The sequence below is a fragment of the Streptomyces sp. NPDC047028 genome, assembly GCF_040644095.1.
In the GTDB taxonomy this organism is placed as follows: domain Bacteria; phylum Actinomycetota; class Actinomycetes; order Streptomycetales; family Streptomycetaceae; genus Streptomyces.
This window is the reverse complement of record NZ_JBEYVS010000007.1, coordinates 114126-171796: the sequence shown is the minus strand read 5'-3', so window position 1 is coordinate 171796 and position 57671 is coordinate 114126. Positions and strand designations below refer to the sequence as shown.

The 57671-nt window shown below is 72.4% G+C and carries 47 protein-coding genes and 1 pseudogene (2 of these 48 cut by a window edge); 23 read left to right on the top strand and 25 right to left on the bottom strand.

Features of this window, described 5'->3' with window-relative positions:
* The 4 genes and pseudogenes from ABZ854_RS09305 to sodN form a co-directional block, all read right to left on the bottom strand.
* Positions 1-150, bottom strand: the start of a protein-coding gene (locus ABZ854_RS09305) for a MerR family transcriptional regulator (protein ID WP_361206684.1). The gene continues 780 nt to the left of window position 1, outside the view; only the first 150 of its 930 coding nucleotides appear in the window; it begins with the start codon at positions 148-150; the stop codon falls past the left edge of the window.
* 53 nt (positions 151-203) lie between these two features.
* A complete protein-coding gene (locus ABZ854_RS09300) occupies positions 204-1055 on the bottom strand; it encodes a methyltransferase domain-containing protein (protein ID WP_361206681.1) in 852 nt (283 codons plus the stop codon).
* 235 nt (positions 1056-1290) lie between these two features.
* Positions 1291-1519: pseudogene (locus tag ABZ854_RS09295) on the bottom strand (RNA-binding protein); the annotation flags it as partial.
* A 375-nt stretch (positions 1520-1894) separates the two neighbouring features.
* Positions 1895-2290 carry a superoxide dismutase, Ni gene (gene sodN, locus ABZ854_RS09290; protein WP_064535234.1) on the bottom strand — a complete coding sequence of 132 codons (396 nt, stop codon included), beginning with the start codon at positions 2288-2290 and terminating at the stop codon, positions 1895-1897.
* 145 nt (positions 2291-2435) lie between these two features.
* Between sodN and sodX the strand changes: the two genes are divergently transcribed.
* Entirely contained in the window at positions 2436-2870 is a 435-nt protein-coding gene (sodX, locus tag ABZ854_RS09285) for a nickel-type superoxide dismutase maturation protease (RefSeq protein WP_361206836.1), read from the top strand.
* Here the strand turns inward: sodX and ABZ854_RS09280 are convergent.
* Positions 2774-3403, bottom strand: a complete 630-nt coding sequence (locus ABZ854_RS09280; protein WP_361206678.1) for a CGNR zinc finger domain-containing protein — start codon at positions 3401-3403, stop codon at positions 2774-2776. The genes sodX and ABZ854_RS09280 overlap by 97 nt on opposite strands.
* 99 nt (positions 3404-3502) lie before the next feature.
* Between ABZ854_RS09280 and ABZ854_RS09275 the strand changes: the two genes are divergently transcribed.
* Complete coding sequence (locus ABZ854_RS09275) at positions 3503-4300, top strand: class I SAM-dependent methyltransferase (RefSeq protein ID WP_361206675.1); 798 nt, start codon at positions 3503-3505, stop codon at positions 4298-4300.
* A 73-nt stretch (positions 4301-4373) separates the two neighbouring features.
* On the opposite strand, the gene ABZ854_RS09270 is transcribed toward ABZ854_RS09275, so the two are convergent.
* The 3 genes from ABZ854_RS09270 to ABZ854_RS09260 form a co-directional block, all read right to left on the bottom strand.
* Entirely contained in the window at positions 4374-5186 is an 813-nt protein-coding gene (locus tag ABZ854_RS09270; RefSeq protein ID WP_361206672.1) for an amino acid ABC transporter ATP-binding protein, read from the bottom strand.
* The gene (locus ABZ854_RS09265; protein ID WP_129311765.1) at positions 5183-6079 is read right to left on the bottom strand and encodes an amino acid ABC transporter permease; all 897 of its coding nucleotides are present in this window, start codon (positions 6077-6079) and stop codon (positions 5183-5185) included. The genes ABZ854_RS09270 and ABZ854_RS09265 overlap by 4 nt, the downstream gene beginning before the upstream one ends.
* A gap of 62 nt (positions 6080-6141) precedes the next feature.
* Positions 6142-7098, bottom strand: a complete 957-nt coding sequence (locus ABZ854_RS09260; RefSeq protein ID WP_361206669.1) for an ABC transporter substrate-binding protein — start codon at positions 7096-7098, stop codon at positions 6142-6144.
* Positions 7099-7667: 569 nt separating this feature from the next.
* On the opposite strand from ABZ854_RS09260, the gene ABZ854_RS09255 reads away from it, so the two are divergent.
* Together ABZ854_RS09255 and ABZ854_RS09250 are read left to right on the top strand one after the other, a co-directional pair.
* Complete coding sequence (locus tag ABZ854_RS09255) at positions 7668-8885, top strand: NADP-dependent malic enzyme (protein ID WP_361206666.1); 1218 nt, start codon at positions 7668-7670, stop codon at positions 8883-8885.
* 244 nt (positions 8886-9129) lie between these two features.
* Positions 9130-10095 carry a zinc-binding dehydrogenase gene (locus ABZ854_RS09250; RefSeq protein WP_361206663.1) on the top strand — a complete coding sequence of 322 codons (966 nt, stop codon included), beginning with the start codon at positions 9130-9132 and terminating at the stop codon, positions 10093-10095.
* An 87-nt stretch (positions 10096-10182) separates the two neighbouring features.
* Here ABZ854_RS09250 and ABZ854_RS09245 read toward each other — a convergent pair whose 3' ends face one another.
* Together ABZ854_RS09245 and ABZ854_RS09240 are read right to left on the bottom strand one after the other, a co-directional pair.
* The gene (locus tag ABZ854_RS09245; protein ID WP_361206660.1) at positions 10183-11271 is read right to left on the bottom strand and encodes a PadR family transcriptional regulator; all 1089 of its coding nucleotides are present in this window, start codon (positions 11269-11271) and stop codon (positions 10183-10185) included.
* Position 11272: 1 nt separating this feature from the next.
* Entirely contained in the window at positions 11273-12286 is a 1014-nt protein-coding gene (locus tag ABZ854_RS09240; protein WP_361206657.1) for a DUF4097 family beta strand repeat-containing protein, read from the bottom strand.
* A gap of 225 nt (positions 12287-12511) precedes the next feature.
* On the opposite strand from ABZ854_RS09240, the gene ABZ854_RS09235 reads away from it, so the two are divergent.
* The 8 genes from ABZ854_RS09235 (at position 12512) to fxsT (ending at position 25367) form a co-directional block, all read left to right on the top strand.
* Entirely contained in the window at positions 12512-12691 is a 180-nt protein-coding gene (locus ABZ854_RS09235; protein WP_361206654.1) for a DUF6104 family protein, read from the top strand.
* A 119-nt stretch (positions 12692-12810) separates the two neighbouring features.
* Positions 12811-13254, top strand: coding sequence for a CU044_2847 family protein (locus ABZ854_RS09230; RefSeq protein WP_361206651.1), 444 nt, complete (start codon positions 12811-12813; stop codon positions 13252-13254).
* Positions 13251-15716, top strand: coding sequence for a trypsin-like peptidase domain-containing protein (locus ABZ854_RS09225; protein WP_361206648.1), 2466 nt, complete (start codon positions 13251-13253; stop codon positions 15714-15716). Before ABZ854_RS09230 ends, ABZ854_RS09225 begins: the two co-directional genes overlap by 4 nt.
* A gap of 181 nt (positions 15717-15897) precedes the next feature.
* A complete protein-coding gene (locus ABZ854_RS09220; RefSeq protein ID WP_361206832.1) occupies positions 15898-16914 on the top strand; it encodes a MoxR family ATPase in 1017 nt (338 codons plus the stop codon).
* 7 nt (positions 16915-16921) lie between these two features.
* Positions 16922-20629, top strand: coding sequence for an SAV_2336 N-terminal domain-related protein (locus ABZ854_RS09215; RefSeq protein WP_361206645.1), 3708 nt, complete (start codon positions 16922-16924; stop codon positions 20627-20629).
* Between the two features lie 124 nt (positions 20630-20753).
* The gene (locus tag ABZ854_RS09210) at positions 20754-21038 is read left to right on the top strand and encodes a hypothetical protein (RefSeq protein ID WP_361206643.1); all 285 of its coding nucleotides are present in this window, start codon (positions 20754-20756) and stop codon (positions 21036-21038) included.
* Positions 21035-22294 (top strand): HEXXH motif-containing putative peptide modification protein, encoded by a 1260-nt coding sequence (locus ABZ854_RS09205; protein WP_361206640.1) that lies wholly within the window; start codon positions 21035-21037, stop codon positions 22292-22294. The genes ABZ854_RS09210 and ABZ854_RS09205 overlap by 4 nt, the downstream gene beginning before the upstream one ends.
* 76 nt (positions 22295-22370) lie before the next feature.
* Positions 22371-25367, top strand: a complete 2997-nt coding sequence (fxsT, locus tag ABZ854_RS09200) for an FxSxx-COOH system tetratricopeptide repeat protein (protein ID WP_361206638.1) — start codon at positions 22371-22373, stop codon at positions 25365-25367.
* Between the two features lie 199 nt (positions 25368-25566).
* Here fxsT and ABZ854_RS09195 read toward each other — a convergent pair whose 3' ends face one another.
* The 4 genes from ABZ854_RS09195 to ABZ854_RS09180 all read right to left on the bottom strand — a co-directional run bounded on the left by ABZ854_RS09195 (position 25567) and on the right by ABZ854_RS09180 (position 32301).
* Positions 25567-29373, bottom strand: a complete 3807-nt coding sequence (locus tag ABZ854_RS09195) for a multifunctional oxoglutarate decarboxylase/oxoglutarate dehydrogenase thiamine pyrophosphate-binding subunit/dihydrolipoyllysine-residue succinyltransferase subunit (RefSeq protein WP_361206635.1) — start codon at positions 29371-29373, stop codon at positions 25567-25569.
* Positions 29374-29664: 291 nt separating this feature from the next.
* Complete coding sequence (locus ABZ854_RS09190; RefSeq protein WP_361206632.1) at positions 29665-30777, bottom strand: ATP-binding protein; 1113 nt, start codon at positions 30775-30777, stop codon at positions 29665-29667.
* Positions 30774-31514: a response regulator transcription factor gene (locus tag ABZ854_RS09185; RefSeq protein ID WP_129306611.1), complete on the bottom strand. Its 741-nt coding sequence runs from the start codon at positions 31512-31514 to the stop codon at positions 30774-30776. The genes ABZ854_RS09190 and ABZ854_RS09185 overlap by 4 nt, the downstream gene beginning before the upstream one ends.
* A gap of 109 nt (positions 31515-31623) precedes the next feature.
* On the bottom strand, positions 31624-32301 hold the full coding sequence (locus ABZ854_RS09180; protein WP_361206629.1) for a spermidine synthase: 678 nt from the start codon (positions 32299-32301) through the stop codon (positions 31624-31626).
* A gap of 169 nt (positions 32302-32470) precedes the next feature.
* Between ABZ854_RS09180 and ABZ854_RS09175 the strand changes: the two genes are divergently transcribed.
* A complete protein-coding gene (locus tag ABZ854_RS09175) occupies positions 32471-33259 on the top strand; it encodes a rhomboid-like protein (protein ID WP_361206626.1) in 789 nt (262 codons plus the stop codon).
* Positions 33260-33379: 120 nt separating this feature from the next.
* On the top strand, positions 33380-35800 hold the full coding sequence (gene lon / locus ABZ854_RS09170) for an endopeptidase La (protein ID WP_361206623.1): 2421 nt from the start codon (positions 33380-33382) through the stop codon (positions 35798-35800).
* Positions 35801-35888: 88 nt separating this feature from the next.
* Here lon and ABZ854_RS09165 read toward each other — a convergent pair whose 3' ends face one another.
* Complete coding sequence (locus ABZ854_RS09165) at positions 35889-36713, bottom strand: lysozyme (RefSeq protein ID WP_361206620.1); 825 nt, start codon at positions 36711-36713, stop codon at positions 35889-35891.
* A gap of 243 nt (positions 36714-36956) precedes the next feature.
* On the opposite strand from ABZ854_RS09165, the gene ABZ854_RS09160 reads away from it, so the two are divergent.
* On the top strand, positions 36957-37469 hold the full coding sequence (locus tag ABZ854_RS09160; protein ID WP_361206829.1) for a MarR family transcriptional regulator: 513 nt from the start codon (positions 36957-36959) through the stop codon (positions 37467-37469).
* Positions 37470-37660: 191 nt separating this feature from the next.
* Here ABZ854_RS09160 and ABZ854_RS09155 read toward each other — a convergent pair whose 3' ends face one another.
* Positions 37661-38449 carry a hypothetical protein gene (locus tag ABZ854_RS09155; protein ID WP_361206617.1) on the bottom strand — a complete coding sequence of 263 codons (789 nt, stop codon included), beginning with the start codon at positions 38447-38449 and terminating at the stop codon, positions 37661-37663.
* A 385-nt stretch (positions 38450-38834) separates the two neighbouring features.
* Here ABZ854_RS09155 and ABZ854_RS09150 point away from each other — a divergent pair, with 385 nt between their 5' ends.
* From ABZ854_RS09150 to ABZ854_RS09130, 5 genes are all read left to right on the top strand, one after another.
* Positions 38835-42008 (top strand): nitrate- and nitrite sensing domain-containing protein, encoded by a 3174-nt coding sequence (locus ABZ854_RS09150; protein WP_361206614.1) that lies wholly within the window; start codon positions 38835-38837, stop codon positions 42006-42008.
* Positions 42005-42502 carry a roadblock/LC7 domain-containing protein gene (locus ABZ854_RS09145; RefSeq protein ID WP_361206611.1) on the top strand — a complete coding sequence of 166 codons (498 nt, stop codon included), beginning with the start codon at positions 42005-42007 and terminating at the stop codon, positions 42500-42502. The genes ABZ854_RS09150 and ABZ854_RS09145 overlap by 4 nt, the downstream gene beginning before the upstream one ends.
* On the top strand, positions 42499-42927 hold the full coding sequence (locus ABZ854_RS09140) for a DUF742 domain-containing protein (protein ID WP_361206608.1): 429 nt from the start codon (positions 42499-42501) through the stop codon (positions 42925-42927). The genes ABZ854_RS09145 and ABZ854_RS09140 overlap by 4 nt, the downstream gene beginning before the upstream one ends.
* The gene (locus tag ABZ854_RS09135; RefSeq protein WP_361206605.1) at positions 42908-43552 is read left to right on the top strand and encodes an ATP/GTP-binding protein; all 645 of its coding nucleotides are present in this window, start codon (positions 42908-42910) and stop codon (positions 43550-43552) included. The genes ABZ854_RS09140 and ABZ854_RS09135 overlap by 20 nt, the downstream gene beginning before the upstream one ends.
* A gap of 89 nt (positions 43553-43641) precedes the next feature.
* The gene (locus tag ABZ854_RS09130) at positions 43642-44889 is read left to right on the top strand and encodes a styrene monooxygenase/indole monooxygenase family protein (RefSeq protein ID WP_361206602.1); all 1248 of its coding nucleotides are present in this window, start codon (positions 43642-43644) and stop codon (positions 44887-44889) included.
* 97 nt (positions 44890-44986) lie between these two features.
* Here ABZ854_RS09130 and ABZ854_RS09125 read toward each other — a convergent pair whose 3' ends face one another.
* From ABZ854_RS09125 to ABZ854_RS09110, 4 genes are all read right to left on the bottom strand, one after another.
* Positions 44987-46012, bottom strand: coding sequence for an NlpC/P60 family protein (locus ABZ854_RS09125; protein ID WP_361206599.1), 1026 nt, complete (start codon positions 46010-46012; stop codon positions 44987-44989).
* Positions 46013-46123: 111 nt separating this feature from the next.
* Positions 46124-46453 carry a hypothetical protein gene (locus ABZ854_RS09120; protein WP_361206596.1) on the bottom strand — a complete coding sequence of 110 codons (330 nt, stop codon included), beginning with the start codon at positions 46451-46453 and terminating at the stop codon, positions 46124-46126.
* 10 nt (positions 46454-46463) lie between these two features.
* A complete protein-coding gene (locus ABZ854_RS09115; protein WP_361206593.1) occupies positions 46464-47114 on the bottom strand; it encodes a helix-turn-helix domain-containing protein in 651 nt (216 codons plus the stop codon).
* Between the two features lie 339 nt (positions 47115-47453).
* The gene (locus ABZ854_RS09110; protein WP_361206590.1) at positions 47454-48392 is read right to left on the bottom strand and encodes a diiron oxygenase; all 939 of its coding nucleotides are present in this window, start codon (positions 48390-48392) and stop codon (positions 47454-47456) included.
* A 184-nt stretch (positions 48393-48576) separates the two neighbouring features.
* On the opposite strand from ABZ854_RS09110, the gene ABZ854_RS09105 reads away from it, so the two are divergent.
* Positions 48577-49422, top strand: a complete 846-nt coding sequence (locus ABZ854_RS09105; RefSeq protein WP_361206826.1) for a hypothetical protein — start codon at positions 48577-48579, stop codon at positions 49420-49422.
* A 55-nt stretch (positions 49423-49477) separates the two neighbouring features.
* On the opposite strand, the gene ABZ854_RS09100 is transcribed toward ABZ854_RS09105, so the two are convergent.
* The 4 genes from ABZ854_RS09100 to ABZ854_RS09085 all read right to left on the bottom strand — a co-directional run bounded on the left by ABZ854_RS09100 (position 49478) and on the right by ABZ854_RS09085 (position 55022).
* A complete protein-coding gene (locus ABZ854_RS09100) occupies positions 49478-50938 on the bottom strand; it encodes a penicillin-binding transpeptidase domain-containing protein (protein ID WP_361206586.1) in 1461 nt (486 codons plus the stop codon).
* Between the two features lie 46 nt (positions 50939-50984).
* Positions 50985-52346, bottom strand: coding sequence for an FtsW/RodA/SpoVE family cell cycle protein (locus tag ABZ854_RS09095; protein WP_361206583.1), 1362 nt, complete (start codon positions 52344-52346; stop codon positions 50985-50987).
* A 592-nt stretch (positions 52347-52938) separates the two neighbouring features.
* A complete protein-coding gene (locus ABZ854_RS09090) occupies positions 52939-54213 on the bottom strand; it encodes a HAMP domain-containing sensor histidine kinase (protein WP_361206580.1) in 1275 nt (424 codons plus the stop codon).
* Complete coding sequence (locus ABZ854_RS09085) at positions 54213-55022, bottom strand: hypothetical protein (protein WP_361206577.1); 810 nt, start codon at positions 55020-55022, stop codon at positions 54213-54215. The genes ABZ854_RS09090 and ABZ854_RS09085 overlap by 1 nt, the downstream gene beginning before the upstream one ends.
* Positions 55023-55297: 275 nt before the next feature.
* Between ABZ854_RS09085 and ABZ854_RS09080 the strand changes: the two genes are divergently transcribed.
* Complete coding sequence (locus tag ABZ854_RS09080) at positions 55298-56095, top strand: nuclease-related domain-containing protein (RefSeq protein ID WP_361206574.1); 798 nt, start codon at positions 55298-55300, stop codon at positions 56093-56095.
* 34 nt (positions 56096-56129) lie between these two features.
* Here the strand turns inward: ABZ854_RS09080 and ligD are convergent, their stop codons facing one another.
* Positions 56130-57011, bottom strand: a complete 882-nt coding sequence (gene ligD, locus ABZ854_RS09075; RefSeq protein WP_361206572.1) for a non-homologous end-joining DNA ligase — start codon at positions 57009-57011, stop codon at positions 56130-56132.
* A gap of 75 nt (positions 57012-57086) precedes the next feature.
* Here ligD and ABZ854_RS09070 point away from each other — a divergent pair, with 75 nt between their 5' ends.
* Positions 57087-57671, top strand: the 5' portion of a protein-coding gene (locus ABZ854_RS09070) for a Ku protein (protein WP_361206569.1). The gene runs 561 nt beyond the window's last position; 585 of the gene's 1146 nt are visible here — the first part of the coding sequence; its start codon is at positions 57087-57089; its stop codon lies beyond the right edge, outside the window.

The following is a 57671-nucleotide window of genomic DNA, read 5'->3' as shown; positions in this document are numbered from 1 at the left end:
GACCGCGTCCGGGCCGTAGCGGCGGTACCCGGCGCCGCTACGGCACACGGGCGCCACGAGCCCGCGGTCCGAATAGAACCGCACGGCCTTGACCGTCAGCCCGGCACGCCGCGCCACTTCCCCGATCGCCCAGAGGGTGCCGTCATCCATGGCCCCACCCTCTTCTCTCCCCCCGGGGGAGATTCAACGGGATACCCCCTTGCTCACCGAGGCTCGTACGAGGTGGCCAGCACGGAGACGGTGACCTGATCGGGCAGCGAACCGTCACGGTTCAGGTCCGCACGGCTCAGGTGGCGCGCGCTCGGCGTCATCGCCACCAGATCCAGCGCCGCAGACCTGGGCAGGGTTGCGCAGTACTCCACCCGTTCGGTGACGCCGGCCATGAAGAACGGGGCCAGCGCCCGGTGCAGGCGCTGTTCCTTGACCGGGTCGACTGTGACCATCGCAGGCAACCGGCCGCGCAACTCGGCGAGATGCCGCCCGGTGGGACGAACCACGACCAGCCGGCCGGCCGGACGCAGCACGCGGTGGAACTCCGCCGGGTTGCGCGGGGCGAACATGTTCAGCACGACATCGGCCGCCCCGTCGCCGAGCGGGAAGGGCCGGAAGACGTCCCAGGCCACCGCGCCGGCCCGGTCGTGGGCCCGGGCCGCCGAGCGCAGCGCGCGCACCGATGTGTCCAGACCCAGCCCACGGCCACCGGGCAGCCGGTCGAGTACGCCGGTCAGGTAGTGGCCCGTGCCACACCCCACGTCCACGACCGTGGCTCGGCCGGCCACGGCGCCGGCCGCCAGCCGCGCCGAGACTTCACGGATGGGTGCGTAGGCACCGGTGGCCAGGAACCGCTCCCGGGCCAGGACCATGGCCGCGTCGTCGCCGCTGGTGGCGCGGACACCGGTCAGCAGGCCGGCGTAGCCGTGGCGGGCCAGGTCGAAGGTGTGCCCTTTCGGGCAGCGCAGCGCGCCCCGGTCGGGGCGCAGCCGACGCGTTCGGCACGTGGGGCAGCGCAGCAGATCGAGGGACAGTTCGAGGGCAGGGAAAAGCGACACGGGCACCGGAGCACTCCTGGCAGCGGAAGGGAAGAAGACCGTGCCTACGCGCGCTCAGACCGTCACCGACCTCAGCCAGGAACCGGCAGCGCCGGGAACGAGATCCACGCAGCAGGCACACCGAGGAGGGCGACGCCGCCAGGCATCGCCCTCAGCGCCTTCCGATCACAGGAAGCAGCAGTGCGGGGTGCTCATGAATGCCACGTCTTGAGTCTACGAGCGCCGGCGAACCCCTGTGTCCGGTTGGGTTGACGTTTGCCGGGCCCTCGCCGTCGAGGAGGGCTTCGAAGCCGGGGTATTCGGTGACCCGAAGGACTTCGACGTCGCAGGTCTCGTCCGTGCCTGCTACGCGGAAACGGATGGTGTCACCGAACGGCGAGGTCCTCGATGGTCTGGGTGCCCGCTGCCGCGAGCTCGAAGTACTCGCGGTAGAGGTTGAGCTCGCGGACGCGGGCGGTGCGGTCGGCCATCGGGGAGGGACGCCCCTGGGGAACGGTGCTGTGATCACGCGGCAGATCTCGGCGGCCGGACCAGCACGATGTGCCCTTCGACGCGACTGTCGACCGTGCCCACACGTTGGTGACCGACCACATCGCTCAGTGAGGGGCGTATGAGATCACCTGGCTCGGTGGCCTTATTGTCTGCCGTCGCTGAAAGCCGACGCGCTATCGGTGACGACCGCGCTCCGTGGGCTGCGTGCTCATCTGAGGACGTCGGTTTGTGGCCGGGTGAAGAAGACCGCACCCGGACCGCGGCGGGCGCCGTGTTCGGCGGCCTGCGGGCCGGGTGCGGAGAGGTAGGTAGCCGGACTCGCGAAAGTGCGGGTCTGGTGGCCTAGCCATGGATCAGGCCTTCTTGGTCTCCCAGAAGATCTTGTCGATCTGGGCGATGTAGTCCAGGGCCTTCTGGCCCGTCGCCGGGTCGGTGGACGCCTTGGCGGCCGAGAGGGCCTTCAGGGTGTCGTTGACCAGCTGGTGCAGCTCCGGGTACTTCTCGAAGTGCGGGGCCTTGAAGTAGTCGCTCCACAGGACGGAGACGTGGTGCTTCGCCAGCTCGGCGCGCTGCTCCTTGATGACGGTGGCGCGCGCCTGGTAGTGCGGGTCGTCGTTGCCGGCCATCTTTTCCTGAACGGCCTTCACCGACTCCGCCTCGATGCGGGCCTGGGCCGGGTCGTACACGCCGCAGGGCAGGTCGCAGTGCGCGCTGACCTTGACCTTGGGGGCAAACAGGCGGGAAAGCATGGAGCATTCCTTCCTCGTGATCGTCTTCTCAGGTGGGACATTACTCCCTGGGGGACTGGTTTTCGCGAGTGCCCCCTTGGGCTTAGGACAAAAGTCCAGGGTCAGACTGAGACTGGTGGAGGAACGGACCGGGGAGGTGCCGGGGATGCCGGAGCTGTCGCAGGACACCGAGCGGGGGAGGGCGGTGGCCCCCTTCGGCCTCGCCGAGGTGACGGGGCCGTCCATGGTGCCCACCCTCCGTCACGGCGACCGGCTGCTGCTGCAGTACGGGGCCGGGATCAGGCCGGGGGACGTGATTGTCCTGCGCCATCCCTTCCAGCAGGACCTGCTGGTCGTGAAGCGGGCCGTGCAGCGGCGCGAGGGCGGCTGGTGGGTGCTCGGCGACAACCCGTACGCCGGTGGCGACAGCACCGACTACGGCGTCGTACCCGAGGAGCTGATCCTCGGCCGGGCCCGGTTCCGGTACCGCCCGCGCCCCGCCGGTCAGCGTTCGCCGCTGGCGCTGGCGCGCTGGGCTTTCTCGGCCGCCCGGCCGCTGCTGTCGGACCGGTCGGCCTCCAGGCGCTTGCGGGCCCGGTAGGCGGCCACGTTGGCGCGGGTGGCGCAGCGGTCGGAGCAGTAGCGCCGGGAGCGGTTGGTGGAGGTGTCCAGGTACGCGTTGCGGCACGGCGGGGCCTCGCACAGGCCCAGCCGGTCGACGCCGTACTCGGTGAGGTGGAAGGCCAGGCCCATCGCCGCGATGGCCGCGTAGCCGGCGGTGGCGTTGGAGGGGTGGTCGGCCAGGTGCATGTGCCACAGGGGGCGGTCGTCCTCGTCCCGGTGGTCGTGGCCGGAGATCTGCGGGCTGACCGGGAACTCCAGCAGCAGGGAGTTCAGCAGGTCGACGGCCGGTGTCTCCTCGCCCCGGTCGGCCGCCTCGAAGACCGCGCGCAGCCGGGCCCGCACCGAGCGGAAGCGGGTCACGTCGGCGTCGGTGGCGCGGCGGGCCGCCGAGGCGTTGCCGCCGAACAGCTCGCGGACGGCCTCCACCGAGGTCAGGGAGTCCTTGCCCCGGGCCGGTTCCTCGGTGTTGACGAGGCGGACGGCGTAATCCGAGTAATAGGCCAGTTCCACTTGTAGTCCTTACGGAGGGGCTCTAGGGTCGTGTCTGCGGTCGGGTAACAGCCGGTCGTGCTTTCAGGGTATTACGCGGGCGAGGGGAGACGAGGTTCCATGAGCGGCAGCGGTGCGACCACGAACACGGCCACGAGCGCGACCACGAGTGCCGGGACCGACTGGGGCGCCTGGCAGGAGAGCTGGGACCGGCAGCAGGAGTGGTACATGCCGGACCGCGAGGAACGCTTCACGATCATGCTCGACATGGTCGAGGCACTCGTCGGCACGGCCCCGCGCGTGCTCGACCTCGCCTGCGGCACCGGCACCATCACCGCCCGGCTGCTCGCCCGCTTCCCCGGCGCCACCAGCACCGGCGTCGACCTCGACCCGGCGCTCCTCGCCATCGCGCGCGGCACCTTCGAGGGCGACGACCGGGTCTCCTTCGTCACTGCCGACCTCAAGGACCCCGCCTGGCCGGCGGCACTGCCGTACGGCTCCTACGACGCCGTCCTGACCGCCACGGCCCTGCACTGGCTGCACAGCGAACCCCTCGCGGCCCTCTACGGTCGGGTCGCGGAGCTGGTCCGCGACGGCGGTGTCTTCATGAACGCGGACCACATGATCGACGACAGCACGCCCCGGATCAACGCGGCGGAGCGCGCCCAGCGGCACGCCCGCATGGATCAGGCCAAACGCGACGGCGCCCAGGACTGGGCCGCGTGGTGGCGGCTCGCCGCCGAGGACCCGGTCCTCGCCGGGCCGACGGCCCGCCGCTTCGAGATCTACGGCGAACACGCGGACGGTGACATGCCGCCCGCGGCGTGGCACGCGCGCGTGCTGCGCGAGAAGGGCTTCGGCGAGGCCCGGCCCGTGTGGTGCTCCCCCTCGGACACCCTGCTGCTGGCCGTCAGATGAGCCGCACGTGAGAGGGGCGGTACGGAGATCTCCGTACCGCCCCTCTCGCCGTACCCCTACCGCGCGTACCGGGTCAGAGCACCTTCGACAGGAACGACTTCGTCCGGTCGTGCTGCGGGTTGGTCAGCACGTCGCGCGGGTGGCCGGACTCGACCACCACGCCGTCGTCCATGAAGACCAGCGAGTCGCCGACCTCGCGGGCGAAGCCCATCTCGTGCGTGACCACGATCATCGTCATGCCGTCCTCAGCCAGGTCCCGCATGACGTCGAGGACCTCGCCGACCAGCTCCGGGTCGAGGGCCGAGGTCGGCTCGTCGAACAGCATCAGCTTCGGCTGCATCGCCAGCGCGCGGGCGATGGCGACACGCTGCTGCTGGCCACCGGAGAGCTGCGCCGGGTAGTGGCCCGTACGGTCCCCGAGGCCCACCCGGTCCAGCAGCTGCTGGGCCCGCTCGCGGGCGACCGCCTTCGACTCCCGCTTGACCTGGACCGGCGCCTCCATGACGTTCTCCAGAGCCGTCATGTGCGGGAACAGGTTGAAGCGCTGGAACACCATGCCGATGTCCCGCCGCTGGGCGGCGACCTCCTGCTCCTTCAGCTCGTAGAGCTTGTCGCCCTTCTGCCGGTAGCCCACCAGCTGGCCGTCGACGTAGAGCCGGCCGGCGCTGATCTTCTCCAGGTGGTTGATGCACCGCAGGAAGGTGGACTTGCCCGATCCGGACGGACCGATGAGGCAGAACACCTCACGCGTGTTCACCTCCAGGTCGATGCCCTTGAGGATGTGCGCGAGCCCGAAGGACTTGTGCACGCCCTCGGCCCGGACCATCGGCTGACCGCTCGCGCCCTTGGAGACGCCGCCCAGGTCGTCCTTGCTCAGACTGCTCATCGGGCCACCTCCGGGCGGCGGAACGAACCGAACATGCGGAGGTTCTTCTTCAGGCGCTGGAACGGGGTCGGCGGCAGGCTCCGCGAGGAACCGCGGGCGTAACGGCGCTCCAGGTAGTACTGGCCGATGCTGAAGACCGTGGTCAGCATCAGGTACCAGATCGACGCCACGAAGTACATCTCCACGACCGCCAGCGAGGTGCTGGAGATGTCCGTGGCCCGCTTCAGCAGCTCGGGGAACTGGACCACGTAGGCCAGCGAGGACGTCTTGAGCATGTTGATGTACTCGTTGCCGGTCGGCGGCACGATGACCCGCATCGCCTGCGGCAGGATGACCCGGCGCAGCGTCTTGCCCTGCGTCATGCCGAGGGCGTGCGAGGCCTCCGTCTGGCCGAGGTCGACCGACTGGATGCCGGCCCGGACGATCTCCGACATGTACGCGGCCTCGTTCAGGCCGAGACCCAGCAGGGCGGCCAGGAACGGCGTCATGACCTGGTTCATCTCGTCCTTGTAGAACCCCAGGTTCAGGATGGGGAACACGAGCGCGATGTTGTACCAGAGCAGCAGCTGCACCAGGACCGGCGTGCCGCGGAAGAACCAGACGTAGAACCAGGCCACGGTGCTCGTGACCGGGTTCGACGACATCCTCATCACCGCGAGGATCACGCCCAGGCCGAGACCGAGCGCCATGGCGAGCACCGAGATGTACAGCGTGTGCCAGGCGCCGGACAGGATCGTCCCGTCCGTGAGGTAGTCCGGGACGATGCTGTAGTTGATCTTCGCGTTGGAGAACGCGATCCCGATCAGCACGAGGATCGCGATGACCACCACGGCCGCCACCCAGCGGCCGTAGTGGCGGACCGGTATGGCCTTGATCTGCTCCGGCGGCACCATCGGCGCCGGAGCCTTGTCGACAGTGTCAGTCACGATGACTGCCCTTCAGTGTTGCCCGAGGCTCAGGAGCCGCCGTTGATCTTCGCCTCGGTCACCGCGCCGTCCGTGACGTTCCATTTCTGCATGATCTTCGCGTAGTCGCCGTTCTTGATGATGGCGTTCATGGCCGCCTGGAGGGCGTCGCGGAGCTGGGTGTTGTCCTTGCTGACGGCGATGCCGTACGGGCCCGCCTCGACCTGGTCGCCGACGACCTCGAAGTCCTTGCCGCCGCCCGAGGTCTTGGCGTTGTACGCCGCGACGGGGAAGTCGTTCAGGTCGGCGACCGACGCGCCCTGCTTCAGGCGGAGCAGCGCCTCGGGGTCGGTGTCGAAGGTCTGCAGCTTGATGGCGCCCTTGCCGTCCTTCTCGCACTTCTTGCTCTGCGTGCGGGCGACGCCCTCGGAGGTGGTGCCCTTCTGCAGCGCCACGACCTTGCCGCACAGGTCGTCCAGCGACTTGACGCCCTTGGGGTTGCCCTTCTGGACGAGGATCGAGGTGCCCGCGGTGAAGTAGTCGACGAAGTCGACGCCGTTGCCGACCTTCTTGCCGTTGGCGGAGTCGATGCCGTTCTGGCGGTCCTTGGTGTCGTTCATCGCTGACATGATCACGTTGAACCGCTTGGCCTGCAGACCCACGATGAGCTGGTCGAACTTGCCGTTCTGGAAGTCGAACCGCACGCCCAGCTGCTTGCCGAGGGCGTCCGCGACGTCCGGGTCGATGCCGACGGCCTTGCCGCTCTGCATGTACTCGACGGGGGCGTAGGAGATGTCGGAGCCCACCTTGATGACGCCCGCCTTGCGGATGTCGGCGGGGAGCTTGGCGGCGAGCGGCGCCGAGGCGGACGAATTGGAGCCGCTGTCGCCGCTCTTGTCGGTCTGGTCACCGCAGCCGGTGAGAATCATCGTGCCTGCGACCGCGAGCGCAGCAACCGCGACAGTGCTGGTGCGGGCGGTCGTACGACGGGTGGAGCTTGCGGTCATCGTGGGTTCCTCCGGCGGATGGGAAGAGTTGCCGATGGGTCGACGGAAACACACACCTTCGGGTGTCGCGACCTCGTGGGTTTACGGCATCTTGCCATTCGGACTACGCCATCCAGGTGAGTCGCCATGTCAAAATCGGATAACGGGTGACCCCCGACCGCCGTGATGTCGGTCCAGCCAGGCCCACCAAGGCCGCACCATCTGCGGAACGCCGGCATTCCGGCCGGAAAATCTTCGGGCGATCTCACGATGTGGGCAATCGTTGCATGATGCATCGGTTACTGAACGGTCACATGTCACAGGACGTCAGCGGGTGTCAGCCTCATGTCACCCTCGTGTGGCCTTCTGGTTCCCAGTGTGACCTTGCACCTAATGGACTCGTCGCGGGTGCCGTCCGTCCGGTAAGAAGGTTCTTTACACCCCTCATCCGGGGCTCAGGGCGCGTGTGCGGCGCGCCCGTCGCGTATGTGCCCGTCCGTATCAGGCAATCGGGCCGTGCGCGGTGCCCGCCCACCCCTCACCAGGAGTGGTCGACCCTCAAATCATGCATACCTAAGGGGTACAACAAAGTGGCAGCGGAGATCGTCAATCCTCGCAGCGACAGTGCGGATCAGGACGGGGCCGAGCCCCTCGATTCCTTCGATCCGGTGTTCGCGCTGCACCGCGGAGGCAAAATGGCCGTGCAGGCCACGGTGCCGGTCCGCGACAAGGACGACCTTTCCCTCGCGTACACGCCCGGTGTGGCGCGCGTGTGCACCGCGATCGCCGACCAGCCCGAGCTGGTCAACGACTACACGTGGAAGTCCTCGGTCGTGGCCGTCGTCACCGACGGTACGGCCGTGCTGGGCCTCGGGGACATCGGTCCCGAGGCCTCCCTCCCCGTGATGGAGGGCAAGGCGATCCTCTTCAAGCAGTTCGGCGGCGTCGACGCGGTCCCGATCGCGCTCGACTGCACGGACGCCGACGACATCGTCGAGACCGTCGTCCGGCTCGCCCCGTCCTTCGGCGGAGTGAATCTGGAGGACATCTCGGCGCCCCGGTGCTTCGAGATCGAGCGCAAGCTGCAGGAGCGCCTCGACATCCCGGTCTTCCACGACGACCAGCATGGTACGGCCGTCGTGACGCTGGCCGCGCTGCGGAACGCGGCGCGGCTGAGCGGCCGGGAGATCGGGCAGCTGCGGGCCGTCATCTCGGGCGCCGGCGCGGCCGGTGTCGCCATCGCGAAGATGCTGGTCGAGGCCGGCATCGGGGACGTGGCGCTGGCGGACCGCAAGGGCATCATCTCGGCGGACCGGCAGGACCTCACGCCGGTCAAGAGCGAGGTCGCCTCCTTCACCAACAAGGCCGGCCTCACCGGTTCGCTGGAGGACGCCCTCGCGGGCGCCGACGTCTTCATCGGCGTCTCCGGCGGTACGGTCCCGGAGGCGGCCGTCGCCTCCATGGCCGAGGGCGCGTTCGTGTTCGCCATGGCCAACCCGAACCCCGAGGTGCACCCGGACGTCGCCCACAAGTACGCGGCGGTCGTCGCGACCGGGCGGTCGGACTTCCCGAACCAGATCAACAACGTGCTGGCGTTCCCCGGGATCTTCGCGGGCGCGCTGCAGGTGCGGGCCTCCCGGATCACCGAGGGTATGAAGATCGCCGCCGCGGAGGCGCTGGCCGCCGTGGTCGGCGACGATCTCGCCGCCGACTACGTGATCCCGTCGCCGTTCGACGAGCGGGTCGCCCCCGCCGTGACCGCGGCCGTCGCCGCGGCCGCCCGAGCGGAGGGCGTCGCCCGCCGGTAGTACCGGACAGCGTCCCGATGGCCCCGCCCGTCCGGGCGGGGCCATCTTGTCTTCCCACCCTCCCGGCCGACCCCGACCGGGTGACGCCCGGACCTCTTGGGGCCGGCCGGGGCCCTGGCCGGAGGCCGGGGGAGGGAAAGTCATGGCAGGGGCCGCTGGGCCGGGTGGGTGTGGTTGTGCAAGAGGGTATGTGTCACAGGGGGCCCTGGTTCCGCCGGCCGGGGTGCGCACCTATGGTCGAGCCATGTTCGCTGTCTACGCCGCCCGAATCGACCGCGACCAGCCGCTCTCCGGCCTTGAGTTGGGGGACCGTCCGGCCCCCGAGGCCCGCCCCGGCTGGAGCACCGTGAACGTCCGGGCCGCCTCCCTCAATCACCATGACCTCTGGTCCCTGCGCGGCGTGGGCCTCGCCGAGGACAAGCTGCCGATGATCCTCGGCTGCGACGCCGCCGGTGTCGACGAGGACGGCAACGAGGTCGTCCTGCACTCCGTCATCGGCCAGTCCGGCCACGGTGTCGGCGCCAAGGAGCCCCGCTCCATCCTCACCGAGCGCTACCAGGGCACCTTCGCCGAGCAGGTCGCCGTGCCCACCTGGAACATCCTGCCCAAGCCCAAGGAGCTGTCCTTCGCGGAGGCCGCCTGCCTGCCGACCGCCTGGCTGACGGCGTACCGGATGCTGTTCACCAACGCCGGTGTACGGCCCGGTGACTCCGTCCTCGTGCAGGGCGCCGGCGGCGGTGTCGCCACCGCCGCGATCGTCCTCGGCAAGGCGGCCGGCCTGCGGGTCTTCGCCACCAGCCGGGACGAGGCGAAGCGGAAGCGGGCGCTGGAACTCGGGGCCTTGGAGGCCGTGGAGTCCGGCGCGCGGCTGCCCCAGCGGGTGGACGCCGTCATCGAGACCGTCGGCGCCGCCACCTGGTCCCACTCGGTGAAGTCCCTGCGGCCCGGCGGCACGATCGTCATCTCCGGTGCCACCAGCGGTGACCGGCCCTCGCACGCCGAGCTGACCCGGGTCTTCTTCCTCGAACTGAAGATCGTCGGCTCCACGATGGGCACCAAGGACGAGCTGGAGGACCTGCTCTCCTTCTGCGCCGCCACCGGCATCCGCCCGGTGATCGACGAGGAACTCCCGATGGACCGGGCCCGCGAGGGCTTCGAGCGGCTTGCCGCCGGTGAGCAGTTCGGGAAGATCGTCCTCACCAACGGCTGAGTCCGCTCGGGGCGACTTCGGCGGCGGGCCCGGTGATCCGTCAGGGAGCACCGGGCCCGCCGCCTGGTCCCGGCCGGCGGCGGCCGGTCACACTTTCGGGGCGCGCAGTATCGCCCCGATGTGCGCCGCCGCCGTCGACAGGTGCCGGCGGGCGTCACGGAACTGGTCGGCGGTGACCCCGTGGTCGCGGGCCGCGTCCCGGATGTCGTCCCGGAAGCGGTCCAGGAGACGGTCCAGGTCACGGACCGGTTCGCTCGAGGGGTCGTCATGGGCCCAGGACGGCTCGTACGCCGCCGGGAAGTCCTCCGGGGTCGCCGAGTAGGCGGGCTCCGCGTCCGGGGTCTTCCGGTGGGCGTCCGGTTCCCCCGGGCGGCCGAAACCCCAGTCCTTGCCGAACTCCTTGCCGGCCTCCTTCCCGAACTCGCCGAACTCCTTGGCCAGTTCGGTCAGCCCCTCGCGCACGCCCGTCGGCCAGTCACCACGGGTGAAGTGGTCCTGGACGCGGTCCTGGACCCGCCGGGCGATGCGCTGCATCTCCTCCTGCGCCTGGGCGCGGGCCTGCGTCTGCGCTTCCTGGGCCTGGCGGCGGGCCCGCTGGGCCTCCTCGCGGGCCCTGCGGCTCTCGTCCTTGGCGCGGCGGGCCTGCTCCTTCCACTCCTGCTTGACCCGGCGCATCTCCTCCTTGGCGGCCTTCCAGGACTCCTTGTCGCCGAGGTCGCCGAGGCCGCCGAGGTCGCCGTAGTCCCCGAAGGGGCCCGCCCCGGCGCCGGCCGCCTTGGTGCCGCCGCTGCGGGCCTCGGAGGCCGCCGCGCGCATCTCACGGCGCAGGTCGCCGGCCGCGCCGCGCACGTCGGCCCTTATCTCGGCGGCGAGTTCCGCGACCGACTCGCGGATCTCCAGCTCCAGGTCGGCCAGTTCACCGCTGCGGTCGGCCAGCTCGGCGCGGCCGGCGTCGGTGATCGCGTACACCTTGCGGCCGCCCTCCGTGGTGTGCGTGACCAGGCCCTCGGCCTCCAGCTTGGCCAGCCGGGGGTACACCGTGCCCGCCGAGGGGGCGTACAGGCCCTGGAAGCGCTCTTCGAGGAGCCTGATCACCTCGTAGCCGTGGCGCGGGGCCTCGTCGAGCAGCTTGAGGAGGTAGAGGCGCAGGCGGCCGTGGGCGAAGACGGGAGGCATGTCAGAGCACCTTCTTGTCGGTCGTGCCGCCGGCCGGGGCGTCGGGGCCGGCCTCGGTGGACTCGGCGGTGGGTTCCGTGCCGTCGGATTCCCGGCCGGAGCCCGAATCGTCTCCGGCGGGGGCCGGCGGACCGGACACCGGGGCGGTGGGCTGCGCCGGGGCGGGGCGGAACGGGGGCGCGGTCTCCCAGGCGGCGTCCCCGTCGTCCTCCGCCGAGGGCCGGCTGAGCAGGGCGATCGAGCCGGAGACGGTCGTCGCCCGGAGCTTGCCGTTGCCCTGGCCGAGGCGTCCGGTGATCTTGTGGGCGCCCCACTGGCCGTGCACCTTCAGGCCCTCGAAGGCGTTGGAGATCGTGCCGCTCGCGGTGTTCGCCCTGACGTCCGCGTCCGCCGGGTGCGGCAGCCGGATGGCGATCTCGCCGGACACGCTGGTCAGCCGCACATCGGTCGGGCCGTCCGGATCGAGGTCGATGATCATGGAGCCGCTGACGGAGTCGGCGCGGACGGAGGGGCCCGAGCCCTCCACCACGGTCAGATCGCCCGAGACCGAGTTGAACCGCAGATCGCCGGTGACCGCCTGGGCCTCCAGATTGCCGGACACGGTGTCGGCCTTGACCGGGCCGGAGAGCCCGACCAGCGTGGTGTCACCCGTGACTCCCTGGACCGCCGCCCGGCCGCGCAGCCCGGAGACCACCGCCGCGGCGCCGACCACGCCCACCTCCACGTGCGTGTCGGCCGGAACCGCGAGGGAGACCACCGCGCTGCGGCGCCAGCCCCTGCGGTCGAGCCATTTGAGGAAGCCCTTCCATGGCAGGTCGTCGTACGCCACCGTGAGCGTGCCGCCCTTCTGGGTGACCACCAGGGGTGGGCCCTCGAGGTCCGAGACCTCCAGCCGGGCGGAGCACTCCTCCGTGCCCACGACGTTCACCGTTCCGTTGACGATGCGCACGTGCAGGTCGTGCACGGGGGTGTCGAAGGTGAGCTTCTGGGGCTCGGCGACGGACCACTCGGACATGGTGACCTCCTCGGCCGGACAATGCGGCGGCGGGAAAGGGTGGGACGACGCGCCATATCGCGTCCTCCGGGAAACACGATATATCGCGGTCACGGAAAGTCAAGTCACCCTTTCGGAGGGACGCGACCGGCGCCGACCGGGAGGCGGACCCACCCCACGGCATTGCGTAGGCTGGGCGTGACCCGACACCGGCCGGACGCCGCAGCACGCAGGAGAGAGACGCCCATGTACTTCACCGACCGTGGCATCGAGGAGTTGGAGAAGCGACGGGGCGAGGAAGACGTCACCTTCGAGTGGCTGGCCGAGCAGCTGCGGACCTTCGTCGATCTCAACCCGGACTTCGAGGTGCCCGTCGAGCGCCTGGCCACCTGGCTCGCCCGGCTCGACGACGAGGACGACGAGTAGTCACCGCCGTACCGGGTCCACCGGACGCCACCGAAGATTGACGAGTAGTCACCGTTCCCGGTACCGATCGGCAACCTCCGGAGTTAGCCTGCTGCTCCCATTCAGCGAACGGGGGCGTCATGGCTGGTGGAGTCGAACGCATACGGCTCGACGACGGAACCGTCGTCTGGGCCCGGATCGGAACGGCCGGTGAGAGCCGCCCGGACACCGGCATCGACACCGACGACGGCGGTGGCTTCTGGGACACGGGCCTCGGGGACCGCGTCATCGACCTGGCCGACGGACTCGCCGGCACCGTCGGCGGCGTCGTGCGCTCCCTGCGCGCCGGTCTGGACACCGCCGCCCCCGTCGAGGTGGCCGTCAGCTTCGGCATCGAACTGACCGCGCAGTCCGGCAAGATCGTGAGCGCCATCGCGGAGGGCGGCGGCCGGTCCTCCCTGAACGTGTCCCTGACCTGGACCGAACCCGCCGGCACCCCCGGCGCCTCCGGTCCGGCTCCCGCCGGCGACGGCGCGGACGCGGGGGCCGTACCGTCCGGATCCCCGGCCCCCGGCGTCGTATGAGCGCCTTCGACGAGATGGTGCGCCCCTCCCTCGCACGCATCGGCGCACCGGCCGAAGGGTATGCAACGGACCATGACGCGTACTGGGGATCGGGCTTCTTCATCGCCCCGGGATGGCTGCTGAGCTGCGCGCACGTCGTGGGGAAGGGGGGAGCCGCGGTGTGCCGAGGGGAGAGCGCGATGAGCGTGACCTGGCAGGAGCGCACCGCCGCCGGCGCCTGGGAGGAACGGGCCGGGACAGGGGTCGCCGTGCTGCTCGCGCCCGGCCCCGACTCCCCGCGGGCGTTCCGCGACCCGTGGCCGTTCCCCGACCTCGCGCTCGTACGGGTGAGCGGCGCCGACGACGTGCGCTGTCTCTGGCTGAGCGACCGGGAACCCGGCGCCCGCGCCCCCGTCGGGCTGTACGGCTGGTCCCTGCAGACCGGTGAACTGGGCATACGGCACGGCACCGGTGAACTCTCCGGCTCCGACGCGCGGGCGCTGCTCCTCGGCGGCAGCCTGCCGATCGGCGGCCTGTCGGGCGGCCCCGTGCTGGACCTTCGGCACGGCTCCGTCATCGGCGTCATCAAGGGCCGCCGGCGGGAGGAAGGGGTCGCCGTACCGGTCACCGCGCTGCACGAACTCTTGGACCTGAGGGAGGGCGCGCGCGTGCTGCGCGAGGTGCTGCGCGCGCACGACCGGCACCACCTCCGCCTCCTCGACGACCCGTCGCCGTACGCGAACTGGACCAGCATCCAGACCGCCCTGCCCGGCCACGTGCCCGCCGTCTCCGGCATCACCGCCGGTCTGCGGGCCCGTCTCTACGGTCATCTCGCCGAACTGCCGCCACCGGCCGGCGCCGGTGAGGTCGTCCACCTCGTCGACGAGGTCAAGGAGCAGGTGCGGGGCGAACGGCTGCGCTCGCTGGTCCTCCAGGACGTACGGACCTGGCGGGAGGGCGCCGGACTGCTGTACGGGCTGCGCACCCTGGACCCGGGCGGCGGCGGCACCCTCGTCGACCTCGACGCAGTCCTGCTGTACGCGGCGAAAGTGCTGCGCACCAGCCTGCGGGAGCGGCCGCGGCAGACAGACCCCGAGCGGCTGCGCGCATTCGCCGAGTGGATCACCGGCCAGGCCGACGGCCACCGCCACTGGGCGGTGGGCGAGGCGATACGCGGACTGCTGGAGGGGGTGGCCGGCGGACTCCCCGGGGACACGGACGTGCCCACCGGCGGATACGACGGCTACGGCCACGGCTACGAAGGCCATGGTGACGGCGGTGTGGGCGGGCTGCCGTCCCCGCGCGAACCGGAAACCCCGGTTCCGGCACGGCCGTTGTCCGCCCTGCCGGGGCCCGCACCCGCGCCCGCGACGCCGGTGCCCGCGGTGCCCGTCCCCGCAACTCCCGCCCTCGGGACGCCTGCCCCCGTAACTCCCGTCCCCGGGACAGCGGTCCCGGTGCCCGCGTCCCCGGGCTCCGGACCGGCGCTCATACCCACGCCCGCGACCCCGGCGCCCGCACCACCGGCAGAGGTGCCCGTCACCGCCCCCGCCGGCCCCACCGTCACCACCCGCACCGACGTCCTCGTCAAGATCGGCGCGCCGATGTACGACGGCCGTTACCCCTGGCGGGTGCAGCTCCTCTACGACGGTCAGGACGTCACCCCCGTCGACGGCGACGACCGCGGCGTGCGGGCCGAGGGGCTGGCCGGTGCGCTGCGGGAGCCGTTGGCACGGGCGCTGAGCCTCGGCGACCACGGCGAGCACCTGGCCGGGATCGAGGTGTTCCTGCCGCGCAAACTCTTCGACCTGCCGGTCGACGAGTGGCAGTTGGTGCCCGGCACCGGCGTCCCCGCCGGCAACTCCTCCTGGGCCGACGGCGACGGCGACGCGGACGACGACTTCGTCGACGAGCGGTCCATGCCCCTCGGCCTGCGCCGCACCGTCGTCATCAGGGACGTACGCCGCAGCGACCGCTCGCCCTCCCCGGAGTGGCGCCGGCGCTGGCACGGCGTGTGCAAGGGACCGCTCGCCCACGCCGCGCTGCACGGGCGGCCCCCCGAGGAAGGCCACCCCGCCGGGCCGCGCCCCACCGGCACGTACCCGTACTACGGCGCCCTGACGGCCCTGGACGACGCCTGCGTCCCGGTCTACTGCGGACCGGCCGGCAGCGGGGAGGGGCAGGCGGCGATGAAGGACGCGCTGATGGCCGGGCACTCCGTGGTGCTGTGGCGGCGCGACCGGCACGACCACGGCGAGTGCGCGGACTTCCACCGGCAGGCCGCCGCCCTGCTGACGGCCGCCCGGCACGCCGACGGGCTGCACGGTCCCGTCCGCGACCTGCGGATACGGCTGGCCGACCCCGGCACAGCTGACGCGCAAGGCCTGCGCGGCAAACTCGCCGTGCTGTTCGACCCGCCGGACCGGCCGTCGTACGGAACGGAGGCCATGCGACCGCCACCCCTCGCCGCCCCCGGCGGCTGACCCGGGGCCCGGGCACTCACCGGACTTATCGTCAACTCACACTCGGATCAAGGGCGTTCGTGCACAACGAAACGGGAACGCCGGGCACGTCGCACCTCGGCAGGCACGGCCGGTGGCGGTAGCCTCGTACGTCGAACGGCCGGACCCGCTGCATGATCACCAGAGCCGGGAGGAGCCCAAGGTGAACGACTGGCGGATCTACCGCGGAGTGGGTCAGCCGCACGACGGCGTACGGCGGTTGCCGGCGCCGCCGCCCTGGCGCGACTTCGCCGCCTCCCGGGAGGGCGGGGAGTCCGGCCCCGAGGACCCCAGCAGCGCCCGCCGGCTCGGCGTCCGCCGCCGCATGGTCGAGAGCTACGCGCCCCGGCCCGCCGAGGTCGACGCCGTGAACGCGGCCCTCTACCTGCGCCGGCCCCTGCTGGTCACCGGCAACCCGGGCACCGGCAAGTCGACCCTCGCCTACGCGATCGCGCACGAACTCGGCCTGGGCCGGGTGCTGCGCTGGCCCATCGTCAGTCGTACGACCCTTCAGGACGGCCTGTACCGGTACGACGCGATAGGCCGCCTCCAGGACGTGCAGCTGGAGCGCGCCCGGGGCGGGGACGGGGCGGCGCAGGCCGCGCCCGGCATCGGCTCGTACATCCGCCTCGGTGCGCTCGGCACCGCGCTGCTGCCCGCTGCCGAGCCGCGCGTGCTGCTCATCGACGAACTCGACAAGAGCGACCTCGACCTGCCCAACGACCTCCTGAACACTTTGGAGGAAGGCGAGTTCTCGGTACCCGAGCTGGAGCGGCTGGCCGACCGGGAACCCGTCGTGGAGGTGCTCACCGACGACGGTGAACGGGTCGCCGTGCACGGCGGGCGGGTCGCCTGCACCGCGTTCCCGGTGATCGTGCTCACCTCCAACGGCGAACGCGACTTCCCCGCCCCGCTGCTGCGCCGCTGCGTCCAGCTGGAGCTGGACCCGCCCGGCGAGGAACAGCTCACCGCCATGGTCGAGGCCCACCTCGGCGCGGAGGGCGTGGCCGCGGGCGCCGATCTGATCCGCCGGTTCCTGGAGCGCGAACCCGGCGAGGTGCTCGCCGCCGACCAGCTCCTCAACGCACTCTTCCTCACCCAGCACGACCCGCGGGCGCAGAGCCTCACGCGGGAGCGGATCGCCGAGATGCTCATGCAGCCGCTCGACCGTACGAGGTGAGGGACGGATGCCCGGGATGCGCCTGGACGAGCTGATCGGCAAGCTGCGCCAGGGCGGTCTCGACCCCACCGTAGAGGACGTGGCCGACGCGGTCTGGCTGGCCCGGCGGCTCGGCGAGGCGGGGGCGGAGACGGCGGCCGAGGCGGGGGCATCGGCCGAGGCGGGGGCGTCGGCCCGTGACGCGCCGGGGCCGGCGCGACAACGCCCATCCACCGCAGGCGAGTTACCGTCCGGCTCCCCGGCGCCGCCCGATCCCGCTCCGCCGCCGTCCGGCGCGGACGGCCCGGCCGCCCACGTCCCCCTCCACACCCCCGGACCCGCCCCGCGTCCCGGCCTCCCCTCCACGCCGTCCGACGGCGCCCCCGCCGCGTTCCCCGTCCGCGCGCCCTCCGCCGGCGCCCTGCCCGGCCTGCTCGGGCTGGAGAAGGCGCTGCGCGCGCTCGGCCGCTACCGGGTTGGGCCCGCCAGGGTCCAGGACGAGCGGATCGACGAGGAGGCCACCGCCGAACGCGCCGCCGCCAGCGGCATCCTGCTTCCCGTCACCCGCCCCGGCCGCCGCCGGCGCTGTGACGTCCAGCTGCTCATGGACACCGGGCCCGCCATGGCCGTGTGGGGGCGGCTCGTCGAGGAACTGCGCCAGGCCTGCCAGCAGTCCGGCGCGTTCGCCTCCGTGCGCGTCCACCATCTGTACGCCGACGACTCCGGCGCCCCCGTCGTCGGTACGACCGCCGGGCCCGGCCGGCACACCCGGCTGCGCTCGGCCGACGAGCTGCACGACCCCACCGGGCGCCGGATCACCTTCGTCATCAGCGACTGCGTGGGGCCGCTGTGGCAGAACGGCACCGCGCAGCGGCTGCTGCACGCGTGGCCGCGCACCGCCCCGCTGGCCGTCGTCCAGCCGCTGCCGCCTCGGCTGTGGGGCCGCACCGCGCTGCCCGCCGAGCCCGGGGTGCTCGTCCGCGCCGCGGAGGTGGGCGGACGCATGGAGTTCCTCCCCGACGACGAGCCCTGGGAGGAGCCGGCACCCGACGCCCGTCCGGTACCGGTGCTGCAACCCACCCCGGAGGCCTTCGGGGCCTTCGCCCGGCTGCTCGCGGGCACCGGGCCCACCACCGAACGCGCCTGGGCCGGCGTGACCCGCCCCGGCACGGCGGCCGCGGCACCCGCTCCGTCGGCCGCACCGCGCAGCGAGGACGACCTGCTGCGCGCCTTCCGCGCCGGCGCCTCACCCGGCGCGCTGCGCCTCGCCGTCTACCTCGCCGCCGCCCCGCTCACCCTGCCCGTGATGCAGCTCGTCCAGCGGGCCATGCTGCCGGACACCGGGCCGATGGAACTGGCCGAGGTCCTGCTGGGCGGATTGCTCCGGCAACTGCCCGGCACCGACGACCAGCCCTGCTTCGTCTATCCCGGCCGGGTGCAGGATCTGCTCCTCGCCTCCCTCGACCAGGACACCGCCGGGCTCGTCCTCAAGCACTGCTCCGCGTATGTGGAGCGGCACTTCGGCAGGGGCACGCGCAACTTCGCCGCCCTCGCCGCGGCCCGGCTGGCCGACCACGGCCCGGCCTCCGGGGCCGTACCCGGCGGGGCGGCCGGCCAGCAGGGCGGTGGCAACGTGGAGGCCGAGCTGTTCGCCCGCATCCCTGCCCGCGTCCTGCGCTTCTACCTGCCCGAGCTGGTCCCGCCCGACCCGCTCACGCAGGCGGAGCGGCTGCTCGACCAGTGGCGGCGCCTGGGCGACCCCGAGATACTGCGGCACGCCCGCGACCACGCCCGTGCGGCGGCGGAGGCCTCCGGCACCGGGGGCCCGCCGGACTCCGGGGCCCGGGTCCGTCTCGTCCTCGGCCGCGTCCTGCGCGCCGAGGCGGGTACGGCGGCGGCCCGCGCCGCGGGGCAGCGCGCGGCCCTGCTCCGCGAGGCCGTCGCCGAACTCGCCGCCGCCCACGCGTCGGCCCCCGCCGACACCCGCGAACAGGCCGACGCAGCCCTGGAACTGGCCGCCTGCCGCCGCGACCTGTGGCACCTCACCGCCGAACCGGACCACCTCACATCGGCCCTGACCGCCCTGGACCCCACGACCCCACCCTGGCCGACGGTGACCGCCCGGGCCCGGACCTGGCTCGCGGAGAGGGCGAGGCCGGTCAACGCGGCCGGCTACGACGACACCGGCGAGCGCCACGGCTCCGCCCGGGGCGACGACGAGGACGACCGTGCCCGATCGGGCGGCGCTCCTCGCGGGCAGGACGGCTCCGGCGACGTCGGTGGAATCGCCCCGCGCGACATCGTCGAGGACGCGGGCGAGCGGGGCGGCTCCGCCGGGCCTTTCGGCGGCGAGGCGGAGGGCGACGGCGGCCGGAGCCGGGAGCGCTCCGGTGACCTCGGCGGGGCTGCTCCGCGTGGTGCGGGGGAGCCGGGAGGCTCTGCCGGGCCGTTCGGTGACGGGCGGCGTGGTCTGTCCGTGCCGGGGGATGCCTTCGAGCAGGTGCAGGCGTCTCGGCGCGGTCCCGACGAGACCCCGCGAGATGACGTGCGGGCGGGACCGGGCGGGCCGGCCGGCGGCAGCGGGGGCGGTCAGGGAGACGCGCCGGTGCCCGGTGGTGCCTCGGGTGAGCCTGCCGCTGCCCGCCACGGCACCGCCGTCGACGCGTCCGTGCTCCCACCCGCGCCCTGGGTCGTCGTCGCTCACCGTTCGCGGCTGCTGACGCGCGGGCGGATTCTGCTGGACCTGCGACGGTCGGGTGCCGCCATCCCCGAACTCCGGGAGGCCTGTGCCGTGTTGGATGTCGAGGGGGGCGAGGACGCCGTACGTGGGAGGGCTCTGCTGGATCTGGCGCGGGCGCTGCGCGGGGCCGGGGCCGACGACGGGGAGACGCGGGCGGCGCTGGAGCGGGCCGAGCGGGCCGCGGGGGACGACCCCGCCCTGCTGGTGCCCTGTCTCGCCGCCTCGGGCGCGTTCCACGACTCGGCCGGGGAGGCGGACCGCGCGGACGCGGCCTACGAGCGGGCCGTGCGGCTGGCGCCCGCCGACAGCGCGGTGCGGGGCCGGCTGCTCGTCGCCTGGGGCGAGTCGCTGCTCCGCCGTGCCTCCGCACGGGACGGCGCCGGTGTCGTGGACCGGGCCGAGCAGGTGCTGCGGGAGGCGCTGAAGTCGCTGCCGGCCAGGTCGGCCGCGCGGGGGCGGCTGCAAGGGCTCGTGGGCAGTGCGCTGGGCCAGCGGTTCCGGCATCTCGGCTTCCTGCCCGACCTGTTCGAGAGCCGGCACCTGCTCGGCCAGGCCGTCCGCGCCGCCGCCGACGCCGCCGTACGGGCCGAGGTGTGGCTGCAGTTGGGGCGGGTACGGCTGGAGGGCTGGCACCAGGCGGGCGCGCCGGTGCTGATGGAGGCGCTGCAGGCGTACGAGAACGCCGAGCGGGAGGCGCAGGCCGCGCACGGCGCCGATCCCGGCTCGGTCACGGCGGCCCGGGCCCGGCACGGAAGCGGGGCGGTGCTGGCCCTGATGGGCCGGCCGGGCGCGGCGCAGGAGGCGTTCCGGGCCGCGCACGAGCACTGGCAACGCCTGGTCGGCGCCCTGCGCGAGGTCGACTGGACGGACGTGGAACACACCCGCACAACGGCACAGGAGCTTGCCTCGGAGGGAGGACGACAGGGTGGAGCACGGGGGATGCCACAGGAGGACTGGGCCCGGATCGCACCACCGTGGTACGCGTGGACCGAATGAGGAACCAAGTCGACCGGTCGTGACCGGAGTTGATCGATTGAGTGTTTCTGAGTTCGCTGCGTCGGGAAGAACTGGGCAGCCGTTGTGGCCGTGCGGGGCGGGCATGGGCAGGGAGGAGCCGAGGGTGGCGGAGCACAGGAAGGCAGCGGCCGGACCCGGCGAGGACCCCGGCCGGACCGCGCTCCTGGCCGGCCTCACCGACGTCGACCTGCGGACATTGCGTGCCAGGGACGATCCCGGCCTGCTGACGGCGGTGGCCGAGGTGCTGCGCGCCCCGGCCGGGCCCACGGACGTCTGGTACGTCGGCGAGGACCCGGCCCAGCCCTCCGCCGCCCCGGCCGGCCCGGACGACCGTACGTTTCCGGCCGGACGTGGCGCGCCGGCCGAGGGCGAGGGCAGCCGGGGATGACCCTGGCGACCGACACCTCCGCACTCATCAGGGAACTCGCGAGGACCCGCCCCACGCCGGGCGGCACCGAGGCACTGCGTGCCGCACTCCACGCGCGTCGCCTGCTGCTCCTGAAGGCGGTCCTGGTCCGCGTCGAGGGCTCCGGCGCCTCGCTCGCCCCGGCCGTCCGCCGCCGCTTCGACGACGACTGGGCGCTGCTGGAGCGGGCCGAGCGCACCGATCCGTCGGCCGTCCGCGACCTGCTCGACTACCCGATGACCGGCGCCTTGCTCTCCGAGACCCTGGCCGCGCCGGAAGGCCCGGCCCTGGCCGCGCGGCTGGCGCATCTGAGCGGGTTGGCCGCTGCCGCCGTCATCCGCGCCGGCTGCCCCGCCGACCGCGAACTCGACGTGCCCTCCGGCCGGTTCGCGCTGCCCGGCCTGGGTGTGCTGCGCTGTCCGTCGGGACGGGTCCGGCTGCGCTTCGACGCGGGGGCGGTACGGGTCGAGGACACGGACGGCCTCGCCGGGGTCCGGTTCACCCGCCCCGGACCGGGCACGGGCGTCGGCTGGCAGGGACTGCACACACTGCCCGGCAGCACCGTCGTACTCGACGACCTGGACCCCTACCGCGTGCCGGACCGTGGCATCGGGCCCGACGCGCTGCCCGCCGCAGAGCGTCCAGACTCCGACCCGGTGGGGTGGGCCGAGCGGTGGCGGGCCGCGCAGGCGCTGCTCGCGGCCACCGACCCCGGCCGCGTGGCGGAGACCGGGGCCGTCCTGCGGGCCGTGGTGCCCCTCGCGCCCTCGGGGCGCGCCGCCGGTCCGCCGATGAGCGCCACCCTGCGGGCCGCCCCCGGTGCCCTGCTGAGCCAGCTGCCCCGTGAGCCCCACGACCTGGCCGTGACGCTGGTGCACGAGACCCAGCACACCAAACTGGCCTCCCTGCACGAACTGGTGCCGCTGCACCGGGCGGGCGGCGCCCGGTACCGGGTGGGCTGGCGCACGGACCCGCGCCCGGTCCCCGGCGTGCTCCAGGGCGTGTACGCGCACCTCGCGCTCACCGACCTGTGGGGCAGGGCCCGCACCGGGGCCGGTCTGGGCCGGGGCCGGCGCCCTCGGGCCGAGCGTGAGTTCGACACACACTGGGATCAGGTCGGCAAAGCCTTGTCCATCCTCCGCGGATCCGATGAACTTACCTCCTCCGGAAGGGAGTTCGTCCAGGAGATGGAACGGCACCACGCGAGTCTCGGCGTGGCTGCCCGAACCGTCGGGTGACACGTCGTACAAGATTGACTGCGCTACGTTATGGGGGCGCTCGCCCGGAAGCCGGGCGCGGGAACAGGGAGCGGCGATGGCGGAACAGCGGCGATCGGACACTGACACGGCGGCGGAGCACTTCCTGGTGGTCTTCCCGGGCTACCACCGCTCATGGGCGGCCTGGATCGCCTACACCCTGGAACGCCACGGGCACCGGACCACCCAGCACCGCTGGGACCCGCCGCGCGAGGTCCCGCTGGAGGACACCCTCGGCGACCTCCTGCTGTCCACCGGGCGGGTCCTGCTGGTCCTCAACGACTGGTTCTTCGAACTCGGCCCGCGCCCCGCGGGCGAGTGGAACGACGTGCTGCGCGGCTTCGTCGCCGCCCACGCCGACCGGTTCGCCGCCGTCAACCTCACCAACCGGCCGCTGCTGCCCGCCACCGCCGTCCTGGAACCCGCCAGCCTCTGGGCGCTGAGCGAGGAGGCCGCCGAGGAACGCTTGCTCATCCGGCTCGGCCTGGACCGCAGGCGCACCCCGCGCGCCCTGCCCACCCGCGCCCGCTACCCCGAGAACCGGTGCGAGATCTGGGGCGAGGTACCGCGCCGCAACCCCCGCTTCACCGGCCGCGACGACCTGCTCACCGAGATCCACGAGAGCCTCGCCGACGCAGAGCGCGGCGCCTCCGCCTGCACCCTGCTCGGCATGTCCGGCATCGGCAAGACCCAGCTCGCCGCCGAATACGCCCACCGCTTCAGCACCGACTACGACCTGGTGTGGTGGGTCAACTCCGACGACCGCAACATCCAGCGCGACCGCCTCGGCGAACTCGCCGTCGAACTCGACCTGCCCATCGGCAACGAGCCCGGCGAACGCATCCGCGCCGTCCGGGACGTCCTGCGGCGCGGCGAGCCGTACGGGAACTGGCTCGTCATCTTCGACGGCTGGGACGACTGCGACGGCGTCAACGCGCTGCTCCCGCAAGGCGCGGGGCACGTCCTGGTCACCTCCCGCAACCGGGCCTGGACCGAGCACACCGACGTGGTCGAGGTGCCGTCGTTCCTGCGCGCCGAGTCCACCGCCTACCTGCTGCGCCGGGCCCCCCACATCACCGCCACCGAGGCCGACGAGGTCGCCGCCGAGTTCGGTGACGTACCCCTGCCGCTGGTGCAGGCCGCCTCCTGGCTCGGCGAGTCCCGCATGGAGGTGCCCGAGTACCTGCGGATGGTCCGCGAACGCCGGCTCTCCACCGTCGACGAGCCCGCCACCGGCGAGGGCTTCCCGCAGTCCTCCATGACCTCCTGGTCGATACTGCTCAACCGGCTGCGCCGCTCCCAGCCGCAGGCCATCGACGTCCTCGGCCTGTGCACCTCGTTCGCACCCGGCCGCATCCCGCTCGGCCTGATCCGCGCCTACCCGCAGACCGACCTGCCCGAGCAGCTGCGCTGGATGGCCACCGACCTGCCCGCCTGGACCCGCGCCCTGGACACCCTGGTCAACTACTCGGTGCTCACCCGCGAGACGCGCGGCGCGCTCGGCGCCGAGATGGGCCCGCACCAGGAGTCCGTGCACATGCACCGGCTCGTCCACGACATCGTCTCCAAACTGACCAGCGAGGAGAGCCGGGCCGGCCACCGACGTGCGGTGCGCACCCTGCTCGCCGAGGCCGACCCCGGCAACGCCGCCGACAGCCGCAACTGGCCCCGGTACGCCGAACTCCTGCCCCACCTGGAGCCCTCCGGCGCACTGGACAGCCGTCAGCCCCGGGTCCGGGCGACCGTCCTGAACTGCCTGGAGTACTGCATGCGCAGCGGCGAGTACTCCAGCGGGCTCGAGCTCGCCCAGAAGATCCGCGACCGCTGGTCCCGGGCCCTGGACCCGCTGTCCCGGCCCATGCTCGACCTCACCTACCACGAGAGCTACCTCATGCGCTCCCGCGGCCGGTTCCGCGAGGCGTACGAACTCGACCGGCGGCTGCTGGAGCGGCTGCGGTCCGCCCCGCGGCGCGACGAGATCGCCGAGCTGACCACGCAGGGCGCGGTGGCCGGCGGGCTGCGCTACCTCGGCCGCTACGAGGAGGCGTACGAACTCCAGCGGCAGGTCCTGGAGGGCAACGACAGGCTCCTCGGGCCCGACGAGGCCGGCACGCTCAGCGCCCGCCACAACCTCGCCGTCGGCCTGCGGCTCCTCGGCCGCTACGAGGAGGCGTACGACCTCGACCTGGAGACCCTGGCCCGGCGCGACAACGTGCTGCGCGCCCGGCACATCAACACCCTCAACTCCGGCAACGCGGTGGCGCACGACCTGCGGCTCCTCGGCCGCTACCGGGACGCCCTGGCCCGCCAGGAACCGCTAGTGCGCACCCACGTCCAGGTGCTCGGACCGCAGCACCCGCAGACGCTGGAGGCGCGGGCCCAGCTGACCATGTGCCGACGCCGCGAGGGCGGGCACAGCCAGGACCTGGCGCCCTCGATGGCCGGGCTGCTCGAACAGCTGGCCCGGCTGCGGGGGCGCGAGCACTACCGCACGCTCGCGTTCGTCACCAACTACGGCAACTATCTGCGGGAGCACGGCGATCTGAGCCAGGCCCGGGACCTCATCGACGAGGCCGAGGCCGGGTACCGGGCCCTCCTCGGGCCCGCCCATCCCGTGGCCACGGGCATGCTGACCAACACCGCGCTCATCATGCAGGCCGCGGGTGAACGCGCCGAGGCGCTGGCGATGTTCGAGTCCGCGCTGGCCGGGCTCACCTCCACGCTCACCGGTGACCATCCCTGGGTCCTCGGCTGCGCGCTGAACACGGCGTCCGCGCGGAACTTCAACGGGCGGATCCCGGAGGCGGTGGAACTGAGCCGGGAGACGCTGCGGCGGGGGCGGCACGTGCTCGGGCACGAGCATCCCCTGACCTTGTCCTGCCAGGTGGCGCTCGCGGCGGACCTCCGGGCGGCGCACGAGCAGGAGGAGGCGGGCAAGCTGGAGGAGGACGCGCTCCTCACGCTCACCCGGACCCTGGGCGCCCAGCACCCCCACACCATCTCCGCCCGCCAACGAACCCGCCCCTACTGGGACTTCGAGGCCTACCTGGGCTGAGGCCGGCCGGTGGTGGGCGCAAGCTAGGACGCAGGGCCGCTGTGGAGCGCCCCAAAGGGGCGCGGGGAACTGCGCGACCAGCCACGACGCACCCGCGGTCGCGCACGGACCGGGACACCCCTACGGGTAGGCGAAAGGGCCCGGTACCGAGTGAGAACTCGGTGCCGGGCCCTTTCGCCGGGGCTGAACCGCCGGAGGCTTACGCGTCGAAGACCTCGTGCACCAGCTGCTCCTGCTCAGCCTGGTGCCGCTTCGCGGAGCCCACCGCCGGGGACGACCCGTGCGGGCGGGAGATGCGGCGCAGCCGCTCCCCGTGCGGGACGTCCGCGCCGACCGCCAGGTCCAGGTGGTCGATCAGGTTGAGCGCGATGAACGGCCACGCACCCTGGTTCGCCGGCTCCTCCTGCACCCACAGGTACTTCTCGGCGTTCGGGTACTTCTTGATCTCCGCCTGCAACTCCGCACCCGGCAGCGGGTACAGCCGCTCGATGCGGATGATCGCCGTGTCCGTCACGCCCCGCTTCTTCCGCTCGGCCTCGAGGTCGTAGTAGACCTTGCCCGCGCAGAAGACGACCTTGCGGACCGCGGCCGCGTCCACCGACTCGTCGCCGATGACCGGACGGAACTGCCCGCTCGTGAACTCCTCCGCCTTCGACGCCGCCGCCTTCAGACGCAGCATCGACTTCGGGGTGAAGACGACCAGCGGCTTGTGGTGCGGGTTGTGCACCTGCCAGCGCAGGAGGTGGAAGTAGTTCGACGGCAGGGTCGGCATGGCGACCGTCATGTTGTTCTGCGCGCAGAGCTGCAGGAACCGCTCGACACGGGCCGAGGAGTGGTCCGGGCCCTGGCCCTCGTAGCCGTGCGGCAGCAGCAGGGTGACGCCGGACGTCTGGCCCCACTTCTGCTCGGCCGCCGAGATGTACTCGTCGACCACCGTCTGGGCGCCGTTGACGAAGTCACCGAACTGCGCCTCCCACATCACGAGCGCGTCGGGGCGGGCGAGCGAGTAGCCGTACTCGAAGCCCATGACCGCGTACTCGGACAGCAGGGAGTTGTAGACGTTGTAGCGCGACTGCTCCTCGGCGAGGTACTGCAGCGGGGTGTACTCCTCGCCCGTCTCACGGTCGATGAGGACCGCGTGGCGCTGGCCGAAGGTGCCGCGCTGGGAGTCCTGGCCGGACAGCCGGACCGGGGTGCCCTCCAGCAGCAGCGAGCCGATGGCCAGGGTCTCGCCCATGCCCCAGTCGATCGTGCCGTCCTCGACCATCGTCGTCCGCCGCTGAAGCTGCGGCAACAGACGCGGGTGCACGGTGAAGTGGTCGGGGATGGTGACCTGGGACTCGGCGATCCGCTTGACGACCTCCGCGGAGATCGCGGTCGGCACCGCCACCGGGAACCCGTCCTGCGGCGCCCGCACGTCGGCCTCGGCCGGCTGCGAGGTGGCCTCGCGGACCTCGGTGAAGACCTTCTCCAGCTGGCCCTGGTAGTCCTGCAGCGCCTGCTCGGCCTCTTCCAGGGTGATGTCGCCGCGACCGATCAGGGACTCGGTGTACAGCTTGCGCACCGAGCGCTTCTTGTCGATCAGGTCGTACATCAGCGGCTGCGTGAACGCCGGGTTGTCCGACTCGTTGTGACCGCGGCGGCGGTAGCAGATGAGGTCGATCACCACGTCCTTGTTGAACGCCTGGCGGAACTCGAACGCCAGCCGCGCGACCCGGACGACGGCCTCGGGGTCGTCGCCGTTCACGTGGAAGATCGGGGCCTCGATCATGCGGGCCACGTCCGTGGCGTACATGGAGGACCGCGAGGACTCCGGGGCGGCGGTGAAGCCGACCTGGTTGTTGATGACGATGTGGACCGTGCCGCCGGTGCGGTAGCCGCGCAGCTGCGACATGTTCAGGGTCTCGGCCACCACACCCTGGCCCGCGAAGGCCGCGTCGCCGTGGATCGCCACCGGCAGGACCGTGAAGTCCGTGCCGCCCTTGTTGATGATGTCCTGCTTGGCGCGGGCGATGCCCTCGATCACCGGGTCCACCGTCTCCAGGTGGGACGGGTTGGCGGCCAGCGAGACCTTGATCTGCTCGCCGTCCAGGCCGGTGAAGGTGCCCTCGGCGCCCAGGTGGTACTTCACGTCGCCGGAGCCGTGCATCGACTTCGGGTCGAGGTTGCCCTCGAACTCGCGGAAGATCTGCGCGTACGACTTGCCGACGATGTTGGCGAGGACGTTCAGCCGGCCGCGGTGGGCCATGCCGATGACGACCTCGTCCAGGCGGGACTCGGCGGCCGAGTCGATCACCGCGTCGAGCAGCGGGATGACGGACTCGCCGCCCTCCAGCGAGAAGCGCTTCTGGCCGACGTACTTGGTCTGCAGGAAGGTCTCGAAGGCCTCCGCCGCGTTCAGCCGGCGCAGGATGCGCAGCTGCTCCTCGCGCTCAGGCTTGGTGTGCGGGCGCTCGACGCGGTCCTGGATCCACTTGCGCTGCTTGGGGTCCTGGATGTGCATGAACTCGATGCCGGTGGTGCGGCAGTACGAGTCGCGCAGCACGCCGAGGATGTTGCGCAGCTTCATCATCGACTTGCCGGAGAAGCCGCCGACGGCGAACTCGCGCTCCAGGTCCCACAGCGTGAGGCCGTGCTCGGTGATGTCCAGGTCGGGGTGCTTGCGCTGCTGGTACTCCAGCGGGTCGGTGTCGGCCATGACGTGGCCGCGGACCCGGTAGGAGTGGATCAGCTCGAAGACCCGGGCGGCCTTGGTGACGTCGTCGTCGTGGCTGGCGTCGATGTCCCGCAGCCAGCGGACCGGCTCGTAGGGGATGCGCAGGGCCTCGAAGATGTCGTCGTAGAAGCCGTTCTCGCCGAGGAGCAGGTTGGCGACCTGGCGCAGGAACTCGCCGGAGGCGGCGCCCTGGATGACCCGGTGGTCGTAGGTCGACGTGAGCGTCATGACCTTGGAGATGCCGAGCTTGTTCAGGGTGTCCTGGGAGGTGCCCTGGAACTCCGCCGGGTAGTCCATGGAGCCGACGCCCATGATCACCGACTGGCCGGGCATCAGGCGCGGCACGGAGTGCACGGTGCCGAGGCCGCCGGGGTTGGTCAGGGAGACCGTGACACCGGTGAAGTCGTCCATCGTCAGCTTGCCGTCACGGGCGCGGCGGACGATGTCCTCGTAGGCCTGCCAGAACTCGAAGAAGTTCAGCGTCTCGGCCTTCTTGATGGCGGCCACGACGAGCTGGCGGTCGCCGTTGGGCTTCACCAGGTCGATGGCCAGGCCGAGGTTGACATGCGCCGGCTTGACGAGGGTCGGCTTGCCGTCCTTCTCGCCGAAGGACCAGTTCATCGACGGCATGGCCTTGATGGCCTGCACCATCGCGAAGCCGATCAGGTGCGTGAAGGAGATCTTCCCGCCCCGGGCGCGCTTGAGGTGGTTGTTGATGACGATGCGGTTGTCGAACAGCAGCTTCACCGGGACCGCGCGGACCGAGGTGGCGGTCGGCAGCTCCAGCGAGGCGTTCATGTTCTTCGCGACGGCCGCGGACGGACCGCGCAGCGTCACGTACTCCGGGCCGTCGGGGGCCGCGGTGGCGGGAGCGGCCGGGGCCGCCTTGGCCTTCGGCTGGGCGGGCGCCTGTGCGGGCTGCGCCGGCTTGGCCGGGGCCTTCGCTGGGGCGGCCTGCGCGGGCGAGGCCGGCGCGGGCGCCGGAGCGGCCGGAGCCGCGGCGGCGGGCTGCGCGGGGGCCGGCGCGGGCACGGCGGCCGGCGCGGGCTGGGCCGCGGGCTTGGCCGGGGCGGCCGTCGGGGTCTCTGCGGCCCCCGCGGCCGCAGCACCGGGCTTGTAGTCGGCGAAGAAGTCCCACCAGGCACGGTCTACCGAATTCGGGTCCTGGAGGTACTGCTGATAGATCTCGTCGACGAGCCACTCGTTCGGACCGAACGCGGCAGCGGGGTTCTTCCCGGCTGCTTGGTCGTCGGTCGAGATGCTCGAGTTACTGGGGGACTGTGGCGACACGGCGGCAACCGCCCTCTTCCGCTTCACAAGGTGATGGACAGCGGGAATAAAGGCTACGCCCCCGAGCCGGTGAAGGTGAGGTCGAGCAAGGTCATCGTCGCGTAAGTCACACCGGAATCCCTGTTTCAGGGCTTGAAATGGCGGGAAACAAGTGAGGTTCCGCATGTGAGAGCGAATACGAGGGTGTGCCGCGCCGGGTCCGGCGCCCATGCGTCCCGGACCTGTGCCTGATCACACGGGCCCGACAGTGCGGCCCTTCGTGGATCTTGCGGCTCCGGTTCGCACTTTACGTCAACTTGGCACAGAAGACAGTCCCGGAAGTGTGACGATGATCCGGCAGCCGCGGTCGGATTCGGCCACACCGATCCGGCCGCCGTGCAGATCCACCGCCCACCGGGCGATCGCCAGCCCCAGCCCCGTCCCGCCGTCGCTGCCGGGGCCGTGCGGCCGGGTCACCGCACCCCGGTTGAACCGCTCGAACACCCGGTGCCATTCCGAACGCGGGATGCCGGGGCCCTCGTCCAGGACCTCCAGCACCAGCGACTCCGGCTGCGGCCCGCGCCGCGCCTTCAGGGTGACCCGGCCGTGCGCGGGACTGTGCTTCACCGCGTTGTCGACCAGGTTCGCGACGACCTGGTGGATGCGCTCGGGGTCCGCGTGCGCGGTCAGCTCCGGCGGGGAGACGTCCAGGTGCAGGTGTACGTCAGTCCGCGTGTGACTGCCCGAGCCCGACGCCATGCCGGCCCGCGCCGAGGCCACCATGTTGGCCTCCTTCAGCACGCCCGACAGGTACGGCCACACCTCGAACCGGCGCAGCTTCAGCGGTACGACGCCGTTGTCGAGGCGGGAGAGGTCCAGCAGCGTCTCCACCAGCCGGCCCAGCCGCTCCGTCTGCTTCAGCGCCGTCCGCATGGTCTCCGGGTCGGCCTGGGTGACCCCGTCGACGATGTTCTCCAGCACCGCCCGCAGCCCCGCGATCGGGGTCCGCAGCTCGTGCGAGACGTTCGCGACCAGCTCCTTGCGCTGCCGGTCCTGCGCCTCCAGCTCGTCGGCCATGACGTTGATCGTCCCGGCCAGCCGGCCCAGCTCATCCCGGCGGTTCTCCTTCGCCCGGCGCGTGTAGTCGCCCTGCGAGATCGACCGGGCCACGGCGTTCATCTCGTCCAGCGGCGAGGTGAGCGAATGCGCCACGAACTGCGTGATGAGCAGCGTGGCGATCATCGAGAAAACCGTGATGAAGCGCAGCTCCGTCTTGGTGTGCACCGCGACGATCGACAGACCGGTCGTGATCAGCACGGAGACGACGACCAGCGTGCCCAGCTTCGTCTTGATCGAGAACGGGCGTACGCCGCCCCAGGGATGCTCCCCGGGGCTCCTCCGTGCGGCCTCACGCCCCTCGGTCATGGCGTCGGCGTCTCCAGCGCGTACCCGACACCGTGCACCGTACGGATGCGCTCGGCGCCGATCTTCCGGCGCAGCGCCTTGATGTGGCTGTCGACGGTCCGGGTACCGGAGGCGTCCGCCCAGTCCCACACCTCGGCCAGCAGCTGCTCCCGCGAGAGCACCGCGCGCGGGGTGTTCGCCAGGCACACCAGCAGGTCGAACTCGGTCGGCGTCAGGTGGACGTCCTCCGACTTCACCCGCACCCGGCGCTGCGCGTGGTCGATCTCCAGCTCACCCAGGCGCAGGATGCCCGAGCGCGGGGTGGAGGCGGCGATCGCCGCCCGCTCCACGCGCCGCAGCAGGACGTGCACCCGCGCGGCCAGCTCCCGCATCGAGAACGGCTTGGTCATGTAGTCGTCGGCGCCGACCCCGAGACCGACCAGCATGTCGGTCTCGTCGTCCCGCGCCGTCAGCATCAGCACCGGCACCGGGCGCTGGGCCTGCACGCGTCGGCAGACCTCCAGGCCGTCGAAGCCGGGCAGCATGATGTCGAGGATCAGCAGATCGGGCTGCCAGGCCTCGGCGGTGTCGACGGCCGAGGGGCCGTCGGACGCCGTCTGCACGAGAAAACCCTCGGCGCGCAGCCGGGCCGCGATGGCGTCGACGATCGTGGGGTCGTCCTCGACGACCAGCACCCGGCGCTGCGCGCCCGGGGTGGTCGTGGCCGCGCCGGTCTGGGAGGTGTGTGTCTGCTCCATCGCCCGCCCCTGTTGCTTTCCGGAATCCGTGGGGTGATCCCATGACTGCGATTGACGCTTGAATGATCCGCGTCACGGCAGCACATTACGGGGATCGACCGCGCCGTCGCTATCCAGGGCCGACGGCAAGGTGTACCGCGTCCGGAACGCCCCGGGCAACGGGCACCTCTTCGGTACGCACCTGCCGGAACCCGGCATTCCGCAAGGTTCCTTCAAATTCCGGAGAGGGCTCGGCCGACCATACGGCGAGCACCCCGCCCGGCCTCAACACCCGTGCGCAGGCGGCGAGTCCGGCTGCCCCGTAAAGGCTGTCATTGTCCTCGGTCACGGTCCAGCCCGGGCCGTTGTCGATGTCGAGGCACAGCACGTCGAACGTGTCCGATGTCTCATGGACGTACGAGACGAGGTCCGCCACGACGATCCGCGTGCGCGGGTCCGCGAGCGCGTCGGCGGACAGCTCCGCGAGTGGCCCGTCCCGGTGCCAGCCGACGATGGCGCTCTCCCGCTCCACCACCGTGATCCGCCCCCACCGCGGATCCGCCGCCGCGTGTGCGAGCGAGAAGCCCACGCCCAGCCCGCCGATCAGCACCTCCGGCTCCGGCCGCCCGTCCAGCGCCCCGTACGCCGCGTCCACCAGCAGCCGCTCCGAGCGGCCGTCGGAGGTGTCCATCAGGAAGCAGCCGTTGGCGATGATCTGCAGCAGCGCGCCGTGTCTGCGCAGCACCACCTCGCCGTACGGTCCTTCGCGGCGGTCCAGGACCACGGGAATGTCATAGGCGGCAGTCATGGTTGCCATCATCACGGACAACGCACTGTGACCGCACCGGCATTCAGCGTGCGCCACTGGGGCTCGCGGGGCTTCTGAGGTTGCTGTGAATCCGTTCGCGTGTGGCGAAGACCGTGGACAGGGGCTCGCCCCGCGCCGAAGGGTGGGGGCCCTGAACGGAAGGAGCGCCGTGGAACGCACCGCGACGAGCCCCGCGCCCCCCGCCCCCGCGGGCGCCCCCCTCCTCGACGGCGTGCCCCGCCAGCGAGGCACGGCACTCCCGGCGCCCCCGCCCCCTGAGGCCCGCCCCCGCCCCTGGCGCCTGCTCCCGACCCCCACGGGCACGCCCTTCACGTTCGCCTACGCCACAGTCCTCGCCGTCACCTCGGTCATCGCCACCCACGCCGGCCCGGAGCTCGTCCACGCCCTCTACCAGGACTCCAGCACCGACGTCGCCCACCTGGTGCGCACCCCCGTCCTGGTCCTCCTGGCGAGCGCCCTGTGGATCGCGGGCGGCATCCTCTCGCCGTACGCCCTCGCCTTCGTCCTCGTCCTCACGGCCCTGGAACGCCGGATCGGCGGCGCCCGCGCGGCCTGCGTCTTCCTGGCGGGCCACGTCCTGGCCACCCTCGCCACCGAGGTCCCGGTAGGCCTCGCAGTCCTAGCCGGTCACCTCCCCACCACCTCCCTCCACCGCCTGGACTACGGCATCAGCTTCGGCGTTGCAGCGAGCGTCGGCGCCCTGGCGGGCCTCCTGCGCCCGTGGCTGGGTTGGCCCCTGCTGGCCCTGACCGGCGGCCTCCTCCTGAAGGACCTCTGGGCCTTCCAGGACCCCATGACCAACTGGGGCCATGTGATCGCCCTGTCGATAGGCATGTCGACGTGGTCCTTCCTCCGCCGGTGGGCTGCAGCGCCCCGGAAGGGGCGCGGGGAACTGCGCGACCGGCCCCGACGCACCCGCACCCGCCCACGGCGCTGACAACACACCTCACACACCGCCAGACAAGCGATCGCTCACAGCGAACACCGGAGGGGGAACACCACTCACCCTCAGGTAGTTGAGTCGGCATAGCTCAACTTCACTGCCAAAGGGGAGACCATGTCGACTGAGCACACCCCATTCACCCTCGTCCTCCCGGTGCTGCCGCTGGACAGCGAAGTCGTCCTGCCCGGCATGGTGGTCCCGCTCGACCTGAGCGACGGCGACGTGCGGGCCGCCGTGGAGGCCGCCCAGGCCGCCGCCCGCGACGAACCCGGCAAGCCCAAGGTGCTGCTCGTCCCCCGCATCGACGGCACGTACGCCACGACCGGTGTACTCGGCACCGTCGAGCAGGTGGGCCGGCTGGCCGACGGCGACCCCGGCGCCCTGATCAGGGGCCGCGGCCGCGTGCGGATCGGCGCGGGCACCACCGGACCCGGCGCCGCCCTCTGGGTGGAGGGCACCCGGATCGACGAGAGCGTGCCGGACCCGCTGCCCGGCCAGGTCGCCGAACTCGTCAAGGAGTACAAGGCCCTCGCCACCGCCTGGCTGCGCAAGCGCGGCGCCTGGCAGGTCGTGGACCGCGTGCAGGCCATCGACGGCGTGTCGCAGCTCGCGGACAACTCCGGCTACTCGCCGTTCCTGACCACCGAGCAGAAGGTCGAACTGCTGGAGACCGCCGACCCGGTCGCCCGCCTCAGGCTCGCCACCCAGCAGCTGCGCGACCACCTCGCCGAGCAGGACGTGGCCGAGACCATCGCCAAGGACGTCCAGGAGGGCGTCGACAAGCAGCAGCGCGAGTTCCTGCTGCGCCGCCAGCTCGAAGCCGTCCGCAAGGAGCTGCGGGAGATCAACGGCGAGCAGGACGGCGAGGAGTCCGACGACTACCGCGCCCGCGTCGAGGCCGCCGACCTGCCCGGGAAGGTCCGCGAGGCCGCCCTCAAGGAGGTCGACAAGCTGGAGCGGGCGAGCGACCAGTCGCCCGAGGGCAGCTGGATCCGTACCTGGCTCGACACGGTCCTCGAACTGCCGTGGAACGAGCGGACCGAGGACGCGTACGACATCCAGGGCGCCCAGGCGGTCCTGGACGCCGAGCACGCGGGCCTGGAGGACGTGAAGGAACGCATCACCGAGTACCTCGCGGTCCGCAAGCGCCGCGGCGAACGCGGGCTCGGCGTGATCGGCGGGCGGCGCGGGGGCGCGGTGCTGGCGCTCGTCGGACCGCCCGGCGTCGGCAAGACCTCGCTCGGCGAGTCCGTCGCGCACGCGATGGGCCGGAAGTTCGTGCGCGTGGCCCTCGGCGGCGTCCGCGACGAGGCCGAGATCCGCGGTCACCGCCGTACGTACGTCGGCGCGCTGCCCGGCCGGATCGTCCGCGCGGTCAAGGAGGCCGGCTCGATGAACCCGGTCGTCCTGCTCGACGAGATCGACAAGGTCGGCTCCGACTTCCGCGGCGACCCCGCGGCGGCCCTCCTCGAAGTCCTGGACCCCGCCCAGAACCACACCTTCCGCGACCACTACCTGGAGGTTGAACTCGACCTCTCCGACGTCGTCTTCCTCGCCACCGCCAACGTCCTGGAGGCCATCCCCGAGGCCCTCGCCGACCGCATGGAGATCGTCCGCCTGGACGGCTACACCGAGGACGAGAAGGTCGTCATCGCCCGCGACCACCTGCTTCCGCGCCAGCTGGAGCGGGCGGGCCTGGACGCGGACGAGGTCACGCTCGACGAGAGCGCCCTGCGCAAGCTGGCCGGCGAGTACACCCGCGAGGCGGGCGTGCGCACCCTGGAGCGCTCGATCGCCCGGCTGCTGCGCAAGGTGGCGGCCCAGCACGAACTGGGCGACCGTGAGCTGCCGTTCACCGTCACGGACGCCGAGCTGCGCGCCCTGATCGGCCGGCCGCACCATGTGCCCGAGTCGGCCCAGGACCCGGCCGAGCGCCGTACGTCCGTGCCCGGCGTGGCGACGGGGCTCGCGGTCACCGGGGCCGGCGGCGACGTGCTGTTCGTGGAGGCGTCCCTCGCCGACCCGGAGACGGGTGCGGCGGGCCTGACCCTGACCGGTCAGCTGGGTGACGTGATGAAGGAGTCCGCGCAGATCGCCCTGAGCTTCCTGCGCAGCCACGGCGCCGAGCTGGAACTGCCGGTCGCCGACCTGAAGGACCGGGGCGTGCACATCCACTTCCCGGCGGGCGCGGTCCCCAAGGACGGCCCGAGCGCCGGCATCACCATGACGACGGCCCTCGCGTCCCTGCTCTCCGGCCGCCTGGTCCGCACGGACGTGGCGATGACCGGCGAGGTGTCCCTGACGGGCCGCGTGCTGCCCATCGGCGGCGTCAAGCAGAAGCTGCTGGCCGCCCACCGCGCCGGGGTCACCACGGTGATTATTCCCAAGCGCAACGAGCCCGATCTGGACGACGTCCCGGCGGAGATCCTGGACACGCTCGACGTCCACCCCGTCACGGACGTCCGCCAGGTCCTCGAACTGGCCCTCGCACCGGCCACCAACGGTGCGGAGGCCGAGGTCCCGGCCGCGGCGTGACGGACGCGGCCGGCAGACGGAGGCCCGGGTCCCGTGAGGGAGGCCCGGGCCTTCGCCGTACGGCCGTGGGGTGGTCGTCGGCGGTGTGTCAGCCGAGGGCGAGTGCCTGCACCCGGTCGAGGGCGCCGTTGAACTTGTCGTGGTCGCCGACGGTCGGACCGGACGACGTGTACTGCCACATCGTGTAGTAGCCCCAGCCGGCCGGCAGGGTCCCCGGGGCGGAGGAGTAGCGGGCGATCCACAGGGGGTTGTAGGCGGCGAAGCCGCCGTAGTTGCCGGTGCACTGGGTCCACCAGCTGGTGGCCGTGTAGATGACGGCGTCACGGCCGGTGCGGGCCTTGTACTGGTTGAGGAAGTCGCGGATCCAGCTGACCATGCCGCTCTGCGACTTGCCGTAGCAGGCGGCGCCGTACGGGTCCCACTCGATGTCGAGGACGCCGGGCAGCGTCTTGCCGTCGCGGGACCAGCCGCCGCCGTGGTCGACGAAGTAGTTCGCCTGGGTGGCGCCGCCGGTGGTGTCCGGGGTCGCGAAGTGGTAGGCGCCGCGGATCATGCCGACGTTGTAGGAGCCGTTGTACTGCTGGGCGAAGTACGGGTTGGTGTAGTACGTGCCTTCCGTGGCCTTCGTGTACGCCCAGCGGACCCCGCTGTTCCACAGGGTGCTCCAGGCGACGTTGCCCTGGTAGCCGGCGACGTCGACGCCCTCGGTCTGGGTGGCGTCGCTGCTGGTGGGCGTGCCGCTCCTGCCGTCGTGGGCGAGGACCCCCATGCCCAGGTGGGCGGTGCCGCGGGCGGGCGTGGTCGCGGCGTGGGCAGGGGTGAGCGGGAGGGTGAGCGCGAGGGCCGCGAGCAGCGTGGTCACGAGGGCCGCGAGGCCGCGGGGGCGGATGGTGCCGGGTCTGTGCACGGGCATGACGTGCCTCCGGGGAGGGGTGGGGGGATCCGTGTGGGGGGGATCCGTGAGAAGTGACCGGTAACCCACTGGCGTGGGCATGCCATGTGTTGACTGACCCTGACGCTACGCACGTAGATGACACCCGGGAAGGGGGTCCGGGAGCTGCCGTTGGTCTACGCCTGCGAAATACTGGCGGAGCTGCGGCAATGTGGGCGTTTGACGGAAACTTTCATGACTGCGAAACCGATCAGGGGTGCTGACGTGCACGAGGACGGAAACGGCGGTGGACCGCGCCCCGGCGCGGAGGTGGCGCCGAGTGGTGCAGACCAGGAATTCCTGTCGCTGGAACGCGAGTTGACCGTACTGCTGCGCCGCGCCCGGGCCAGCCAGGGCGAGATGGCCCGCGAGGTGCACCCCGGCCTGGAGTCCTCGGCGTACGGCCTGCTCATCCGCCTCGACGAGCTGGGCGGGCAGCGCGCCACCGACCTGGCCGCCTACATCGGCGTCGGCAAGGCCACCATGTCCCGGCAGCTGCGCGCCCTTGAGGAGCTGGGTCTGGTCGCCCGGGAGCCGGATCCGGCCGACGGACGGGCCTGGCTGGTGACACTCACGGACGTGGGCCGCGGCCGCGTCGGCAAGGTCCGCGAAGCCCGCCGCGCCCGCTACGTCAACCAGCTCGCCAACTGGGACCGCCGCGAGGTCGCCGAACTCGCCCGCCTGCTGCACGAGCTGAACGGCTCCTGGCGCACCGGCCCGCACCACACCCACGCGTAGGACCTGTCCGGCGGATCTTCGTGGGCCCGCGACGCCTGGCACGCCCTCTCGCCGCACGCCCGAATCACTCAAGTACGTCCAGTACGAGGGCGATCCGGGCGCACGCCGAGAGCACGCACCAGACGCCGCGGGCTGCTCCACGAAGATCCGCCGGACAGGCCCTAGCCGCCGCCCGGCGGACCGGCGGCCGCTCACAGCTCCACGAGGGCCGCCGTCGCGTCGTCGTGCGTCTTGCTGCGGCCCAGGTGCACCCGCGCCTCCCGGTCGGCCGCCTCCAGCCGCCGTACCCGCTCGACCAGGGACCCCGCGCCCTCCTTCTGGACGACGTCGAACAGGTCCGTCCAGTCGCCCTCGCCGAACTTCTCCGTCCAGCGGGCCGCCCCGTCCGAGAGCGCGACCAGCGCGCCGACCTCCCGGCGGGGCAGCGCGCCGACGACCGCCCGGGCGGCCACGGCGGGGTCGGCGGCGGCCGTGAAGAAGCCGCCCTCCCGGTTGCGCAGGGTGGCGTCGACGAGCGCGTCCGTGGCCAGCGCGGAGCGGGGCAGCCGGGCGAGGCGGTCGTCGAGGACGGGCCTGACCGCGCCGCCGGGGGCCCGCAGGAGCAGCACGGAGTCGGACAGGACCAGGTACTCCACCGTGTCGGCGGACCAGCGGGCCACGACCACGGTTGCCTGCGGCGTTCGCGCGTGAGAAAGGTCACAGGTGTCCGCGTGGGCGTCGGCGGTGCGGCCGATCGCCCGCGCGAGGATCTCGGCCAGGGTCAGATCCCGGCAGGAAACGGTCAGTTCGGTCAGCGCCCCGCCGAGCCGCGCCGTGTACCAGGGAACGGGATGCAGACACCCCGTCGCACCCCCGGGCGGCGTCACCCCGTCCAGCACGACCACGCAACCTCCCTGTCCGGAGGCGGGTAGTCCGACACCGGCCCAGTCCTCGTTGGGGCGGGCCGCGTCACCGGGTTCCGAAACCAGATCAGTACGCATCCGGCCAGTCTGCACGACCTCTTCACCAGGTTCGCCAAAGGCCGGCAAGCGCCCGCCGAATTGCCACGACCCCGCAGGTCAGGCGCCTGATTTGGGGTGGAATGACGCACTCCGGGCGAGCGTGGTGGCGAATACTGCCAAAGCCTGCCGCGCGCGTCCAACCGGCCCGCCGTACAAGGGCGTCGCACACGCCACCGGAACTTGCCCGCCAACTCTCCTCCGATGTTCACTCCTTCGGGTGGCGGGTCAGGTGATGCGCGACCACTGCCCACCGGCGCTGGGAGGGTCGGGAACCGTACGAACCGGGTGTACGCACCACTTGGCACCGTGCTGACGGGGCGCCATCCGGGCCCCTGGGGAGACGAGTTCAGGATTGCGAGCACCGGTGCAGAAGAAGCGGCCTCGGCGCACAGGCAGGCAGACGGCCCCCGAAGGGACCGGTGAGCAGCCGCCCGTCGGCGCCGGCCGCCCGACCCATGTGCGCACCCGGCTCATCGTCGCCGTCGCCGTGGTCGCCGCGGCCGTCGCCGGAGCCGGCGCACCGTCCGTCCTCACCGCCTCCTCGGACCTCAGCGACTCCCAGGACCTGGTGACCCTGGCCACCCGCACCCAGGACGCCCTGACCCTCGCCCACTCCCTCGCCGACGAGCGCGACGAGGTCACCTCCTACGTCGCCGCCGGCCGGCCCAAGGCCAAGGCGCCCTCCGAGCAGCGCAGCGCCCGCGTCGACCGCCAGGTCGAGGACCTGCGCGCCGACACCGACACCCCGGCCGCGCTGCGCCACGACCTCGACGGCATCGCCGCCGTACGGCGCTCCGCCCTCACCGGCAAGACCGACGCCCTGCGCACCCACCAGGCGTACTCGGCTCTGATCACCGAGCTGCACCGGATGGCCGGCGAACTGGCCGAGCAGATGCCTCCCCGCGCCGGTTCCGGCGCCTACGCGCTCGCCGAACTGGACTCCGCCGTCCAGCAGTCCGCCGCCGCGCGCGGCCTGCTGCTCGCCGCCCTGAACGTGCCGACGAGCACCAGGACGGTGTTCGACCCCGTCACCGGTCTGCCCGGCACCACCACGACCACCACCGCCGCCGACCGCAAACAGCGCGACGCGCTCACCGCCGCCGCCCAGCAGGCCCGCCTGCGCTCCGACGCGGCCGTCGCCGACTTCCGCGAGACCGCGCCCAGGGCGGCGGTGGACTCCTACGACTCCACGGTCACCGGCCCCGAGGTCAACTCCGCCGACACCTACCTCGCCAGGCTCACCGACCAGCCCACCCTCGCCGACAGCGAGCTGACCACCAGCACCAAGAAGCTGGACGCGGCCCTGTCCGCCCGGGTCGACCTGATGCGGGGCGTGGAGGCCGCCCTCTACGACCACCGCACCAAGGACCTCGAAGCGCTCCGGGACGACGACGTCACCGCGCTGGAGATCCGGATCGCCGTCCTCGGCGCCCTGATGCTCGTCGCCGTCGGCCTCGCCACCGCCATGGCCCGTACGCTCACCCGCCCGCTGTCCGTGCTGCGGCGCGGCTCGGCCCGGCTCGCGGAGTCCGACGACCCGGCGGCCCAGGACCCGGTCACGTTCACCGGCCGCAACGACGAGTTCGCCCAGGTCGTCCGGTCCGTCAACGCCCTGCACGGGCACGCCGTCGCCCTGCACCAGCGGGTTGCCACCCTGGAGGCCGACCGCAAGCACCTGGTCGGCCAGCGGCAGCGGATGGCAGACGCCCGCGAGGCGCTGCAGGCCGAACTGTCCGACGCTGCCGACCAGCTGCAGCGGCTGCGCACCAGCATCAGCGGCACCTTCGTCAACCTCGCCCTGCGCACCCTGGGCCTGGTCGAACGCCAGCTCGCCGTCATCGAGGGGCTGGAGGAGCGGGAGCAGGACCCCGACCGGCTCGCCACGCTGTTCAAGCTCGACCACTTCGCCACGGTCATGCGCCGCCACAGCGAGAACCTGCTCGTCCTGGCCGGCACCGAGCACGTCCAGCAGCACCCGGGCCCGGTGCCGCTCGTCGACGTGGTCCGCGCGGCGGTCAGCGAGATCGAACGCTACGAGCGCGTCCGCATCGCGGCCCTCCCGCCCCACGCCCACGTGGCCGGCTTCGCCGCGGACGACCTCTCCCACCTGCTCGCCGAACTCATGGAGAACGCCACCTCGTTCTCCCCGCCCGACCTGCCCGTCGAGGTCTCCGGCTGGCTGCTGGAGTCCGGCGAGGTCATGCTCTCCGTCCAGGACGAGGGCATCGGCATGGCCGCCGAGCGCCTGGACCGCCTCAACACCCGCCTCGCCGAGTTCGACCCCGAGGCGCCGTACGACCAGGAGGGCGACGACGGTCTCGGCCTCGGCCTCTACGTGGTGGCCCGGCTCGCCCACCGCCACGGCGTCCGCGTCCAGCTCCGCGATCCGAAGCAGGGGGGTGTCACGGCGGTCGTCGTCCTGCCCCAGTCCCTCCTCACCGGCCCGCCCACGGCCGCGGTCCCGCCCCCGGCGACGGCCTCCGGCACCACCCACACCTTCACCCTCCCCGGCGCCGAGTCCGAGGCCAACTCCAACGTCCTCCACGCCCGCCCCAAGTCCGTCGACCCCCTGGTAGCCCTCGCCGAACACACGGTCCGGCAGGCGGGGGAACCTGCGGCGCCCGAGGGGGCCGGGGAACTCGGGGAGGCCGGGGAACCGGCGACGACCGACGAGCTCGGGGAGGCCCAGAAGGCGGGGGAGGCCGGAGGACCGGCGACGACCATCGAGGTCGGAGAACCCGAGAAGGCCGGTGAGGCCGGGGAGTCTGGGGTACCGGCGGCGACCGACGAGGTCGGAGAACCCGAGAAGGCCGGTGAGGCCGGGGAGTCTGGGATACCGGCGGCGACCGACGAGGTCGGGGACGCCGAGAAGGCTGGGGTCCCCCGGGAGGCCGGGGGACCGGCGGCGATCGAGGAGCTCGGTACCCCGAGGGTTTCCGACGGGCAGGAACCGGCCGCCGCCCCGACCCCGGTCACGGACGCCCGCGCGCGGCCGGAGTCCCCCGAGGAGCCGTCCGCCCGGGAGCCCTCCCGCCCGAAGGCCCCGCCGGAGACGTTCGCCGAGACGACGATGGAACTCTTCCTCCCGGACCTTGCGGCCCCCGGGCAGCCCGAGGAAGCGGCAGAGGCCGGGGACGGCCCGTCCGCCTCGTACCACGCGCACCCCGCTGTCCCGGCCCCCGCCATCGGCGAGCCTGCCGCCCCCCACCACGTGCCCGCGGCCGCCGGCGGTGAGGTCGCCCCACAGGGGCCACCCGCATCCGACGACGAAAGCCGCACGGGTGGTGCGGGTGGGAACGAAGACCGCGCCGAAGCCGAAGGCGAGGCGCTCACCAGCAAGGGCCTCCCCAAACGCACACCCAGGATCACCGCACCCACCGCCCCGCCCCGCCAGCGCCCCGCGTCCCTCGACGCCGAAGCCCTCCGCCGCAGGCTCGGCGGCTTCCGCCAGGGAGCGCAGGCCGGCTACCGGGCCGTAGAAGAAGAGAACCGCACCGAACCAGTCACGGGGGGCCCAGCCGAGGAGGCAAGCAGTTGACCGCGCCCAGTACCTATGGACTGAGCAGTGAAGCCCGCAACCTGCACTGGCTGCTGACCAACCTGGTCGAGGAAGTACCCGGCATCCAGTCCGTCGCCGTCGTCTCCTCCGACGGCCTGCTGCTCCTGTCCTCCGACCCCGTCCGCACCCAGGCGTCCCGCGAGGCCCGCCCGGCACGGGGCCCCCGCGGCTCCTCCGCCGACCTCGCCACCATCGTCTCCGGCATCGGCAGCCTCACCCTCGGCGCCGCCAGGCTGATGGACCTCGGCGGGGTCAAACACACCATGGTCGCCATGGACGAGGGCAGCCTGTTCGTGATGTCCATCAGCGACGGCTCCCTCCTCGGCGTGCACGGCTCCGCGGAGTGCGACATGAGCGTCGTGGCGTACCACATGGCCCTCTTCGTCGGCCGCGCCGGCCACGTCCTCACCCCCGAACTCCGCAGCGAACTGCGCCAGTCCCTGACGTCCGAGCCCACCGGGAGCACCCGATGAGCGGCCCCGCGAGGAACACGCGCAAACACCTCCCCGTGCGCGGCGGCGCCCGCAAGCCCGCCCGCGTCCGCCCCTACTCGCTGACCGGCGGCCGTACCCGCTTCGGGCACGTCCTGCTGGTGGAGACTTTCGTCGGGAGCACCGCCGCTCTCGAAGCCCCCGAGGAACGCCGGGAACTGACGAGCGCGCCGGCGTCCCGGGTCATGCCGGAGATGCGGGCCATCGTCGAACTGTGCCGCCGCATGCGCACGGTGGCCGAGATCGCCGCGCTGCTGAGGATGCCGCTCGGTGTGGTCCGCGTCCTGCTGAGCGACCTCGCGGACCAGGGAAAGATCCGTGTGTACGGCACCGGGACCGGTCACGGCACCGGCCGCCCGGACCGCGCGCTGCTGGAAAGGGTGCTGAGTGGACTCCGTCGTCTCTGACGCCGCTCCTGGCGTCTCCCCGCTCGTCGGCCCCGAGCCCGACGAGAACCTGCGGTCCTGGCAGACGGACCCCACGCGGGCTCCGATCGCCACGAAGATAGTCGTGGCCGGCGGCTTCGGCGTCGGCAAGACGACCCTGGTCACCGCCGTCTCGGAGATCACTCCGCTGCAGACCGAGGCGCTGATGACCGAGGCGAGCGAGGACACCGACGACCTCACCGCCACGCCGGGCAAGCTGTCCACCACCGTGGCCATGGACTTCGGCCGCATCACGCTCGACGACGACCTGGTGCTCTACCTGTTCGGCACGCCGGGCCAGCAGCGGTTCTGGTTCATGTGGGACGACCTGGTGCGCGGTGCGATCGGCGCCGTCGTGCTCGCCGACACCCGCCGGCTGAAGGACTGCTTCCCCGCGCTGGACTACTTCGAGAGCTGCGGCATGCCGTACGTCGTCGCCGTCAACCACTTCGACGGCACCGAGCGGTTCGAGCCGGAGGACGTGCGCGAGGCCCTGACGATCCCCCCGCACGTCCCCGTCATGATCATGGACGCGCGACGGCGGATCTCGGCCATCGAGACCCTCCTGGCCCTGGTGGCCCACGCCCTGGACGAAACCCCCGAGTAGTCACGGGCCGGGCCACCGTCCGGGCCCCCGCACCCCACCGTCGTACCAAGCCTTCGCAGCAAGCCCCGCCCCGTAGGAGACGCACCCGCATGCGGAAGATACTCGTCGTCGGAGCCGGCCAGTCCGGCCTCCAGCTCGCCCTCGGCCTGCAGTCGCACGGCTACGAGGTCACCCTGATGTCCAACCGGACCGCGGACGAGATCCGCTCCGGCCGGGTCATGTCCACGCAGTGCATGTTCGACACGGCCCTGCAGCACGAGCGCGATCTCCAGCTGAACTTCTGGGAGTCCCAGGCCCCGAAGATCGAGGGACTCGGCGTCTCGGTCGCGGCCCCCGGCTCGCACGACCCCGGGCCGACCCAGCGGGCCATCGACTGGGTGGGCAGGCTCGACGGCCACGCCCAGTCCGTCGACCAGCGGGTGAAGATGGCCGGCTGGATGGAGACCTTCGCCCAGCGCGGCGGCCAGCTGGTCATCCACGGCGCGGCCGTCGGCGACCTCGACTACTTCTCCCGCACCTACGACCTCGTCCTGGTGTCCGCCGGCAAGGGCGAGCTGGTGTCGATGTTCGCCCGGGACGCCGAGCGCTCCCCGTACAGCGAGCCGCAGCGCGCGCTGGCGGTGGCCTACGTCCACGGGCTGGGCCCGCGCCCCGAGCACCCCGACTTCCACGCCGTGCGTTGCAACCTGGTCCCAGGCGTCGGCGAGCTCTTCATCATGCCGACGCTGACCACCTCCGGGTCGGCCGACATCCTCTTCTGGGAGGGCATACCCGGCGGCCCGCTGGACGCCTTCGGCGGGATCAAGGACCCGGCGGAACACCTCTCCCTGACCCTGGAACTCATGGAGAAGTTCACGCCGTGGGAGTACGCGCGGGCCACCAAGGTCGAACTCACGGACGCCGGTGGCACGCTGGCCGGCCGGTACGCGCCGACCGTCCGCAACCCGATCGGCCGCCTCCCGGGCGGCGGCCTGGTCCTCGGCGTGGCCGACGTGGTCGTCGCCAACGACCCCATCACCGGCCAGGGCTCCAACTCGGCCTCCAAGTGCGCCGCGGCGTACCTCGCGTCCATCCTGGAGCGGGGGGAGGAACCGTTCGACGAGGAGTGGATGCGGGGGACGTTCGACCGGTACTGGGCCACGGCGCAGCACGTCACCAAGTGGACCAACGCGATGCTGGCGCCGCCGCCGGAGCACATCCTGAACCTCATCGGAGCCGCGGGGGAGTTGCAGCCGGTGGCTGATCGGTTCGCCAACGCGTTCAACGACCCGGCCGACTTCGAGAACTTCTTCTATGAGCCGGAGAAGTGTCAGGCGTACCTCGCTTCGGTGGCCTGATCGCCGTAGGGGCGGCGGCTGTTCGGTGGCTGCCGGCGAGTTGTGGCTTGTCGCGCAGTTCCCCGCGCCCCTAGGTGGGCTGCCCTTGGCGTGGGTGTCAAGGGCGGACCGCGCCCAGGACCGGATAGCTTGCCAGGGGTGAGACCTTGACCTTTTCTCCCGGGCGAGGGGCCTGGACCACCTGCCTGTCGCCGATGTAGAGGGCGACGTGGGTGGCCTTGGGGTAGTAGACGATGAGGTCGCCCGGGCGGAGTTGGTCGAGGGGGATTTTCGGCAGGTGGGACCACTGGGCCTGGCTGGTGCGGGGGATGGGGGTGCCGGCGTGGGTCCAGGCCTGGGCGGTCAGGCCTGAGCAGTCGTACGACGCCGGGCCCTGCGCTCCCCACGCGTACGGCTTGCCGACCTGGGCCAGGGCGTAGCCGACCGCACGCCGGGCGGCCGGGGTCGGGGGGCGGTCGTCGCCGCCGAGGGCGCCGGAGGTGGTGAGGCTGCGCTGGGCGTCGGTGACGCCGGCCTGCTCCAGCTTCGCGATCTCGCTGAGCTGCTCGGGGGTGAGGGTGGCCAGGAGGCGTTCGATGTCGCCGAGCCTGGCCTGGACGTCGTCCCGTGCCTTCTTCTGCTTGCCGGCCAGGGTGAGCTGGGTGTCCAGGGCCTTGCGGGCGGCCTTGGCCAGGGTGTCCTGCTTCTTCTCGGCGCCGGTCAGACGGCCCACGGTCCGGGTGCGCTGCTCGGCGAGTTCGCCGATGACATGGCCTTCGTCCAGGGCGTGCTGGGGGTCGGGGGCGAGCAGGAGGCGGACGTAGGGGGAGATGTCGTCGGCACCCTGGTACTGCTGGCGGGCCAGTTGCCCGACGGCGGTCCGGCTGTCCTGGAGGGAGAGGCGGGCGTGGGCCAGGGCGGCGTCGAGGCGGTCGACCTCGGCGCGCTGCTGTGTGAGCTTCTCCTGGGTGCCGTCGTAGGTCTGGGTGGCCTCCTCCGCCTGCTGGTACATCCGCTGAAGGTCCGTCAGCAGTTGGGCGACGGTCCGCTGCGGCTGGGGTGCGGCGACCGCGGGGACCGGCGCGAGGGCGGCCTGGGCCGCCATCGCCGCCGTACAGGCCAGACGGAGAAGCACTCCTGACACGTCATCACCTCCGGTGCGGGGAGGCGGCTTTTCCGCTTCCCGGGCACCGGCAGCTTGGGCACGGGTCCGCGCGGTCCGCGCGGCGAGCGTGCGCGGTCCGGCGTAATAGTGTCACCCGTCGGTGTCGTCCGGCTTGCCGGACGGCGTGGTGTCCGGCCCCGGCGCCGATGGCCGGGGCTCCGGCCTGGACCAGGGCCACCTGAGCCTTCCGCCGTACTTGTCATCGGGGTCGTAGAGGTACTTCCAGCCCTGGACCAGGCCCAGCCGCTTGCTGTGGCCCCTGGGCACGCGGTGGTAGACGAGCACGGCGGGCGGGCCGCCCGCCGCGTCGGGGACGGGGATGCGGTACGTCTTCGGGGGGTGCCCGGTGGGGCCCAGCAGGACCGGGAGCACCCGGCCGTCCATGGGTCCGCCCTCGAAGGGGGTGTCCTGGCTTTTCACGGCACCAGTCTCAGACATCCTCGGCGAGCGCGCCGACCAGCTCGGCGGTCTCCGGGTCGCGGGCGGCGGTCACCGTGAGCATCGCGACGAACTCGTCGACCAGCCAGTCGCGCAACTCGTCGGCCGGGGGCTGCTTGTCCTCGTCGAGCCAGATGAGGGAGGCCGCCTCGACGGCCGTGATCCATACCCGGACGGTCATGCGCAGGCGCGGGCCGGGGTCAACGACGCCGAGGTGGTTGTGGATGTGCTCGGCGGCGGAGCGGCGTACGCCGTCCACCGTGGCGGTCGTCCGGGACGTCTCCACCACGCTGCCGCCCTGGAGGAGGGCGCTGAAGCCGGTGTCGTGCTGGTCGACGAAGGCAAGGTAGCGGTCGAGGGCGCGGGACAGGCGGGGGAGGAGGGGGCCCTGGCGGGGTTCGGCGAAGCAGTGCTGGAGTTCCTCGGCGGCGGATCCGAGCGCGGCCTCGTACAGCTGCTGCTTGCCGCCTGGGAAGTAGCGGTACACCAGGGGGCGGGAGACTCCGGCCGCCTCCGCCACGTCGTCGAGGGAGACCTCCTCTGGGGCGCGGTGCGCGAAGAGGGAGAGCGCGGCGTCGAGGAGCTGGGTACGGCGCTCCTCGACACTGAGCCGTCTGTAGGCGGGAGTCGCGGCCGGGGTCATGCCCGTCAGCGTAGTCGCCTGCGGCGTGCGGGACCGTTCTCACCTGCGGCCCGGTGGGGGCTGGTCGCGCCCACGCGGCGGAGCCGCATACGGATACAGCCCCGCGCCCCCCTCGGGGCACTGCCCCCGTCTGTGTCGTCTTCGCCCGCGGGCGCGTTGGGGCTGGTCGCGCAGTTCCCCGCGCCCCTTTCGGGGCACGTCGCAGCCCTGCCGTACGTAGCTGCGGGCATGCGTGCCTCTTCCAGTGCCTCAAGGGCCCGGGGGACCCCCAGGGCGGCACGCGTGGGCGCAGCGGCACCCTGCTGGCGCCGGGGAGCGACCCCCCCCGGGCCGTCCCGCCTACGCCAGCAGGCCCGAGGACCTCCACAGGCGGCGGCCGACACCGCGGAGGACGCCGATGTCGTCCAGGAAGTCCGTCAGCCGCTTCGAGCCGGTCTGCATGACCTCCTGGCGGTGCCCGCTCGCCTTCACCTGGGCCATCGCCTCCCGCTTGTCCAGCCCCACGTTCGCGTACACGTCGGGATTCACGAACGCGACCGAGAACACCCGGGCGAACTCCCCGGACGTGACCCGGGTGAACTCCTGGGACCACTTCGGCGCCGTAAGCATCTGCCGGCGCAGCTCCTCGCGGGCGTACCGCACGTGCCGGGCCTCCTCGACCACATGGATGCGCGTGACGCCCCGGATCAGCGGCTGCACCCGCTCGTCCGGGAACGTCAGCCGCTGCATCCAGTCCAGCACCTCCTCACCGAGGAGCGTGGCGGTGAAGGACCCGGGTGTCGTGGATATGGTCTTGAACAGGCGCCCCAGGTTCTGGTGGGCCCGGCTCACCGGGTACCAGGGCGTCCCGCCCCGCGAGATCACCCGCGCGAACATCTTCGAGTGCCGGCACTCGTCCTCGATCTCGGTCAGCGCGTACCGCACGTGCGCGCTCGTCGCCGCCTTGTCGTAGATGTGCCGGACGAGCAGCTGCATCAGGATCAGCTCGAACCAGATGCCGAGGGAGGCCAGCGCCGCGGCCTCGTGCTGGGAGAGCAGGATCCGCTGCTCCTCGCTCATCCGCTTCCACATCGGGGTGCCGTACAGCGACACCAGCTCCGGCGGCCAGAACCACTTGCCCTCCTCGAAGGGGGCGTCCCAGTCCAGCTCCTTGTCCGGGTCGAAGGAGTGCTTGGCGGAAGACACGAGCAACCGTTCGGCCACCTGTTCCCGGTCCTTGAGCAGGCCGAGCGCGTCGCGCAGCCCGTCGAGAGCGTCCGCTTCCGTCACGGTCGTCATGGATTGCTCACCTCGTTGCCCGGGGGTATGTCGTCCGCCTCTTATGAGACTGCTTGTCAGCAAGCTCGTCAATCCCCTGCGCGCCACTTGTTGACTGTTCGTCTACGAAGCCGGGCGCCGACGCGGGGCGCGGGTGCTGCCGTACGGCGCTGTCACCCGCGTGCAGTAGCGTGCTGGCGTGTCCATGCCTCCGCCGCCGCAGCAGCCCCAGAACCCCTACGGCCAGCAGCCCCCGCAGGGCCCCGGCCCGTACGGCCCGCCGCCCGGCCCCCAGCCCCAGCCGCCGTACGGCGCTCAGCCGTACCCCCCGCAGCAGCCGTACCCGCCCCAGCAGCCCTTCCCGCCCCAGCAGCCGTACCCGGCTTGGGGGATGCCGCCCATGGGGCCGCCGCCGAAGAAGAGCCGGGTGGGTCTCGTGCTCGGCATCGTCGGCGGGGTCGTCGTCCTGATCGTCGGCGGGCTGGTGGCGCTCGGCGTGCTCGGCTGGCAGATCGAGAAGAGCCTGCCGAAGGCGGAGAACAAGCTCACGCTGCCCGGAACCCTGCTGGACGGGCAGTACCAGTTCGCCGAGAAGATGCCGGCGAGCCAGACCGGCAAGATCGAGGACGAGGCCAACAGCGCCTGGGACGCCCAGGACATCCATGCCCTGGGCGCCCGCTACGACCGCGGGGGCGACCCGTCCAAGGGCCTGCTCGTGGTGTCGAGCATGTACGGCCGGTTCAAGCACGAGGCCGACGTCCGGCACGGCATGCTCAAGGGCGCCGCCGACGCCGACGGCGTGACGCTCGTGCAGCCCGAGAAGGACGCCACCCCGCCCGGCGCGCAGACCACCATCACCTGCGAAGTGGTCTCCCAGCAGGAGTCCCTCGTGACGGTCACCTACCCGATCTGCGCGTGGGCCGACGGCAACACCGCCGCGGTCGTCGGCGAGATCGACGTGGAGCACAAGGACGCGTCCGACGTGGACATCGCGGCCGCCGCCCGCGACACCCTCACCGTCCGCTCCGAGATGATCAAGCCGGCCAACTGATCCCGGCCGGCGTACGCCCCGCGGGCCGTACGCCGGCGGGTCCCGCCCCGTCACCTCACGACGACCCGAGGACCGCCTCCATCACCGCCTTCGCGATCGGCGCCGCCACCCCGCCGCCGCTGATGTCACGCCGGTTCGCCGACGCGTCCTCGACCACCACCGCCACCGCCACCTGCGGCTCCATCGCGTCGTCGGCCTGCGCCCAGGAGACGAACCAGGCGTAGGGGACACCGGAGTTGTCGACCCCGTGCTGCGCGGTCCCCGTCTTCCCGCCGACCAGCGCGCCGGGGATCGCCGCGTTCGCGCCGGTGCCCTCGTCGACCACGCCGGTCATCAGCTCCTTCAGCTTCACGGCCGTCGACGGGCGCATCACCTGCCGGGCCGGGCGCACCCCGCTGCCCGCGACGGTCTCCCCGCCCTGCCGGGTGCTGCGCTCCACCAGGTACGGCAGCCGCAGCCGGCCCCCGTTCGCGACGGCCGCCGCGACCATCGCCATCTGAAGCGGGGTCGCCCGCGTGTTGTACTGCCCGATCGACGACAGTGCGAGCTGGGCGTCGTCCACGTGCGTGTCGAAGGTGGACCGGGCCACCGAGAACGGGACGCGCAGCCGGTCGTCGTTGAAGCCGAACGCCCGCGCCGTGTCCGCCATGTCCCGCACCCCGACGTCCACGCCCAGCTTGGCGAACACCGTGTTGCACGACCACTCGAACGCCGTGCGCAGCGAGGCGTCGGCGCAGCCGTCGGTCTCGTTGGTGAGCCGGGTGGTGGTGCCGGGCAGCCGGTAGGGATCGGGGGAGTCGGTCGGCTCGTCCAGGTCGGTGATCACCCCCGAGTCCAGCGCCGCCGCCGCGGTGACCACCTTGAACGTCGACCCCGGCGGATACGTCTGCCGTACGGCGCGGTCCAGCATCGGTTTCTCCGGGTCGTGCCCGAGCCGCGCCCACGCCGACGCGACCGCCTCGCCGTTGCCGGACAGCTCCGAGGGGTCGTACGACGGACTCGACACCAGCGCCAGCACCCGGCCCGTGGCCGGCTCGATCGCCGCCACCGCGCCCTTGCGCCCGTCCAGCCCCCGGAACGCGGCCTCCTGCGCGTCCGCGTTCAGGGTCGTGACGACGTCGCCGCCGGGGTTCTGCGCCCGCGTCACGTCGTTCCACAGGGGGAGCGGCGAGAGGATCGAGTCGGTGCCGGAGAGGATGCCGTCCGAGGTGTGCTCCAGCAGGGTGGTGCCGTACAGCTGGGAGGCGAAGCCGGTGACCGGCGCGTACAACGGGCCGTCGAGGTACCTCCGTTCGTAGCGCAGTTGCTCGCCGGTGTCGACGGAGCCGGTGACCGTCCGGCCGTCCACCACGATGTCGCCGCGCGGCTGGCTGTAACGGGCGATCGTGGCACGCCGGTTGGCCGGGTTGCGGTCGTAGTCGCCGGCCCGCATCACCTGCACGCGGGCGGCGTTGACCAGCAGCGCCACGAGCAGCAGGACACAGAACGCGGACGCGCGCTTGATGTACGTGCTCATCGGCCACCTGTTCGGTACGTCGTCGTCCGGCCCCTGGTGGGGGTCGTCATGGGGCCACCTGCCCGTCGTACTGGCTGCGAGCCGAGTCGCTCACGCGGATCAGCAGCGCCACGATGGCCCAGTTGGTGACGACCGACGAACCGCCCTGGGCGAGGAACGGCATCGCCATGCCGGTCAGCGGGATCAGCCCGGTCACGCCGCCCGCGATCACGAACACCTGGAGCGCGACGATCGAGGCGAGGCCGACGGCGAGCAGCCGGCCGAACGGTTCGCGCAGGGCGAGGCCCGCCCGGTAGCCGCGCTCCACGAGCAGGGCGTACAGCAGGAAGATCGCTGAGAGGCCGGCCAGCCCCAGCTCCTCGCCGGCCGTGGCCAGGATGAAGTCGGACTTGGTGGCGAAGCCGATCAGGACGGAGTGGCCGAGTCCCAGGCCGGTGCCGAGGATGCCGCCCGCGGCGAACGCAAACAGCGACTGCGCGAGCTGGTTGGGGCCCTGCCCGGCGTCGATCGTCGCGAAGGGGTGCAGCCAGTCCTCGATCCGGCCGTGCACGTGCGGCTCCAGATGGCCCACGGCGACCGCGCCGAGCGTGGCCAGCACCAGGCCGACCGCGATCCAGCCGGTCCGGCCCGTGGCGACGTACAGCAGGACGACGAACAGGCCGAAGAACAGCAGGGAGGTGCCGAGGTCGCGCTCCAGTACCAGCACGCCGACGCTGAGCAGCCAGATCGCCACGATCGGGCCCAGCACCCGGCCGGTCGGCAACTGCATCCGCCACACCCGGCGGCCGGTGTACGCCAGCGCGTTGCGGTTGGCGGCCAGATAGGCGGCGAAGAACACGGCGAGCAGCACCTTCGCGAACTCGCCCGGCTGGATGGAGAATCCGGCGATCCGGATCCAGATGCGGGCGCCGTTGACCGCCGGGAACAGGATCGGCAGGACCAGCAGCGCGAGGGCGGCGACCACACAGACGTACGAGTAGCGCTGGAGGACGCGGTGGTCGCGGAGCACGAGGACGACGGCGATGAACAGGCCCACCCCGAGGGTGGACCACACCAGTTGGGTGGGGGCCGCCTGGTCGTGCGGGGTCTCCAGGTCGAGCCGGTAGATCAGCACCAGGCCCAGTCCGTTGAGCAGCACGCCGATGGGCAGCGGCAGGGGGTCGGCGTACGGCGCCCGGATGCGGACGGCGATGTGCGCGCACAGGGCGAGGACGCCGAGGCCGGCGCCGTAACCGACCGCGCCGGGCGGGACGGTGCCGGTGCGGGCGAGGCCGACGGCGCAGTAGCCGTACACCGACAGCACGACGGCCAGGACGATCAGGGCGAGTTCGATGCCGCGGCGGCGGGGGAGCCGTACGACGGGGGGCGGGGCCTGGGTCGCCGTGAGGGTGGTTCCGGCCTTCGTCATGTCCGGAACCTACCCAAATAGGTCGTGTTGTGTGCCGTGCTGATCAGCACCAGCGTGGCGCGAGGGCCTTGACGGCGAAACGCGGGGACATGGGGCCTCCCGGGGGCGGACTCGGTCTGACTGACCGCCACATTAGGAGGGAGCCGGGCGGGACGCCCCTTGCACTGGGCCAACGGGGGAGGCGCGAGTACGGCCACCACCCGCCCGCGCAGTACCCCGCGCCCCTCGGGGCGGTTGCGGTTGTCCGTCGGGTGCGGCCCGCCCGGTGCCGGCCGCGCAGTTCCCCGCGCCCCTTGGGGTGTTCGGTCGTCGTTCGGCTGCCGGGCATGGGGATGCGACACCGGCCCGCTGGGGCGCTCCCCCAAAGGGGCGCGGGGAACTGCGCGAGAAGCCACGACGGGCCTGCGCGTGACCACGGCGTGTGCCACCCCCCTAGGGGCGCGGGGAACTGCGCGAGAAGCCACGACGGGCCTGCGCGTGGCGACGGCGTGTACCGCCCCCCTAGGGGCGCGGGGAACTGCGCGAGAAGCCACGACGGGCCCGCGGCTGGCGACGGCGTGTGCCACCCCTCAGGGGCGCGGGGAACGCGCGATCAGGTACGCACGGCCCGGGGCGGAGTGGTGCTCGGAGGGGTGGGGAGGGTCAGGGAGGCCACCGCACCCCCGTCGGCCGCATTCGCGAAGTGCAGCCTCGCTCCCAGCACCTCCGCCTGCCCCACCGCGATCGTCAGCCCCAGCCCGTGCCCCCGGGCACCCCCCTCCGTGCGGAACCGCTGGGGACCATGGACCACCAGGTACTCCGGATACCCCTCCCCGTGGTCCCGCACCGTCACCCGCGGCCCCTCCACCGTGACCACCACCGGCCCCCGCCCGTGCTTGTGCGCGTTGGCCACCAGATTCCCCAGCACCCGCTCCAGCCGCCGCCGGTCGGTCTCCACCCGGGCGTCCCGCACCACCCGCACCTCGGCGTCGGTCCCCGACGCCCGCACCACCCGCGCGGCCAGCGCACCGAGCGCCTCGGTGTCCACCGCCGGCGTCTCCCGGCCGGTGTCCAGCCGGGAGATCTCCAGCAGGTCCTCGGTGAGCGTGCGCAGCGCCGCCACCCGGTCCCGGACCAGCTCCGTCGGCCGGCCGGGAGGCAGCAGCTCGGCCGCCGCGTGCAACCCCGTCAGCGGCGTACGCAGCTCGTGCGCCACGTCCGCCGTGAACCGCTGCTCGCTCAGCAGCTTGCCCTGCAGCGACGCCGCCATGCCGTCCAGCGCCGCCGCCACCGAGGCCACCTCGTCCTGCGGCCGCGAAGGGTCCCGGGTCCGCGGGTCGTTCACCCGGGCGTCCAGGTCGCCCACGCTGATCCGCCGGGCCACGCGCGCCGTGCCGTGCAGCCGTCTCGTCACCCGGGTCACCGCGAACAACCCGACCAGCACCGTCACCCCGATGGCCAGCACGGACGACCACAGGATCGACGTGTCCAGCCCCTCGATCGTGCGGGACTGCTGCCCGTAGCCGACCCGCACGGCGAGCGCCCGGTGCCCGTCGGCCGGCCCGGCAGCCCACATCGTGGGGCGCCCGTCCTGCGAGGAGACCATCGTGGCGCGCTTCCCGGACACCGCCAGCCTCCGCAGCGGCGCGGGCAGCCCCGGCGGGTCCACCCCGGCGCCCGGTCGCAGGGCGTCGCCCGCCTGGTAGGCGTCCGTGGCGTCCGCCAGCCGGCTCAGCGCCTGGTCACGGGCCTGACTCACGGTCTGGTCGGTCACCGAGACGTGCACCAGGACGCCGAGCAGCGCGGCCAGCGCACAGCACATCACCGTGATGAACGCGGCCGACTTCACCGCGAGCGTCTCCGCCCACCGGGGCAGCGCGAGCCCCATCACTCGCCCGCCGACGCGGTCGTACCCGACGAAGGCGTACCCGGCGTCGAGGGGGTGAGGGACGGCGAAGGCGTCAATGACGGTGACGGGGAGGCGGACGGACTGGGGCTCGCCGACGGCCTGCGCGTGTGCCGGCCGCCGCCCGTGCGCAGGAACTCGTCGCGGGAGAACACCATCGCCCGCTGCTCGGGATCCCACGCCCAGCTGGTGCGGTACTCATAGCCGGTGATCCCCGCCGGGGAGCGCACGATCACCGCCCGCCCGGCCAGCTCCACCCCGATGATCGCGTCGTTGTCGGCCAGCACCTGCACCAGCCGGTGCTTCTCGACGGTGTAGATCCGCACCGCCGTCTGGTTGGTCGGGTACAGCCGGAAACCGAGCGCCAGTTCGTCCCGGCCGTCACCGGTCAGATCGCGGTAGTACGCCTTCAGCACCGGGCACCGCGCCCGGTCCCCGCCCGGCTCGCACTCCTTCACCCGGTCCACCGTCGCGTGGTACGCCCCCTTCGACCCGTAGTCGTCCGGGTGCGCCGAGATCTCCGCCCGTACGACGTCCACCGGGGCCACCTTCCGGATGTCGTCCCCGGGCACGCGGACGCCCTTGACGACCTCCCGCTCCGCCTCGTCGTACGGCCAGGCCGGGCTGGACGCGGGCCGCAGGTCCGGCCACAGCTTGGCCGGGCTGACGGCGGTCGGCGTGGCCCCCGCCGACTGCAGGCCCCCCGAGTCCCCGCAGGCCACCGCCGTCGCCGAGAGCAGCACGACGGCGGCCGCGGCGAGGGCGGTACGCGCGGGGCGACGGGCTGGCACGGGGCTCCTGAGCTGAGGGGAGGGCAGGACGGCCCGTACACCTTATTCGTACGGAAGTCCTTTTTGCGCACCGCAGGGGGTACTCCGGAAGAGGCTACTCGGCCGGTTTTCCCGGCAGCAGAGCGGTCCGTGCGCCGGCCCTCGGGTACGCCGCGCCTCGAGCCGGCCCCGTTTCGCCCCGTTTCACCGGGCGCGTTCCACGGTAGCCGGGTTCTTGGCCGGGTTCTTGCCCAGGGAGCGCCCCGCCTGTTCCCATGGTCGAGGGGTGATGGCGCATGAGCGCACTACGCGTGGTGCCGACCTGGCGGCACGGCCGCGAACGGCTGTACGTCTGCCGCCGGGACGGAAGCAACGTCGCCTGGTACGACCCGGAGTCCGGCCGGGTCAACCTGCTCGGCGAGGACCACCGGGAGGCCGTACTCGAAGCCCTGGAACCGTTCCTGGCCGGCCCGGTGGCCGTGGGCCCGCCGCCCGTCCCCACACCCGCCGAGATGGCCCGGCTCACCCTCCACCCGGACGACGACCTCGCGCCCAACCGCCCCGGCGAGGCCCTGCTCGTCGCCCTCGACCGGGGCCCCGGCCCCGCCCACCGCTTCCGCCCCGACCCGCGCCGGCACGCCCTGACCGCGGAGCAGACCGTCGGCGAGGCCCTGGACCGGATGGAGGGCGCCGGCTGGCACACCCTGCACTCCCTCCCGCTCCCCGGCGGCGACCGCGTCCACCACCTGCTGATCGGCCCCGGCGGCCTCTTCGCCGTACACGCCCTGTACGCCCGCAAGCAGCGGGTCAGGGTGGACGACCCGCTGGTCACCGTCGGCCGCCACGACGCCGAGCCGCTGCTGCGCCGCCTGCGCGCCGACGCCGACCGCGCCTCCCACGCCCTGACCGCCGAGGTCCGCCCGGTACTCGCCCTGGCGAACCCCGCGGACCTCACCGTCACGGCACCCCCGCGCTCCCTGCACGTCCTGCGGGACACCGAGCTGCCGGGGCTGACCGGGCTGGGCGCCGTACTGAAACCGGCGGACGTGGAGGCGCTGCACGCGATGGCACGCGACCGGAACACGTGGGTGTAGGTCTTCCTGTTTCGCCTCACGCCGTCCGGTCCGCTCACGGCAGTCGTGCCGCCCCTTTCGGGTCCAGCAGCGGGGCCAGCAGGTCCCCGTAGTCCTGGATCCGCGGCGCGAGGTCCTCCGCGACGAACTCCAGCTGGGCCGGCGCCCCGCAGTCCGCGACCTCCTCCCAGGTCACCGGCGCCGACACCAGCGGGGTGCGCCGGGCCCGCACGGTGTACGGCGCCGCCGTGGTCTTGCGGGCCGCGTTCTGGCTCCAGTCGACGAACACCTTCCCCGGCCGCAGACTCTTCGTCATCCGGTGCACCACGAGCCGCGGCATCGCCCGCTCCGCCTCCACCGCAAGCGCCTTCGCGTACTCCGACGTCTCCTCCGACGAGCCCCCGCGCACCGCCGCCAGCAGATGCAGTCCCTTCGACCCGGCCGTCTTGGCGTACGCCTCGATCCCGTCCGCGGCGAGGCGATCGCGCAGCCACAGCGCGACCTCGCAGCACTGCACGATCGTCGCGGGCGCCCCCGGATCGAGGTCGAAGACCAGCCGGTCGGCCTCGTCCGGGGACTGTACGAGCCACTGGTGCGTGTGGAACTCGGTGACCAGGTTCGCCGCCCACACCAGGCTCGCCAGATCCCGTACCACCACCATCCGGGCCGGCCCCTCCGACCGGGGGACCTCGGCGGTCATGACCCACTCGGGCGTACCCGGCGGCACGTTCTTCGCGAAGAACAGCTGCCCGTCCGGCCCGTCCGGATACCGCAGGAAGGACAGCGCCCGGTCGCGCAGGTGCGGCAGCAGGACGGGGGCGGTCGTCGCGTAGTAGTGCAGCAGCTCCCCCTTGGTGAAGCCGGTCGCCGGATACAGCACCTTTTGCAGGTTGCTCAGCGGGACCCGGCGCCCCTCCACCTCTGTGATAGGCGTCATAGGATGACAATCTCAGAGAACTAGTGATGTAACAGTACATATCGGCAGTGCATATCGGCCGGAAAGGGGCGGAACGTGCGATCCATCTGGAACGGCGCCATCTCCTTCGGTCTCGTCAGCATCCCGATCAAGCTGGTGAACGCCACCGAGAGCCACGCCATCGCCTTCCGCCAGGTCCACACCGAGGACAACGGCCGCATCCGCTACCGCAAGGTCTGCGAACTGGAGGACCGCGAGGTCACCCAGGCCGAGATCGGCAAGGCGTACGAGGACGCCGACGGCTCGATGATCCCGATCACCGACGAGGACCTCTCCCACCTGCCGATCCCCACCGCGCGCACCATCGAGATCGTCGCTTTCGTACCGGCCGACCGGATCGACCCCCTCCAGATGGGCGCCGCCTACTACCTGGCGGCGAGCGGCGCGCCCGCGGCGAAGCCGTACACCCTGCTCCGTGAGGCCCTCAAGCGCAGCAACAAGGTCGCCATCGCCAAGTACGCGCTGCGCGGCCGGGAACGCCTCGGCATGCTGCGGGTGGTCGGCGAGGCCATCGCCATGCACGGACTCCTCTGGCCCGACGAGGTCCGCGCCCCCGAGGGCGTCGCCCCGGACGTCGACGTCACCGTCCGTGACAAGGAACTCGACCTGGCGGACGCCCTG

What these genes read in the sequence shown, in the direction of transcription:
- sodN (WP_064535234.1), bottom strand. Translation starts at nt 2,290, where the DNA reads ATGCTTTCCCGCCTGTTTGCCCCCAAGGTCAAGGTCAGCGCGCACTGC.
- sodX (WP_361206836.1), top strand. Translation starts at nt 2,436, where the DNA reads ATGCCGGAGCTGTCGCAGGACACCGAGCGGGGGAGGGCGGTGGCCCCC.
- ABZ854_RS09275 (WP_361206675.1), top strand. Translation starts at nt 3,503, where the DNA reads ATGAGCGGCAGCGGTGCGACCACGAACACGGCCACGAGCGCGACCACG.
- ABZ854_RS09270 (WP_361206672.1), bottom strand. Translation starts at nt 5,186, where the DNA reads ATGAGCAGTCTGAGCAAGGACGACCTGGGCGGCGTCTCCAAGGGCGCG.
- ABZ854_RS09265 (WP_129311765.1), bottom strand. Translation starts at nt 6,079, where the DNA reads ATGGTGCCGCCGGAGCAGATCAAGGCCATACCGGTCCGCCACTACGGC.
- ABZ854_RS09260 (WP_361206669.1), bottom strand. Translation starts at nt 7,098, where the DNA reads ATGACCGCAAGCTCCACCCGTCGTACGACCGCCCGCACCAGCACTGTC.
- ABZ854_RS09250 (WP_361206663.1), top strand. Translation starts at nt 9,130, where the DNA reads ATGTTCGCTGTCTACGCCGCCCGAATCGACCGCGACCAGCCGCTCTCC.
- ABZ854_RS09245 (WP_361206660.1), bottom strand. Translation starts at nt 11,271, where the DNA reads ATGCCTCCCGTCTTCGCCCACGGCCGCCTGCGCCTCTACCTCCTCAAG.
- ABZ854_RS09240 (WP_361206657.1), bottom strand. Translation starts at nt 12,286, where the DNA reads ATGTCCGAGTGGTCCGTCGCCGAGCCCCAGAAGCTCACCTTCGACACC.
- ABZ854_RS09235 (WP_361206654.1), top strand. Translation starts at nt 12,512, where the DNA reads ATGTACTTCACCGACCGTGGCATCGAGGAGTTGGAGAAGCGACGGGGC.
- ABZ854_RS09230 (WP_361206651.1), top strand. Translation starts at nt 12,811, where the DNA reads ATGGCTGGTGGAGTCGAACGCATACGGCTCGACGACGGAACCGTCGTC.
- ABZ854_RS09225 (WP_361206648.1), top strand. Translation starts at nt 13,251, where the DNA reads ATGAGCGCCTTCGACGAGATGGTGCGCCCCTCCCTCGCACGCATCGGC.
- ABZ854_RS09215 (WP_361206645.1), top strand. Translation starts at nt 16,922, where the DNA reads ATGCCCGGGATGCGCCTGGACGAGCTGATCGGCAAGCTGCGCCAGGGC.
- ABZ854_RS09205 (WP_361206640.1), top strand. Translation starts at nt 21,035, where the DNA reads ATGACCCTGGCGACCGACACCTCCGCACTCATCAGGGAACTCGCGAGG.
- fxsT (WP_361206638.1), top strand. Translation starts at nt 22,371, where the DNA reads ATGGCGGAACAGCGGCGATCGGACACTGACACGGCGGCGGAGCACTTC.
- ABZ854_RS09190 (WP_361206632.1), bottom strand. Translation starts at nt 30,777, where the DNA reads ATGACCGAGGGGCGTGAGGCCGCACGGAGGAGCCCCGGGGAGCATCCC.
- ABZ854_RS09185 (WP_129306611.1), bottom strand. Translation starts at nt 31,514, where the DNA reads ATGGAGCAGACACACACCTCCCAGACCGGCGCGGCCACGACCACCCCG.
- ABZ854_RS09180 (WP_361206629.1), bottom strand. Translation starts at nt 32,301, where the DNA reads ATGACTGCCGCCTATGACATTCCCGTGGTCCTGGACCGCCGCGAAGGA.
- lon (WP_361206623.1), top strand. Translation starts at nt 33,380, where the DNA reads ATGTCGACTGAGCACACCCCATTCACCCTCGTCCTCCCGGTGCTGCCG.
- ABZ854_RS09165 (WP_361206620.1), bottom strand. Translation starts at nt 36,713, where the DNA reads ATGCCCGTGCACAGACCCGGCACCATCCGCCCCCGCGGCCTCGCGGCC.
- ABZ854_RS09155 (WP_361206617.1), bottom strand. Translation starts at nt 38,449, where the DNA reads ATGCGTACTGATCTGGTTTCGGAACCCGGTGACGCGGCCCGCCCCAAC.
- ABZ854_RS09140 (WP_361206608.1), top strand. Translation starts at nt 42,499, where the DNA reads ATGAGCGGCCCCGCGAGGAACACGCGCAAACACCTCCCCGTGCGCGGC.
- ABZ854_RS09130 (WP_361206602.1), top strand. Translation starts at nt 43,642, where the DNA reads ATGCGGAAGATACTCGTCGTCGGAGCCGGCCAGTCCGGCCTCCAGCTC.
- ABZ854_RS09115 (WP_361206593.1), bottom strand. Translation starts at nt 47,114, where the DNA reads ATGACCCCGGCCGCGACTCCCGCCTACAGACGGCTCAGTGTCGAGGAG.
- ABZ854_RS09110 (WP_361206590.1), bottom strand. Translation starts at nt 48,392, where the DNA reads ATGACGACCGTGACGGAAGCGGACGCTCTCGACGGGCTGCGCGACGCG.
- ABZ854_RS09105 (WP_361206826.1), top strand. Translation starts at nt 48,577, where the DNA reads ATGCCTCCGCCGCCGCAGCAGCCCCAGAACCCCTACGGCCAGCAGCCC.
- ABZ854_RS09100 (WP_361206586.1), bottom strand. Translation starts at nt 50,938, where the DNA reads ATGAGCACGTACATCAAGCGCGCGTCCGCGTTCTGTGTCCTGCTGCTC.
- ABZ854_RS09095 (WP_361206583.1), bottom strand. Translation starts at nt 52,346, where the DNA reads ATGACGAAGGCCGGAACCACCCTCACGGCGACCCAGGCCCCGCCCCCC.
- ABZ854_RS09090 (WP_361206580.1), bottom strand. Translation starts at nt 54,213, where the DNA reads ATGGGGCTCGCGCTGCCCCGGTGGGCGGAGACGCTCGCGGTGAAGTCG.
- ABZ854_RS09080 (WP_361206574.1), top strand. Translation starts at nt 55,298, where the DNA reads ATGAGCGCACTACGCGTGGTGCCGACCTGGCGGCACGGCCGCGAACGG.
- ligD (WP_361206572.1), bottom strand. Translation starts at nt 57,011, where the DNA reads ATGACGCCTATCACAGAGGTGGAGGGGCGCCGGGTCCCGCTGAGCAAC.